This window comes from Micromonospora sp. WMMA1996 (assembly GCF_002573675.1).
In the GTDB taxonomy this organism is placed as follows: Bacteria; Actinomycetota; Actinomycetes; order Mycobacteriales; family Micromonosporaceae; genus Micromonospora; species Micromonospora sediminicola.
In genome coordinates this window covers 170,648-225,564 of the sequence record NZ_PDHU01000004.1, presented here as the reverse complement: position 1 = coordinate 225,564, position 54,917 = coordinate 170,648, and the positions used below count along the sequence as shown (strand labels likewise).

The 54,917-nt window shown below is 73.6% G+C and carries 58 protein-coding genes (2 of these 58 running past the window's edge); 17 read left to right on the top strand and 41 right to left on the bottom strand.

Annotated elements, in window-relative coordinates; all coding sequences use genetic code 11:
• Positions 1–198, top strand: the 3' end of a protein-coding gene (locus COO58_RS25325; protein WP_098747544.1) for an A24 family peptidase. The gene continues 426 nt to the left of window position 1, outside the view; 198 of the gene's 624 nt are visible here — the last part of the coding sequence; its start codon lies beyond the left edge, outside the window; it ends in the stop codon at positions 196–198.
• A 33-nt stretch (positions 199–231) separates the two neighbouring features.
• Here the strand turns inward: COO58_RS25325 and COO58_RS25320 are convergent, their stop codons facing one another.
• The 5 genes from COO58_RS25320 to COO58_RS25300 form a co-directional block, all read right to left on the bottom strand.
• Positions 232–3,417: a UvrD-helicase domain-containing protein gene (locus COO58_RS25320; RefSeq protein ID WP_098747543.1), complete on the bottom strand. Its 3,186-nt coding sequence runs from the start codon at positions 3,415–3,417 to the stop codon at positions 232–234.
• A 94-nt stretch (positions 3,418–3,511) separates the two neighbouring features.
• Positions 3,512–4,804, bottom strand: coding sequence for a metallophosphoesterase (locus COO58_RS25315; protein ID WP_369700220.1), 1,293 nt, complete (start codon positions 4,802–4,804; stop codon positions 3,512–3,514).
• A gap of 19 nt (positions 4,805–4,823) precedes the next feature.
• Positions 4,824–5,069, bottom strand: coding sequence for a MoaD/ThiS family protein (locus COO58_RS25310; RefSeq protein ID WP_091567854.1), 246 nt, complete (start codon positions 5,067–5,069; stop codon positions 4,824–4,826).
• 2 nt (positions 5,070–5,071) lie between these two features.
• Positions 5,072–6,088, bottom strand: coding sequence for a GTP 3',8-cyclase MoaA (gene moaA / locus COO58_RS25305; RefSeq protein ID WP_091567857.1), 1,017 nt, complete (start codon positions 6,086–6,088; stop codon positions 5,072–5,074).
• On the bottom strand, positions 6,085–6,999 hold the full coding sequence (locus tag COO58_RS25300) for a fructosamine kinase family protein (RefSeq protein ID WP_098747541.1): 915 nt from the start codon (positions 6,997–6,999) through the stop codon (positions 6,085–6,087). Before COO58_RS25300 ends, moaA begins: the two co-directional genes overlap by 4 nt.
• A 162-nt stretch (positions 7,000–7,161) precedes the next feature.
• On the opposite strand from COO58_RS25300, the gene COO58_RS25295 reads away from it, so the two are divergent.
• Positions 7,162–8,310, top strand: coding sequence for a DUF4192 domain-containing protein (locus COO58_RS25295; RefSeq protein ID WP_098747540.1), 1,149 nt, complete (start codon positions 7,162–7,164; stop codon positions 8,308–8,310).
• A gap of 11 nt (positions 8,311–8,321) precedes the next feature.
• Here the strand turns inward: COO58_RS25295 and fdhD are convergent, their stop codons facing one another.
• Positions 8,322–9,176, bottom strand: a complete 855-nt coding sequence (gene fdhD, locus COO58_RS25290) for a formate dehydrogenase accessory sulfurtransferase FdhD (protein ID WP_098747538.1) — start codon at positions 9,174–9,176, stop codon at positions 8,322–8,324.
• A gap of 156 nt (positions 9,177–9,332) precedes the next feature.
• Here fdhD and COO58_RS25285 point away from each other — a divergent pair, with 156 nt between their 5' ends.
• From COO58_RS25285 to COO58_RS25275, 3 genes are all read left to right on the top strand, one after another.
• Positions 9,333–9,932 carry a molybdenum cofactor guanylyltransferase gene (locus COO58_RS25285; RefSeq protein ID WP_098747537.1) on the top strand — a complete coding sequence of 200 codons (600 nt, stop codon included), beginning with the start codon at positions 9,333–9,335 and terminating at the stop codon, positions 9,930–9,932.
• The gene (locus COO58_RS25280; protein ID WP_091576787.1) at positions 9,929–10,186 is read left to right on the top strand and encodes a DUF6457 domain-containing protein; all 258 of its coding nucleotides are present in this window, start codon (positions 9,929–9,931) and stop codon (positions 10,184–10,186) included. Before COO58_RS25285 ends, COO58_RS25280 begins: the two co-directional genes overlap by 4 nt.
• Before the next feature lie 67 nt (positions 10,187–10,253).
• The gene (locus COO58_RS25275; protein ID WP_091567876.1) at positions 10,254–11,354 is read left to right on the top strand and encodes a hypothetical protein; all 1,101 of its coding nucleotides are present in this window, start codon (positions 10,254–10,256) and stop codon (positions 11,352–11,354) included.
• Positions 11,355–11,360: 6 nt separating this feature from the next.
• Here the strand turns inward: COO58_RS25275 and COO58_RS25270 are convergent, their stop codons facing one another.
• The gene (locus COO58_RS25270) at positions 11,361–12,317 is read right to left on the bottom strand and encodes a zinc-binding dehydrogenase (RefSeq protein ID WP_098747535.1); all 957 of its coding nucleotides are present in this window, start codon (positions 12,315–12,317) and stop codon (positions 11,361–11,363) included.
• 55 nt (positions 12,318–12,372) lie between these two features.
• Entirely contained in the window at positions 12,373–12,831 is a 459-nt protein-coding gene (locus tag COO58_RS25265) for an Lrp/AsnC family transcriptional regulator (protein WP_091567885.1), read from the bottom strand.
• A gap of 59 nt (positions 12,832–12,890) precedes the next feature.
• Here COO58_RS25265 and ddaH point away from each other — a divergent pair, with 59 nt between their 5' ends.
• A complete protein-coding gene (ddaH, locus tag COO58_RS25260) occupies positions 12,891–13,724 on the top strand; it encodes a dimethylargininase (RefSeq protein WP_172967886.1) in 834 nt (277 codons plus the stop codon).
• A 55-nt stretch (positions 13,725–13,779) separates the two neighbouring features.
• Here the strand turns inward: ddaH and COO58_RS25255 are convergent, their stop codons facing one another.
• Positions 13,780–15,000 carry an ABC transporter substrate-binding protein gene (locus COO58_RS25255; RefSeq protein ID WP_098747534.1) on the bottom strand — a complete coding sequence of 407 codons (1,221 nt, stop codon included), beginning with the start codon at positions 14,998–15,000 and terminating at the stop codon, positions 13,780–13,782.
• A gap of 49 nt (positions 15,001–15,049) precedes the next feature.
• Positions 15,050–15,877: a S9 family peptidase gene (locus COO58_RS25250; RefSeq protein WP_098747532.1), complete on the bottom strand. Its 828-nt coding sequence runs from the start codon at positions 15,875–15,877 to the stop codon at positions 15,050–15,052.
• Positions 15,878–15,935: 58 nt separating this feature from the next.
• Here COO58_RS25250 and COO58_RS25245 point away from each other — a divergent pair, with 58 nt between their 5' ends.
• Positions 15,936–16,526 carry a bacterial proteasome activator family protein gene (locus COO58_RS25245; protein WP_091567901.1) on the top strand — a complete coding sequence of 197 codons (591 nt, stop codon included), beginning with the start codon at positions 15,936–15,938 and terminating at the stop codon, positions 16,524–16,526.
• A gap of 35 nt (positions 16,527–16,561) precedes the next feature.
• On the opposite strand, the gene COO58_RS25240 is transcribed toward COO58_RS25245, so the two are convergent.
• The 3 genes from COO58_RS25240 to COO58_RS25230 all read right to left on the bottom strand — a co-directional run bounded on the left by COO58_RS25240 (position 16,562) and on the right by COO58_RS25230 (position 19,108).
• A complete protein-coding gene (locus COO58_RS25240) occupies positions 16,562–17,374 on the bottom strand; it encodes an HAD family hydrolase (protein ID WP_098747531.1) in 813 nt (270 codons plus the stop codon).
• Positions 17,374–18,195 (bottom strand): HAD family hydrolase, encoded by an 822-nt coding sequence (locus COO58_RS25235; protein ID WP_091567909.1) that lies wholly within the window; start codon positions 18,193–18,195, stop codon positions 17,374–17,376. Before COO58_RS25235 ends, COO58_RS25240 begins: the two co-directional genes overlap by 1 nt.
• 175 nt (positions 18,196–18,370) lie before the next feature.
• Positions 18,371–19,108: a hypothetical protein gene (locus tag COO58_RS25230; protein WP_091567914.1), complete on the bottom strand. Its 738-nt coding sequence runs from the start codon at positions 19,106–19,108 to the stop codon at positions 18,371–18,373.
• Between the two features lie 119 nt (positions 19,109–19,227).
• Between COO58_RS25230 and COO58_RS25225 the strand changes: the two genes are divergently transcribed.
• From COO58_RS25225 to COO58_RS25215, 3 genes are all read left to right on the top strand, one after another.
• The gene (locus COO58_RS25225) at positions 19,228–19,656 is read left to right on the top strand and encodes an OsmC family protein (RefSeq protein WP_091567918.1); all 429 of its coding nucleotides are present in this window, start codon (positions 19,228–19,230) and stop codon (positions 19,654–19,656) included.
• A gap of 88 nt (positions 19,657–19,744) precedes the next feature.
• On the top strand, positions 19,745–20,089 hold the full coding sequence (locus tag COO58_RS25220; protein WP_172968049.1) for a metallopeptidase family protein: 345 nt from the start codon (positions 19,745–19,747) through the stop codon (positions 20,087–20,089).
• A gap of 95 nt (positions 20,090–20,184) precedes the next feature.
• Positions 20,185–20,907, top strand: a complete 723-nt coding sequence (locus COO58_RS25215) for an AIM24 family protein (RefSeq protein ID WP_091567924.1) — start codon at positions 20,185–20,187, stop codon at positions 20,905–20,907.
• 43 nt (positions 20,908–20,950) lie between these two features.
• On the opposite strand, the gene pheA is transcribed toward COO58_RS25215, so the two are convergent.
• The 4 genes from pheA to COO58_RS25195 all read right to left on the bottom strand — a co-directional run bounded on the left by pheA (position 20,951) and on the right by COO58_RS25195 (position 23,936).
• The gene (pheA, locus tag COO58_RS25210; RefSeq protein ID WP_091576790.1) at positions 20,951–21,907 is read right to left on the bottom strand and encodes a prephenate dehydratase; all 957 of its coding nucleotides are present in this window, start codon (positions 21,905–21,907) and stop codon (positions 20,951–20,953) included.
• A 10-nt stretch (positions 21,908–21,917) separates the two neighbouring features.
• On the bottom strand, positions 21,918–22,433 hold the full coding sequence (locus COO58_RS25205; RefSeq protein ID WP_098747529.1) for a hypothetical protein: 516 nt from the start codon (positions 22,431–22,433) through the stop codon (positions 21,918–21,920).
• Between the two features lie 89 nt (positions 22,434–22,522).
• On the bottom strand, positions 22,523–22,969 hold the full coding sequence (locus COO58_RS25200; RefSeq protein ID WP_091567937.1) for a hypothetical protein: 447 nt from the start codon (positions 22,967–22,969) through the stop codon (positions 22,523–22,525).
• A gap of 229 nt (positions 22,970–23,198) precedes the next feature.
• Positions 23,199–23,936 (bottom strand): hypothetical protein, encoded by a 738-nt coding sequence (locus COO58_RS25195; RefSeq protein ID WP_098747527.1) that lies wholly within the window; start codon positions 23,934–23,936, stop codon positions 23,199–23,201.
• 162 nt (positions 23,937–24,098) lie between these two features.
• Here COO58_RS25195 and COO58_RS25190 point away from each other — a divergent pair, with 162 nt between their 5' ends.
• Entirely contained in the window at positions 24,099–25,310 is a 1,212-nt protein-coding gene (locus COO58_RS25190) for an arginine deiminase (RefSeq protein WP_091567945.1), read from the top strand.
• Between the two features lie 21 nt (positions 25,311–25,331).
• Here COO58_RS25190 and COO58_RS25185 read toward each other — a convergent pair whose 3' ends face one another.
• From COO58_RS25185 to COO58_RS25130, 12 genes are all read right to left on the bottom strand, one after another.
• Entirely contained in the window at positions 25,332–26,216 is an 885-nt protein-coding gene (locus tag COO58_RS25185; protein WP_098747526.1) for a DUF5926 family protein, read from the bottom strand.
• A 61-nt stretch (positions 26,217–26,277) separates the two neighbouring features.
• Complete coding sequence (locus tag COO58_RS25180) at positions 26,278–26,694, bottom strand: ATP-binding protein (RefSeq protein ID WP_245666105.1); 417 nt, start codon at positions 26,692–26,694, stop codon at positions 26,278–26,280.
• Between the two features lie 64 nt (positions 26,695–26,758).
• Positions 26,759–28,213, bottom strand: a complete 1,455-nt coding sequence (locus tag COO58_RS25175; RefSeq protein ID WP_098747524.1) for an ATP-binding protein — start codon at positions 28,211–28,213, stop codon at positions 26,759–26,761.
• A gap of 76 nt (positions 28,214–28,289) precedes the next feature.
• Complete coding sequence (locus COO58_RS25170; protein WP_091567959.1) at positions 28,290–29,081, bottom strand: glycerophosphodiester phosphodiesterase family protein; 792 nt, start codon at positions 29,079–29,081, stop codon at positions 28,290–28,292.
• 14 nt (positions 29,082–29,095) lie between these two features.
• On the bottom strand, positions 29,096–29,431 hold the full coding sequence (locus tag COO58_RS25165) for a rhodanese-like domain-containing protein (protein ID WP_091567965.1): 336 nt from the start codon (positions 29,429–29,431) through the stop codon (positions 29,096–29,098).
• Between the two features lie 28 nt (positions 29,432–29,459).
• Positions 29,460–30,377 carry an LCP family protein gene (locus COO58_RS25160; protein ID WP_255292773.1) on the bottom strand — a complete coding sequence of 306 codons (918 nt, stop codon included), beginning with the start codon at positions 30,375–30,377 and terminating at the stop codon, positions 29,460–29,462.
• Positions 30,378–30,561: 184 nt separating this feature from the next.
• Complete coding sequence (locus COO58_RS25155; RefSeq protein ID WP_098747522.1) at positions 30,562–31,776, bottom strand: LCP family protein; 1,215 nt, start codon at positions 31,774–31,776, stop codon at positions 30,562–30,564.
• Positions 31,777–31,950: 174 nt separating this feature from the next.
• Positions 31,951–33,183, bottom strand: a complete 1,233-nt coding sequence (locus COO58_RS25150; RefSeq protein ID WP_091567977.1) for an LCP family protein — start codon at positions 33,181–33,183, stop codon at positions 31,951–31,953.
• Between the two features lie 74 nt (positions 33,184–33,257).
• Complete coding sequence (locus COO58_RS25145; RefSeq protein ID WP_091567981.1) at positions 33,258–34,238, bottom strand: NAD-dependent epimerase/dehydratase family protein; 981 nt, start codon at positions 34,236–34,238, stop codon at positions 33,258–33,260.
• Positions 34,239–34,308: 70 nt separating this feature from the next.
• A complete protein-coding gene (locus COO58_RS25140) occupies positions 34,309–35,982 on the bottom strand; it encodes a cation acetate symporter (RefSeq protein ID WP_098747521.1) in 1,674 nt (557 codons plus the stop codon).
• The gene (locus tag COO58_RS25135) at positions 35,960–36,328 is read right to left on the bottom strand and encodes a DUF485 domain-containing protein (protein ID WP_091567991.1); all 369 of its coding nucleotides are present in this window, start codon (positions 36,326–36,328) and stop codon (positions 35,960–35,962) included. Before COO58_RS25135 ends, COO58_RS25140 begins: the two co-directional genes overlap by 23 nt.
• Positions 36,329–36,559: 231 nt before the next feature.
• Positions 36,560–37,300 (bottom strand): flavin reductase family protein, encoded by a 741-nt coding sequence (locus tag COO58_RS25130; protein WP_098747519.1) that lies wholly within the window; start codon positions 37,298–37,300, stop codon positions 36,560–36,562.
• A 253-nt stretch (positions 37,301–37,553) separates the two neighbouring features.
• Here COO58_RS25130 and COO58_RS25125 point away from each other — a divergent pair, with 253 nt between their 5' ends.
• From COO58_RS25125 to COO58_RS25110, 4 genes are read left to right on the top strand one after another with little or no spacing between them, the layout of a single operon-like run.
• Positions 37,554–38,339, top strand: a complete 786-nt coding sequence (locus COO58_RS25125; RefSeq protein WP_098747518.1) for a helix-turn-helix transcriptional regulator — start codon at positions 37,554–37,556, stop codon at positions 38,337–38,339.
• The gene (locus tag COO58_RS25120; RefSeq protein WP_098747516.1) at positions 38,336–38,533 is read left to right on the top strand and encodes a DUF397 domain-containing protein; all 198 of its coding nucleotides are present in this window, start codon (positions 38,336–38,338) and stop codon (positions 38,531–38,533) included. Before COO58_RS25125 ends, COO58_RS25120 begins: the two co-directional genes overlap by 4 nt.
• 18 nt (positions 38,534–38,551) lie before the next feature.
• Positions 38,552–38,809 (top strand): hypothetical protein, encoded by a 258-nt coding sequence (locus tag COO58_RS25115; RefSeq protein ID WP_091568006.1) that lies wholly within the window; start codon positions 38,552–38,554, stop codon positions 38,807–38,809.
• Between the two features lie 14 nt (positions 38,810–38,823).
• A complete protein-coding gene (locus COO58_RS25110) occupies positions 38,824–39,357 on the top strand; it encodes a hypothetical protein (RefSeq protein WP_098747515.1) in 534 nt (177 codons plus the stop codon).
• Here the strand turns inward: COO58_RS25110 and COO58_RS25105 are convergent.
• From COO58_RS25105 to COO58_RS25085, 5 genes are all read right to left on the bottom strand, one after another.
• Positions 39,338–39,859 carry a type II toxin-antitoxin system RatA family toxin gene (locus tag COO58_RS25105; RefSeq protein ID WP_098747513.1) on the bottom strand — a complete coding sequence of 174 codons (522 nt, stop codon included), beginning with the start codon at positions 39,857–39,859 and terminating at the stop codon, positions 39,338–39,340. The two genes, COO58_RS25110 and COO58_RS25105, sit on opposite strands and share 20 nt — an antisense overlap.
• Positions 39,859–41,553 carry an ABC transporter permease gene (locus COO58_RS25100; protein WP_091568020.1) on the bottom strand — a complete coding sequence of 565 codons (1,695 nt, stop codon included), beginning with the start codon at positions 41,551–41,553 and terminating at the stop codon, positions 39,859–39,861. Before COO58_RS25100 ends, COO58_RS25105 begins: the two co-directional genes overlap by 1 nt.
• Complete coding sequence (locus COO58_RS25095; protein WP_091576792.1) at positions 41,538–42,302, bottom strand: ABC transporter ATP-binding protein; 765 nt, start codon at positions 42,300–42,302, stop codon at positions 41,538–41,540. Before COO58_RS25095 ends, COO58_RS25100 begins: the two co-directional genes overlap by 16 nt.
• A gap of 79 nt (positions 42,303–42,381) precedes the next feature.
• The gene (locus tag COO58_RS25090; protein WP_091568023.1) at positions 42,382–44,022 is read right to left on the bottom strand and encodes a cation acetate symporter; all 1,641 of its coding nucleotides are present in this window, start codon (positions 44,020–44,022) and stop codon (positions 42,382–42,384) included.
• Positions 44,022–44,423, bottom strand: coding sequence for a hypothetical protein (locus COO58_RS25085; protein WP_091576793.1), 402 nt, complete (start codon positions 44,421–44,423; stop codon positions 44,022–44,024). Before COO58_RS25085 ends, COO58_RS25090 begins: the two co-directional genes overlap by 1 nt.
• A 224-nt stretch (positions 44,424–44,647) precedes the next feature.
• Here COO58_RS25085 and COO58_RS25080 point away from each other — a divergent pair, with 224 nt between their 5' ends.
• A complete protein-coding gene (locus COO58_RS25080) occupies positions 44,648–45,013 on the top strand; it encodes a Uma2 family endonuclease (RefSeq protein ID WP_176558967.1) in 366 nt (121 codons plus the stop codon).
• A gap of 134 nt (positions 45,014–45,147) precedes the next feature.
• Here COO58_RS25080 and COO58_RS25075 read toward each other — a convergent pair whose 3' ends face one another.
• The 6 genes from COO58_RS25075 to COO58_RS25050 form a co-directional block, all read right to left on the bottom strand.
• Positions 45,148–47,232: a carboxypeptidase-like regulatory domain-containing protein gene (locus COO58_RS25075; RefSeq protein WP_098747510.1), complete on the bottom strand. Its 2,085-nt coding sequence runs from the start codon at positions 47,230–47,232 to the stop codon at positions 45,148–45,150.
• Between the two features lie 148 nt (positions 47,233–47,380).
• Positions 47,381–48,043 (bottom strand): DUF5701 family protein, encoded by a 663-nt coding sequence (locus tag COO58_RS25070; RefSeq protein WP_098747508.1) that lies wholly within the window; start codon positions 48,041–48,043, stop codon positions 47,381–47,383.
• Positions 48,044–48,092: 49 nt separating this feature from the next.
• A complete protein-coding gene (locus COO58_RS25065; protein ID WP_091576795.1) occupies positions 48,093–48,854 on the bottom strand; it encodes a LytTR family DNA-binding domain-containing protein in 762 nt (253 codons plus the stop codon).
• Positions 48,855–48,885: 31 nt separating this feature from the next.
• A complete protein-coding gene (locus tag COO58_RS25060; protein WP_091568039.1) occupies positions 48,886–50,109 on the bottom strand; it encodes a sensor histidine kinase in 1,224 nt (407 codons plus the stop codon).
• Positions 50,110–50,119: 10 nt separating this feature from the next.
• Positions 50,120–51,625, bottom strand: a complete 1,506-nt coding sequence (locus COO58_RS25055; RefSeq protein ID WP_091568043.1) for a sugar transferase — start codon at positions 51,623–51,625, stop codon at positions 50,120–50,122.
• Between the two features lie 281 nt (positions 51,626–51,906).
• Positions 51,907–52,767, bottom strand: a complete 861-nt coding sequence (locus COO58_RS25050; protein ID WP_091568049.1) for an Fpg/Nei family DNA glycosylase — start codon at positions 52,765–52,767, stop codon at positions 51,907–51,909.
• Positions 52,768–52,903: 136 nt separating this feature from the next.
• Here COO58_RS25050 and COO58_RS25045 point away from each other — a divergent pair, with 136 nt between their 5' ends.
• Positions 52,904–54,172: a glycosyltransferase family 4 protein gene (locus COO58_RS25045; protein ID WP_091568051.1), complete on the top strand. Its 1,269-nt coding sequence runs from the start codon at positions 52,904–52,906 to the stop codon at positions 54,170–54,172.
• Between the two features lie 62 nt (positions 54,173–54,234).
• Here COO58_RS25045 and COO58_RS25040 read toward each other — a convergent pair whose 3' ends face one another.
• On the bottom strand, positions 54,235–54,917 hold the 3' portion of the coding sequence (locus tag COO58_RS25040; RefSeq protein ID WP_091568054.1) for a CDP-alcohol phosphatidyltransferase family protein. The gene runs 40 nt beyond the window's last position; only the last 683 of its 723 coding nucleotides appear in the window; its start codon lies beyond the right edge, outside the window; the stop codon is at positions 54,235–54,237.

Below are 54,917 nucleotides of genomic sequence, written 5' to 3'. Positions count from 1 at the left end.
AAGCTCGCCGCCGCGCTCGGGCTCCCGCTGGGCTGGCTCGGCTGGCCGACGCTCCGGCTCGGGCTGCTCCTCCCGCACGTGCTCGCCGGGGTGACGGTGCTGGTCCTGCTGGCCGCCGGCCGGGTACGCCGGGACACGCCGCTGCCGTTCGGCCCGGCGCTCCTCGCCGGCGCCTGGCTCGCCGTCCTGCTCACCTGAGGCCGCCGCGCGTGTCGGCGGGCGGCCCGCCGGTCAGATCAGCCGGAGCTGGTGATCCCGGGGCCGGCGTGGCTCCGCCGTGCCGAGCCGGTCGAACAACGCCGGGTCGATCACGTCGAGGAACGGCGACGGCCGGGTCTCGCGTTCCGCGCCGTGCCGGGCCCGCCGGGCGGCGTGGCTGACGTAGAGCCGGTCCTGCGCCCGGGTCAGGCCGACGAAGAAGAGTCGGCGCTCCTCGGCCACCGCGTCCTCGTCCGGCTCGCTGCCGGGCCAGCGCAGCGGCAGCAGGCCGTCCTCGGCGCCGACCAGGAACACCACCGGGAACTCCAGCCCCTTCGCCGCGTGCAGCGTGAGCAGCGTGACCGCCTCGGCGCGCGGATCCAGGGCGTCCACCTCCGCGCCGGTCGCGAGCTGGTTGAGGAACAGCCCGAGGTCGTCACCGCAGCGCCGGGCCAGTGGCGTGAGCAGGTCCACGGCGGTGCGGACGTCCTCGGGGCGTACCGCGCCGGCGCCGTCGAGCGTGGGCACGGCGAAGCGCTCCGCCAGGAGCTGACCGGCCTGGCGTACCCGGGCGGCCAGCGACCCGTCGAGGCCGGCCTGGCGCAGCTCGCGGGCGACGGCGGTGACGCCGGGCCGGTCGCGCAGCCGGTCGTGCGAGCGCTTCTGCACCGGGATGTTGGCCCGGGCCAGCGCGTCCACGACCGGCGCGGCCTGGGAGTCGGTGCGGTAGAGCACCGCGATGTCGGAGAAGGAGAGCGACGTCGTCCGCCCGTCGATGCGGCCCGAGTCCAGCGAGCGGTGGGACAGGCCGCCGACCAGCTCGTCGACGGTGCGGACCACGAAGTCGGCCTCGTCGGCCACCGAGGTCGCGGCGTACCGGCCGACCAGCGGCGCCTCCGGGTCGAGCCGGGCCGGGTCGAGGCGGCGACCGCGCACCAGCGACGACGGCGCGATGGCCTGCACCGCGGCGGCCAGGATCGGCGCGGACGAGCGGTAGTTGCGGTTCAGCCGCACCAGCCGGGCGTCGGTGAAGTCCTGCGAGAAACGCAGGAAGTAGCCGACGTCGGCGCCCCGGAACGAGTAGATCGCCTGGTCCGGGTCGCCGATTGCGCACAGGTTGCCGTCGGCGGGGCTGAGTAGCCGCAGCAGGTCGTACTGCACCGCGTCGACGTCCTGGTACTCGTCAACGAAGATCCACTTCCACCGTTCGCGGTACTCCCGGACCAGCTTCCGGTCCCCCTTGAGCAGCGCCACCGGCAGGGTGAGCAGCTCGTCCAGGTCGACCAGGTCCTTCTTGCGCAGCAGCGCGACGTACCGCTCGTCGTCCTCGCCGGCCTCGGCGCGGGCCGCCGCCCGGTCCGTCTCGTCGGCGATCCGGAAGTCCGCCGGCAGCCCGGCGGCCGCCGCGTTCTCCCGCAGCACGGTCAGGCCGAGCGAGTGGAACGTGCCCACGGTGACGTCCTCGGCGACCGGGCCGAGCAGCCCGTCCAGCCGGTGCCGCAGCTCCTCGGCCGCCCGGCGGGTGAACGTGATCGCCAGGCACTGGTCGGGGAAGACGTTCAACTCCGCGCAGAGATACGCGATCCGGTGGGTCAACGTCCGGGTCTTGCCGGTGCCGGGCCCGGCCACGATGAGCAGCGGACCGCCCGGCGCGGACGCGGCCACCCGCTGCATCGCGTCCAGGCGGTCCAGCAGGCCGGTGCCGACCTCCTCCATGCCGGCGAGCATCGGCTCGAACGGCTCGTGCGGGGAGGGCGGCGGCGCGATCGGGCGAGCCGGCGGCGGCGTGCGCTTCGGCTCGGGCCGGGCCGCCGCCGGGCGCTTGGCCCTCGGTTTCGGCGCCGGCTCCGCGGGCCGTCGCTGCGCGGGCACGGGTACGTCGAAGAGCGCGTCCTGCCCCGACCCGCCGGCCGTGGCGCCCAGTTCCGCCGGATCGAACAGTGTGATCACCCCGTACTCGCCGTCGTAGCCCGGCACCCGGCGGACCTCGCCGCGGCGCAGCCGGCCGATGCCCTCGGCGAGCAGCTCGCCACCGACCCGGCCGATCTCCTCGACCGGGGTACGGGTCAGGATCTCCAACTCCGGGCCGAGCGCGGCGACCAGCTCGTGGAGCTTGCCCTCCACCTTCTTCGACCGCGCGCCCACCCGGTTGATCTCGCCGAGGATCTCGGCCAGCGGCACCAGGTGCGCCACCGCGCGGGCGTGCGCCGGACGGTGCCCCACCGGACGGTCGGCCAGCTCCTCGACCCGGCTCAGTACGCCGACGGTGAGCGGCTTGCCGCACTCCGGGCAGCGCCCACCCGCCTCGCGGGTGCGCTCGGGCGACCAGTTCACCCCGCAGAGCCGGTGCCCGTCGGCGTGGTACTTGCCCTCCTCCGGGAAGAACTCGACAGTGCCGGCGAGCCCGTCCCCGGTGCGCAGCGCCTCCCGGATCGCGAAGTAGTCGCGGGCCGCCGTGAGGACCGTGGCCTCCCGGGCCAGCGCCGGCGGCGAGTGGGCGTCCGAGTTCGACACCAGCTGGTAGCGGTCCAGGCTGCCGACCCGCCAGTTCATCTCCGGGTCGGAGGAGAGGCCGGTCTCCACCGCGAAGATGTGCTCGGCCAGGTCGGCGTAACAGTCGGCGATCGCGTCGAAGCCGGACTTCGAGCCGAGCGCGGAGAACCAGGGCGTCCAGATGTGCGCCGGCACCAGGTAGCCGTCTCCGCTGGCCTCCAGCGTGATCTCCAGCAGGTCGCGGGAGTCCAGCCCGAGGATCGGCCGGCCGTCGGAGCCGAGGTTGCCGATCCGGCCCAGCGCGGCGTTGAACCGGCCCACCGCGTCCAGGTCCGGCAGGTAGATCAGGTGGTGCACCTTCCGGGTCCGGTCGTCCCGCTTGTAGATGGTGGAGATCTCCACGCTCAGCATGAACCGGACCGGGTCCGCCTCCGCCGCGCTCGCCAGCCGGGGCGGCAGCCGCCGGGCGATGTCCCGCTCCGCCTCCGGCGACAGCCGGTAGAGGCCGGGCTCGGCCGGGTGCAGCGTCTCGCGCAGGTGGTCGTACCAGGCGGGGTGGGTGAAGTCTCCGGTGCCGAGCACCCCGATGCCCTTGCGTCGGGCCCACCAGCCGAGGTTCTGCAGGGTCAGGTCGCGGCTGCACGCGCGGGAGTATTTCGAGTGGATGTGCAGATCCGCGACGTAGGGCGGGAGGCCACCGGGGGGTGCGGCGCTGAACGGAGGCACGCCGCATCCTGTCACGTCCGGTTGCCCGCCCGCCCGCCGCCACGCGTACGCGTGACCTGAGCAATGCGGTGCTGGACGCGGCGCCCCCGGCGCGCTATGGGGCGCGCAGCTCGACCAGCGTCACCTGCGGCGGGGCGCCGACACGCACCGGCGGACCCCAGAAGCCGGCGCCGTTGGTGACGTACACCTTGGTGCCGTCCACCTCGCCCAGACCGGAGACCACCGGCTGCTGGAGCTTCACCGCCAGGTTGAACGGCACCATCTGGCCGCCGTGGGTGTGCCCGGAGAGTTGCAGGTCGACGCCGAACTTCGCCGCCTCGTGCGCGGCCACCGGCTGGTGGGCCAGCAGCACCACCGGGCGGCTCGGGTCACGGTCGCCGAGGGCGGCGGCGTAGTCGGCCGGCGCGGCCAGACCGGTGCCGGCGGCGGTCACGTCGTTGACCCCGGCCAGGTCCAGCACCCCGCCGCGGGCCTGGATCTCCTGCCGCTCGTTCTGCAGCACCCGCAGGCCGAGCCGGTCCACCTCGCGGACCCACTCCTCCACGCCGGAGTAGTACTCGTGGTTGCCGGTGACGAAGAAGCTGCCGTAGCGGGAGCGCAGGTCGCGCAGCGGCTCCGCGGCCGAGCCCAGCTCGGCCACCGTCCCGTCGACCAGGTCGCCGACCACCGCCACCAGATCGGCGTCCAGTTGGTTGATCATGGCGACGATCCGCTCGGTGTGCGCCCGTCCGCGCAGCGGCCCGAGGTGGATGTCGGAGACGGTGGCGATCCGCAGGCCGTCCATGCTCCGGGGCAGCTTGGCCAGCGGGATCCGGACCCGGTCCAGTCGAGGCGGCCCCATCGCGGTGCGGACGCCGTACCCGGTGACGCCGGCGGCGGTGAGCCCGGCGAAGATCGCCGCGCCGCGCGCGAGCAGCAACCGGCGGGACGGATCGTGGTCGGCGGGCACGGTGTCCGCCGGCGGGACGTCGCCACCGTCGGCGGTCCCGCCGGCCGGAATGCCGACGGCGTCGCCGGTCGGCCCGGGCGGGACGGCCCCGGCCCCGGCGCCGATCAGCGCCGGCTCGGGCTCGGGGCCCGTGGCGGCGGCGCGGGCGCGGCGGCGCAGGACGAGCCGGACCACCGCGGTCGGCACCTCCAGCACCAGCAGCAGCACCAGCAGGTAGAACATCAGCGCCAGCCAGAGGTAGCCCGGCCAGGCCAGCCAGAACCAGCCGTTCCTCGTGCCGGCCATGGTCGCCGGCACGAGCAGGGCGAGCAGGGCGACCACGGCCGCGCCGAGCCGGCGCCACCGACCCGGTCGGGTGGTGTCCCGGACCAGCCGCTTCCACAGGTAGAAGTGGATCAGGCCGATGACGAGCACGACGAAGATCAGGAATGTCGCCATCGCCAGCACGTCGGCCTCCTCAGCCGCCCGCGAAGGGCGGCAGCACGTCCACCGTCACCCCGGCCGGCAACAGTGCCTGACGATCATGACAGGCCACGCCGTCGACCAGGAAACTCGCCGCCTTCAGCACCACTGACAGTCGTTCGCCGTGCCGGGCGGCCAGGTCGTCCAGGAGTTCGTCCAGCGACCGGCCGGCGGATGCGGTCTCCTCGGCGCGGCCGGCCGCGGCCCGCGCCCCGGCGAAGTAGCGGACGGTCAGTTCCACGCTCACCCTCCGATCGCGGACATCGGCCGGGCCGGCTGGAGAAAGGTCGGATCGTCGATGCCGTGGCCCGCCCGCTTGCCCCACATCGCGGCGCGCCAGCGCCGGGCCAACTCGTCGTCGTCGGCACCGCCGCGCAGCGCCGCCCGCAGGTCGGACTCCTCGGTGGCGAAGAGGCAGTTGCGCACCTGGCCGTCGGCGGTGAGCCGGGTGCGGTCGCAGTCGCCGCAGAACGGCCGGGTCACGCTGGCGATCACCCCGACCCGGGCCGGCCCGTCGTCCACCAGCCAGGTTTCGGCCGGTGCGGCACCCCGCTCGGCGGGATCGGGGCGCAACGCGAACTCGCTGCGCAGGGCGGCGAGGATCTCGTCGGCGGTGACCATGGTCGAGCGGTCCCAGCCGTGCTGGGCGTCCAGCGGCATCTGCTCGATGAAGCGCAGCTCGTAGCCGTGCGCCAGGGCGAACCGGAGGAGGGTCGGGGCCTCGTCGTCGTTGACACCGCGCATCAGCACCGCGTTGATCTTCACCGGGGTCAGCCCCGCCTCCGCCGCGCCGGCCAACCCGGCGAGCACGTCGGCGTGCCGGTCCCGCCGGGTCAACGTGGCGAACCGGGCCGGGTCGAGCGTGTCCAGCGAGACGTTGACCCGGTCGAGACCGGCGGCGCGCAGCGCCGGCGCGAGACGGGCCAGCCCGATCCCGTTGGTGGTCACCGAGATGCGCGGCCGGGGCGTCAGCGCGGCGACCGCCGACACGATCCCGGGCAGGCCGGGCCGGATGAGCGGCTCACCGCCGGTGAAGCGCACCTCGGTGACGCCGAGGCGGCCCACCGCGACGCCGACCAGCCGGACGATCTCGTCGTCGGTCAGCAGTTGCGGGCCGGCCAGCCAGGGCAGGCCCTCGGCCGGCATGCAGTAGGTGCACCGCAGGTTGCACTTGTCGGTCAGCGAGACCCGCAGGTCCCGGGCGACGCGACCGTACCGGTCGGCGAGGACCCCGTCGGCCGGCGTCCGGGGGGCGGTCATCCGTCGACCGTAGCGCGTCGGACGCCCCGCAGGGCGCCTCGGGCGGCGGAGACCACCGCGTCCGCGTACGCCGTGCCGAAGAGCGCGGTGTGCACCAGCAACAGGTGCAGTTGGTGCAGCGGCACCCGCTCCCGCCACCCGTCGGCCGGCGGCCGGGCCTCACGGTAGGCGGCCAGGATCCGCTCCAGGTGCGGCGGGCCACCGAAGAGGGCCAACTGGGCCAGGTCGGTCTCGCGGTGGCCGCCGTGCGCGGCCGGGTCGACCAGCCAGACCCGGCCGTCGGCGCCCCAGAGCAGGTTGCCGGGCCAGAGGTCACCGTGCACCCGGGCCGGCGGCTCGTCGCCGCCGAACTCGCCGATCCGGTCGACGACCTGCTCGACCAGGGCGGCCCCGGCGCCGTCGAGCGCCCCTCGGTCGACCGACATCCGCAGGTAGGGCAGCAGTCGACGGCGGGCGAACCAGTCCGGCCACGGGCCGGGATCGGGCGTGTTGTCCTGGGGCAGCGCGCCGATGAACCCGGTCCACTCCGCGCCGAACGCGGTCGCGCCGGACGCGTGCAGCCGGGCCAGGCTGCGCCCGAACGCCTCCGCGGCCTCCGGGGTCGGCTCGCCCGGCTCCACCCAGTCGAGCGCGAGCAGGTCGGGCAGCGCGACCAGCACCTCCGGCACCGGCACGGCGTCGGCCTCGCGCAGCCACCCCAGGCCGGCCGCCTCGGTGGTGAAGAAGCCCTCCGGAACCGGCCGCGCCGACCGCTCCGGCCAGCTCTTGGTGAAGACGGAGTGCCCGTCGTCCAGGGTGAGCCGGGACGCGGTGCAGATGTCGCCACCGGAGACCGGCGTCTCCCGGATCCGCTGGTGGGTCAGGAAGGTCGGCAGGTGCTCCGGGTGTGCCCGCAGGTATGCCAGGTCCATGAGCGCAAGGTAGCCGGTACCTGGGACAGCCGGGGACCGTGGCGAAACCGCGGCGGCCGTCGATCGCCGGCCACCTGCGCCGATACGCTCCGTATCTGGGGACGGACCGCGTGTCGTCCACAGGGTCGGACGTAGGCCCCGACGACCACGGACGCTCCCGGCATGAACTCCACCGAGCGCCCACGCCTGTCCGTCCGCTCGCCCGGCGACCTCGTCGCGGCCGTGCCCTATCTGCTCGGCTTCCACCCGGCCGACAGCATCGTGGTGGTCGCGGTACGCGGCCGGCGAGTGGTCTTCGCCGCGCGGGGCGACCTGCCCGGGGCCGGCGTCGACCCCGCCCCGGCGGCCCGGCACCTGGCCGAGGTGGTGGCCCGCCAGGAGGTCGACGCCGCCACGGTCGTCGGTTACGGGCCGGCCGCCCGGGTGACCGGCACCGTGGACGCGGTCGGCGACGCGCTGGACGCGGCGGGGCTGACCGTCCTGGACGCCCTGCGGGTCACCGACGGCCGGTGGTGGTCCTACCTCTGCGCGGAGCCGGCCTGCTGTCCCGCCGACGGCACCCCGTACGACCCGGTCGCCAGCCAGGTCGGCGCGGCGGCGGTGTTCGCCGGTCAGGTCGCCCTGCCCGACCGGGCCGCGCTGGCCGCCCAGGTGTCCGCGCTCGACGGCCCGGTCCGGCTCGCCATGCGCCGGGCCACCGCACGGGCCCGCCGCCGGCTGGCCGTGCTCGCCGGCGCATCCGTCGACGGCGCCCCGCCCGAGGACGTCACGGTCGGTGTCCCCGCCGATGTCCCGCCCACCGGGGAGACCTCGGCGGAGGGGCCACCGGCCGAGGGCGACCCCATGGTGGTCGTCGGCTCCGGCGGTGCGGCGCGGGCCGTGCGCGCGGCCGGCGTGGCGGCGGTGCGGGCGGCGTTCCGGCGGCAACGGCGCGGTGAGCGGCTGGACGACGACGAGGTGGCCTGGCTGACCGTGCTGCTCACCCACATCCCGGTTCGCGACCACGCCTGGTCCCGCACCGACGGCCGGGACACCGACATCAGCCTCTGGACCGACGTCCTGCGCCGGGCCGAGCCGGACCTGATCGGGGCGCCGGGCAGCCTGCTCGCGTTCGCCGCCTGGCGGGCCGGGCACGGCGCGCTGGCGGCGGTCGCCCTGGAACGGGTGCTCACGGCCCACCCCGACCACTCGCTCGCGGTGATCCTCGACGACGCGCTCCGCCGTGGGCTGGCCCCGTCCGAGCTGGACGGCTGGCCCGTCGTCACCGGTTCGTCGGTGCTGCGCCGCCGTCGTCGCGGTCCGCGCCGGTGAGCCGGCGCCGTTCACCCGGTTACGCGCTGCGCCCCGGCGTAGACGTTCATGGTCGGCCCGCGCAGGAAACCGACGAGCGTCATCCCGGCCTCCTCGGCCAGTTCGACGGCGAGCGTGCTGGGCGCGGAGACCGCCGCGAGCAGCGGCACCCCGGCCATCCACGCCTTCTGGGTCAGCTCGAAGCTGGCCCGGCCGGAGACCAGCAGCACGTGCCCGGCCAGCGGCAACAGGTCCTCCCGCACGGCCCAGCCGATCACCTTGTCCACGGCGTTGTGCCGGCCCACGTCCTCCCGCAGCACCACCAGCTCGCCGTCGGCGGTGAAGAGACCGGCCGCGTGCAGGCCGCCGGTGCGGTCGAACGCGCGCTGGGCGGCGCGTAGCCGGTCCGGCAGCGCGGCCAGCAGCTCGGCGCCGACCGCGAGCGGGTCCTCCCGCACCGCGAACCGGGACCGGGTACGGACCGACTCGATGCTCGCCTTGCCGCACACGCCGCAGGAGCTGGTCGTGTAGAAGTTGCGCGCCGGGTCGGTGGTCGGCTCCGGCACGCCCGGAGACAGCACCACGTCGACCACGTTGTAGGTGTTCGGGGTCTCCGCCCCGGCGCAGAGCTGCGCCGTGTGCACGTCCTCCGCCGACCGGATCAGCCCCTCCGTGAGCAGGAAGCCGATCGCCAGGTCGAGGTCGTCGCCGGGCGTACGCATGGTGACCGCGAGCGGCCGGCGTCGCCCCGGGCCGCCCGGCCCGACCCGGATCTCCAGCGGCTCCTCCACGGACAGGGTGTCCTGCCGGCGGATCCGGGCCCGGCCGTCGGCCACCGCCCCGAGGTCGATCCGCAGCACGCTCCGCCGGTCCGTCGCCCGTCCCATGCCGCCATCCTCCCCCGCGCGCCGACCGGCCCGCACCTTCGCGGCGTCCGCACCCCCGACGGCTCTGGTCCGGTCCCGCTCCCGCCGGCCCGCCCCCGCACCCGTCCCGCCGGCGCGGGACCGGGTCGGGGCAGCGCCCGTGGGTAGGGTGAGGCGGTGACGGGGTACGCGGCGGTGCTGCTCGCCGGCGGCGCGGCCCGACGGATGCGCGGCGTGGACAAGCCCGCCCGTCCCGTCGGTGGGCGACCGATGCTGCACCGGGTGCTGGAGGCGGTGGCCGGCGCGGACGAGCGGATCGTGGTCGGCCCGGCCGGTCCGGTGCCCGAAGGGGTGCGGGTGACCCGTGAGGAGCCCCCCGGCGGTGGACCCGTGGCCGCCACCGCGGCCGGGCTGGCCCTGCTGGGGCCCGGTACGACCACCGTCGCCCTGCTCGCCGCGGACCTGCCGTTGCTCACCGCCGCGGCGGTGGACGGGCTGCGGCGCGCGCTCGACGGGTCGCGGGCCGGTCTGGCCTGTTACGTCGACGGTGACGGGCGTCGGCAGCAGCTCTGCGGCGTGTGGCGGGCCACGGCGTTGCGGGCGGCCCTCGACCGCCTGGCGGCGGAGCGGGGCGGCACTGTCGACGGCGCGCCGGTACGCGGGTTGCTGGCCGGTGTCGCGGTCCGTGAGGTGGCGTGGACCGGCTCGGGACCGCCGCCCTGGTTCGACTGCGACACTGACGAGGACGTACGCCGGGCCGAGGAGTGGACGAGATGACGGTGTTGGACGACTGGGTCACCGCGGCCTGCGCCGAGCTGGATCTGGATCCGGCCGAGGTGCCGGTGTCGAGCGTGCTCGACGTCGCCCGGGACGTGGCGCACCAGGTGCTCCGGCCGGGGGCGCCGGTCACCGCGTACCTGCTGGGGGTGGCCGTGGGACGCGGCGCGGACCCGGCCGCGGCGGCCGCGCGGCTCAGCGCGCTGGCCGGTTCCTGGCCGGTGGAACTGGACGGGACCGTACCGGCGGAGTAGCCGTGCTCGGGCGCGGTTCGACGCCCACCGCCCATGGGTAGGGTGGCGGGAACGGACGGAGGCGATCATGACGGCAGACCACCCCTCGGCGCCGGTCGACCAGCCTTCCGGCGGTACGCCGGAGCAGCACGAGTCGATCCTGCTCGACGAGCCGACCACGGCCGATCTGCGGGCCAAGGTGACCGAGGCCTGGCGGGAGTTCGCCCGGGCGCTGGCCGACCGGCTGCGCGGGCTGCCCGCCGGCGGGCACCTGGAGGTCACGCTCGACCCGACCGCCTCCGGCACCGGCGACGCCGTCTACTCGGTCAGCGCGGACGTCGGCGAGGAGGGTCGCCTGTCCGCCCGGGCGGTCGGCAACGCCACCCTGCCGCAGGGCTACCGGCTGGACCGGGCCGCGGTGGCCGACATGGTCGCGCTGGGTTGGTCGCCGCCCGGGGTGGTGCCCGGTTCCGGCGAGCAGTTCGGCCTGGACTGCGGCGTCGACGAGGCGACCCGGCTGTCCGCCGTGCTCTCCCGCACGCTGCGCGACGTCTACGGCGCCCCGCACCCCGCCTTCCTGGTCTACCTGGTGCACGACGCCGAGGGCGAGCCGCTGCCGGTGGAGCCGCTGGGCACGGCCCGCAGCGAGTTCGGCCCGGACCGGGACGTCGAGGCGGACCTGGACGAGGCGCTGGCGGCCGCGGCGGCGGCCCAGGCCGGCGAGAACGACGTGCTGGCGCTGGAGGAGCGGGTCCGGACCGTCGTGTCGACGATGCTGAAGTCGAACTCCGACCAGGTCCAGGTCGACTCCGACGGGGACATCAACATCCGGGCCGGCTCGGCGATGGTCTTCGTGCGGGTACGCGACAACCCGCCGCTGGTCGACGTCTTCTCCCCGGTGCTGACCGAGGTGGAGCCGACCGAGCGGCTCTACGTGAAGCTCTCCGAGCTGACCAACCGGATGCCGATCGGCCGGCTCTACTGCGCCGACGACACGGTCTGGGCGTCGATCCCGGTCTTCGGCCGCAACTTCCAGGCCACCCACCTGATGCTGGCGGTGCAGGTGATGACCGGTCTGGCGGACGAGTTGGACGACCGGCTGCACGGCGAGTTCGGCGGCAAGCGTTTCTTCGGCGAGGGCGACAAGCCGGCGCGGGCGGAGGAGCACCGCACCGGCATGTACCTCTGAGCGCGGTCAGCGCACGTCGAGCAGCGTCTTGCCCACTGTTTCCCGGGCCTCGATCGCGGCGTGCGCGGCGGCGGCCCGGGCCAGCGGGAAGCGCTGCCCGATCAGCGGCCGCAGCCGCCCGGCCGCGCCCTCGGCGAGCGCCGCCTCGGTGAGGGCGCGCAGCTCGTCCGGGCCGGGCCGGGGGCTCAGCAGCGTCACCCCGCGTGCGGCGGCGGACTCGGCCGGGATGTCCGCCCAGGCGCCGCCGGCCAGTCCGAAGCTGAGCATCCGCCCGCCGCGGTCCAGCAGGTCGAACGCCTGCCGGGCGAGCGGCCCGCCCACGCCGTCGAACACCACGTCGACGGCGCCCACGGCGTCCCGGACCCGGTCGGTCCAGCCGGCCTGCCGGTAGTCGACGACCACGTCGAGGCCGGCGGCGCGGAGCACGTCCACCTTGCGGGCGCCGCCGGCGGCGGCCACCACCGTGGCGCCGGCGGTCGCCGCCAGCTGAGTGAGCAGCGATCCGACGCCCCCGGCCGCCGCCTCGACCAGGACCCGGTCGCCCCGCCGCAGCCCGGCCGCCCCGGCCAGCATCAGGGCGGTCCGGCCGTCGGCCATCAGCGCCACCGCCACGTCGAGCGCCAACCCCGGGGGTACGGGGACCGGCGCGCTCCGGTCGACCACGACGCGTTCGGCGTACCCGCCGGTGCCGCCGGTGGCGGTGACCACGACGCGGCCGGCGAGCGCCGGGTCGACGCCCGCTCCCAGCGCGGTGATCGTGCCGCCGACCCCGTTGCCGGGGATCACCGGCAGTTCGGCGCCGAACGGCCCGAAGCCGCTGGCCCGGAACATCGTCTCGACGAACGTGATGTTGGCGTGTGCCACGTCGACGAGCACCTGCCCCGGTCCGGGTGCCGGGTCGGGTGCCGTCCCGGGCACGAGCACCTCGGGTCCGCCGAACTCCCGCAGCCACACCGCACGCATACCGCCCCCTCGCTTCGAGCCGGTCACCAGTGCACGACATGAAGCGAGGTTGAGGTCAAGGCGTGGAGGGTCCGACGCCGGGGGACTCGACCAGCCGGGACAGCACGATGGTGCTGCGGGACGAGGTGACGAACGACTCGGCCCGCAGTCGTTCCAGGGCCTCCTCCAGGTGGGAGATGTCGGCGGCGCGCAGGTGCACCAGCGCGTCCGCCTCGCCGGAGACGGTGTAGGCGCCGACCACCTCGGGGTGCCGGCGGGCGGCGGCGCCGATCTGCGCCGGGGTGGTCCGGCCGGCGCAGAACAGCTCGACGAACGCCTCGGTGGTCCACCCGACGGCGGCCGGGTCGACGACGGCGGTGAATCCGCGGATGACCCCGGTCGCGCGGAGCCGGTCGACGCGTCGCTTGACGGCGGGGGCGGAGAGTGACACCCGGGTGCCGATGTCCGCGTACGAGGCGCGGGCGTCCGCCACGAGCAACGCAATGATTCGCTGGTCAACCGCGTCTATCTGCAACGTTCCGCCTCTGGGAAGCAATGGTTGTGGCTGTTACCAAAGTTCTACCGTACCTACTCTTGGTGACCGTGAACCAGCAGCGAGTCTCGCGAAAGCGGACATATCTCATGTGCTCGCCCGAGCACTTCGCGGTCGAGTACGCGATCAACCCGTGGATGGACGTGACCACGGCGGTCGACGCCGACCTGGCGGTCAAGCAGTGGGACCGGCTGCGCGAGACGCTGGTCGGGCTCGGTCACGAGGTGCACCTGCTGACGCCGGAGGCCGGCCTGCCGGACATGGTCTTCGCGGCCAACGGGGCGTTCGTGGTCGACGGCACGGTCTACGGCGCCCAGTTCAAGCACGAGCAGCGGGCCGCCGAGGCCGCCGCGCACCGGGCGTTCTACGAGGAGCGGGGCTGGCGGTTCATCGCGCCGAGCGAGACCAACGAGGGCGAGGGCGACTTCGCGTACCTGCCGGAGGCGCACGGCGGGCTGGTCCTGGCCGGCCACGGCTTCCGGACCGAGCCGGCCGCGCACGCCGAGGCGCAGGAGGCGCTCGGCCGCCCGGTGGTCTCGCTGCGCCTGGTCGACCCGCGCTTCTACCACCTGGACGTGGCGCTCGCCTCGATCGACGACGAGAACATCGTCTACTACCCGGGCGCCTTCTCCGCGGCCAGCCAGCGGGTGCTGACCCAGCTGTTCCCCGACGCGGTCGTGGCGGACGACGAGGACGCCCTGGCCTTCGGCCTGAACCTGGTCAGCGACGGGCTCAACGTGGTGCTGAACAACGAGGCGACCCGGCTGGCCGGCAAGCTGAAGGCGGCCGGCTACCACCCGGTGCCGGTGGAGCTGGCCGAGCTGAAGAAGGGTGGCGGCAGCGTGAAGTGCTGCATCGCCGAGCTGCGGCACTGACCCCCGCACGCACGAAGGGCGGCCTCCCCCCGGGGAGGCCGCCCTTTCTCGCGTGTCAGCCGAGCGTCGCCAGCTCGTTGATCACCACGTTGGAGAGCATCCGGCCGTCGAGCTGGACCTTGCGCAGGTACCACTTCTGCTGCGGGGTACGCGGCTGGTTGAACTGCCAGGAGCCGCGCGGGCTGTCGACCTGGCCGATCTTGCCGAGCGCCAGGTTGACCTGCTGCGGGGACGGGTCCCGGCCGACCAGCCGGATCGCCTTGTCGAGGACCAGCGCGGCGTCGTACGAGGCCATCGCGTAGGTGGTCGGGGAGGCGTTGAACGTCTTGCGGTACGCGGAGGCGAACACCCGGTTCGCGGTGTTGTTCAGGTCGGCCGAGTAGTTCAGCGCGGTCTCGATGCCGAACTTCTCGATCAGCTGCCGGTCGCGGCCCTTCTCGCCGTCGTCGAGCTGGTCCAGGACGGTGCCCTCGGTCAGGAACCCGGGCGCGTAGACCGGCCCCCGGTAGCCCTCGTCGTAGAGCTGCTTGACGAACTGCACCGCCTGCGGGCCGGAGTAGTGGCAGAAGACCGCGTCCGGCTTGCGCCCCAGCGCCTTGCGGATCGGGCCGGCGTAGGCCCGCTTGCTCGGGGTGGCGTAGTCGGGCGTGTAGATCGGGTCCTCGGTGAGGCGGCGGCCCTGCTCGTAGCCGCGCCGGAAGCCGGCGACGACGTCCTGGCTGCCGGGGCCCTGGGTGCCGAAGATGGCGATCCGGCTGGACGCGTCCAGGTTCTGCCGCAGGTACTGCCCGAGCGCCACGCCCGGCTCGTCGAGCACGTAGGAGGTGCGCCAGATGTAGACGACGCCCTGCAACGTGGCGGGGGAGGCGTTGGAGCCGATGAGCGGCACCCGGGCCTGCTCGACGGTGTCCCTGATGCCGGTCATGACGACCGGGTCGACCACGCCGGTGAGCGCGAGCACGCCCTCCTTGAGCAGCCGGTCGACGGCGGCCTTGCCGGTCGCGGCGCTGTTGCCCTCCTCGGCCGGCACCAGCGTGACCGGGTGGCCGCCGAGCTGCTGGGAGTGCAGGCTGAGGAAGAGCTGGAAGCCGTTGGTGATCTCTTCGCCGATGACCTTGTTCGGGCCGCCGCCGGGCACGATCAGACCGATCTTGATCGGGCTGCCGGCCGGGGCCTGCTCCGTGGTGTCGTCACCGGAACCGCAGCCCGCCGCGAGCCCGGTGGTGCCCAGTGCGGCCAGCAGTTGCAGCGCCCGCCTGCGGTTCATCTGTGCCACCGAAATTCCTTCCCGACGGGGTGGCCATGATGCACACCCCTCCGGCGTTCTACCTGGTCGGCAACGCTGCGTCAATGCCCGGATGATCATTGTGAAGGGACCGCAACGCCGTGACCACCTGCGGCCACGCCGCGGAGTCCGGCGCGATCAACCCGAAATGTTCGCATTCCGGCAGCTCAACCAGCGCGGCGTCGCCTCCGGCGGCCCGGTCCGAGGCCACCCAGGCGCGGCTGATCGCGACCGAGACCTGACGGTCGAGAAGACCATGCATGACTACGGTGCGTGTCCGGACCGGCACCAACGCCGATGGATCCGCCTCGGCGTACCGATCCGGCACGTCCGCCGGGCCGCCGCCCAGCAGCGCGGCCACCGCGCCATCGTCCAGGTCCAGCCGGTACGCCTCGGCGAGGTCCGCGACCGGCGCCAGCGCGAGCACGCCGCCGACCGTCTCCGGGGCGCGTCCGGCCACGTACAGCGCCAGGTGCCCACCGGCCGAGTGACCGACCAGGATCGGCGGGCCGGGCGCCACCCGGCCGGGCAGCGCGGCGGCGGCCAGCGCCGGCAGGGCGGCGACCCCGGTGCGCACGTCGGTGAGCGTGTGCGGCCATCCGCCGTCCGGCTGGCCGGTCCGGCGGTATTCGATCTGGGCGACCGGATGGCCGAGCGCGGCCAGCGCCGCCGCCATCGGGCCGGTGTGGGCGCGGTCGTACCCGGCCCGCCAGAAGCCGCCGTGCACCACGACCACCAGCGGACGGGCGGGCCCGTCGCCGGCCGGTCGGCGCAGGTCGGCGCACTGGTCCGGGTGGTCGCCGTAGGCGACGGTCGCGTCCGGCGGGGGAGCCGGCCGGGTCAGCACGTCGCGCGGGTCGCTGGACATGCGGCGACGGTAGCCTGCCCCCGGTCCGGGCGCGTGCGCGTGGTCGGGGTGGGTAAAGATGGGTGCCATGACCGAAGCGCACTCCGCCGGACACGACGACGAACAGGGCAACGATGGCATCCCCGGCACCGTGGTGGTGGTCGGGCCGGACGGCCGCCCGGTCGGCACGGTGCAGACCGACGAGGGCAAGGGCGAGGACCCGACCCGTCTGGTCGAGCAGCCGGCCAAGGTGATGCGGATCGGCAGCATGATCAAGCAGCTGTTGGAGGAGGTGAAGGCCGCCCCGCTGGACGACGCCAGCCGGCACCGCATGCGGGAGATCCACGAGCGCTCGATCGTCGAGCTGAAGGAGGGCCTGGCCCCCGAGCTGCGCGAGGAGCTGGAGCGGATCTCGCTGCCGTTCACCGAGCAGCAGGCGCCCAGCGAGAGCGAGCTGCGCATCGCCCACGCCCAGCTGGTGGGCTGGCTCGAGGGGCTGTTCCACGGCATCCAGGCCGCGCTGGTGGCCCAGCAGATGGCCGCCCGGGTGCAGCTCGAGCAGATGCGGTCCGGCCGGCAGGCGCTGCCCAGCGGCCCCGGCGGGATGATCCCCGGCATGCCGGGGATGCCCGGCACCAACGAGGGCCACGCGCCCGGCCAGTACCTGTGACCCGTCGGCCGGGGCGCGTCACGCGCCCCGGCCGGTCAGTCCACCCCGAAGACCTCCTCCAGGTACGCGGCGACCCCGTCGTCGGTGTTCGCCCCGGTCACCTCGTGCGCGATCTCCAGCACGGCCGGGTGGGCGTTGGCCACGGCCACCGCCCGGCCGGCCCAGGTCAGCATGGGCACGTCGTTGGGCATGTCGCCGAAGGCGAGCACGTCCCGCTCGTCGATGCCCAGGCGGGCCGCGTACCAGGCCAGACCGGCCGCCTTGGTCACGCCGGCGGCGGAGATCTCGATCAGCCCGCTGTAGGACGAGTGGGTCGCCTCGGCCAGCCCCTCCAGCGCCCCGGCCACCACCCGGACGAACAGGTCCGGGTCCTGCTCACCGGCGCGGACCAGCAGCTTCACCGCCGGCGCGGCGAGCAGTTCCTCGGGCGACTCGACCGCCCGGATCGCCTCCGCGTCGGCGTCCCAGCGCAGCGGGTAGTGCGCCTCGTGCCGCATCTGCCGGCTGTCCACGATCTCCACCGCGAAGCTCACCCCGGGCACCTCGGCCCGTAGCCGCCGGGCCACCTCGGCCAGCAGCTCCGGGGCGAGCGGGTCGGCCCGCAGCACCTCGTCGGCGACCGGGTCGTAGACCACCGCGCCGTTGGCGCAGATCGCCGGCAGCGGCGCGGCGAGCTGGTCGTACACGAGTTGGAGCCAGCGGATCGGGCGGCCGGTGACCAGCACGACCGGCGTGCCCGCGGCGACAAGCCGGGCCAGCACCGCCGACGTGCGCGGGCTGAGCGTCCGGTCGTCGCGCAGCAGCGTGCCGTCGATGTCGGTCGCGACGAGTCGGGGTGGATCTCCCATCACCGGGACAGTAGTCGGTCCAGGTAGACCGCGACGCCGTCGTCGTCGTTGCGCAGGGTGATCTCGTCGGCCGCGGCGCGCACGTCGGGGTGTGCGTTCGCCACCGCCACCCGGGCCCAGCCTGCCCAGCCGAACATCGGCAGGTCGTTGGGCTGGTCGCCGAAGACCAGCACGTCGGCGGGGTCCACCCCGAGCTGGTCGGCGATCACGCTCAGCCCGGTGGCCTTGTCCACGCCCGGTGGGCAGATCTCGACGAAACCCAGCCCGGCCTGGGTGAGCGTGGCCACCTCCGGCGGGACGATCCGGCGGGCCGCCGCCAGCAGGTCGTCGACGTGGTGGTCGGCGGTCCGGGCGAACGCCTTGATCACGTCGCAGGAGAGGCACTCGGCGCGGCTGCGCGCCTCGAACCGGTCCGGGTAGGGCCAGCTCGGGTGGTAGTCGCCCCAGAGCGGCGCGTCGTGCTCGTCGGACGCCTCGACCATCACGGTCAGCGGCCCCACGGCGGCCTCCAGGTCGGTCAGGAGTTGGGCCAGCACCTCACCGCGCAGGCGCTCGTCCCGCAGCACCAGCGGCCCGGCCGGGTCGCTCTGGTCGACCACCCGGCCACCGCCGGCCATCACCAGGAAGTCGGCGGCGCGGATGTCGTTGCGGGTGAGCTCGGTCAGACGCGGTCCGCGTCCGGTCGCGCCGACCACCGGGATCCCGGCGGCGCGCACCCGGTCCAGCACCCCGTGGGTGTACGCGGAGACGGTGTCGTCGCTGCGGACGAGCGTGCCGTCGAGGTCGGTGGCGATCAGCTTGGGCAGGCCCGGGCGGGTCATGGTTCCTCCTTCGCCCGCCGCCGTCACGTCGGCCGCCAGGTCCTCGGTGCCGCGACCCTCGAACGGCGGGCAGCAACCGTAACTCGCGAAAGGGGCGGCAACCACGGCTTTCCGGCGAATCGGCCGCGAATCCCCGGCGACCGGTAGGTGGCTGCCCGACGGGAGCCCGGAGCGGTCAGCGGGAGCGTTCGGGGCCGGCGAACGGCACCGTCGGTTCCACCGTCAGGTCGGCCGGCGCCGGGGGCGCCTCGTCGTCGGCGGACCGGCGCCGCCGGCGGGCCGGTGTTCCCGGCGGCTCGTCGGACGGCTCCGCTCCGACCTCCACCGGATCGGTCCCCCGGTCGCCGGTCCGGCCGGTCAGGTGCAGCGCGACCGCCAGCAGTGCGACGGCGAGGAACGCGGTGACCAGGCCACGCCCGTGCTGCACCTGGAGGCTCTGCTCGGTCGAAAAGAAGACGATGCGCCGGGCGAGCTGCTGGAGGGAGGCGGCGGCCGCGACCAGCACGCCGAGCAGGGGCGCCGCCAGACCCAGCCCGGCGATCCGGGCGTGCCGCCGCACCGCCGGGGCGCCGCGCAGCGCCAGCGCCACCGCGACCGACAGCCCGAGCAGACCCACCAGGTACGCCACCCCGAAGCCGCCGATCTCGGCGACCCCGCTGGGCAGGCGGAGGGTGTCGTCCCCGTCCTGGTCGTCGTTCGGCAGCGTGATGACCAGCCACTCGCCGATCAGCGAGGCGAGCGCGGCGACCGCGCCGAGCCCGACGAGCACCGGCGGCAGGCGGTGGTCGCGGCCCAGGCCGGCCAACGACCGGCCGACCCGGCCGGGCGGTGCCTCGTCGGCGTCACCCCACTCCACGACGGTGGTGCCGTCGTGCCGGTCGTCCTGCCTGGGGATGGGGAGATCCTGCGACATCGGCCACCCTTCCCGTACGCGGGCCTGCGTCGAATCATGGCACAGCTGACACCCGGGCACCCGGACCGCGAGCCGCCGGACCGGTGCGGGGCGGCCCGCTTTCGGTTAGCGTCGGTGCCATGCCTATCCGTACCGCTTCCGCTCGTTGGCAGGGCAACCTGACCGAGGGGTCGGGCACCGTCCGCACCGGCAAGGGCGGCCTGTCCGGCAACTACTCCTTCAAGTCCCGCTTCGAGGAGGGCGAGGGCACCAACCCCGAGGAGCTGATCGGCGCCGCGCACGCCGGCTGCTTCTCGATGGCCCTCTCCAAGCAGCTCGCCGACGCGGGCGCCACCGACACGTCGGTGGAGACGACCGCCAAGGTGCACTTCGACAAGACCGACGCGGGCATGACCGTGACCCGCATCGACCTGGAGACCGTCGGCCAGGTCCCCGGCCTCGACGAGGCGGAGTTCACCAAGCTGGCCGAGGCGGCCAAGGAGAACTGCCCGATCTCCCGGCTGCTCTCCCCGGGCGCGCAGATCACGCTGAACGCCCGTCTGGCCTGACACCACGTACGGGACGGCGGGGGTGTCCTCCGGGGCGCCCCCGTCGCACCGCGTGCCGACCGCGAGGGAGTGACCGGGCCGCGTGGCCGTGGAGATGAGCCGGGACCGGTTCGAGGAACTGGTCGGCGAGGCGCTCGACGAGGTGCCCGAGGAGCTGCTCGGGCTGATGAGCAACGTGGTCATCCTGGTCGAGGACGATCCACCCCCGGGCGAGGACCTGCTCGGTCTCTACGAGGGGCACGCGCTCACCGAGCGCGGCTGGGACTACTCCGGCGTGCTGCCCGACCGCATCCTGATCTACCGCAACCCGATCCTGGCGATCTGCGACACCGACGAGGACGTGGTCGACGAGGTCGCGGTGACGGTGGTGCACGAGATCGCCCACCACTTCGGCATCGACGACGAGCGCCTGCACGCCCTCGGCTGGGGCTGACCGGTCCCCGGCGCGTCCCCGCTCGGCTGATCCCGTCGGTTGCGCCGGTCCCCTAACCTCCGGATCAGGCACATCCCGATGCAGGAGGAAACCCCATGCGCAGCGCGCTGTTCTCCGCGGAGAACCTCGAGAAGGAGTCCCAGCAGCCGGGCATGCGGCTGCAGAACTCCAAGATGCTGAAGATCGAGCTGAACGGCGAGGCGATGGCCCGCGTCGGGTCGATGGTCGCGTACCAGGGCCAGGTGCAGTTCCAGGCGCTCGGCTCGGGCGGCATCGGCAAGTTCATCAAGCAGCGGCTGACCGGTGAGGGCGTCCCGCTGATGAAGCTCACCGGGCGCGGCGACGTGTTCCTGGCCGAGCTGGCCAAGGACGTGCACATCATCGACCTGGAGCCCGGCGACGCGCTGTCCATCAACGGCTCCAGCGTGCTCGCCTTCGACTCCAGCCTCCAGTACGACATCAAGATGGTCGGCGGCGCCGGGATGGCGTCCTCGTCGGGCCTGTTCAACTGCGTCTTCACCGGGCACGGCCGGATCGCGATCACCACCAAGGGCACCCCGGTGGTGCTCAACGTGGACGCTCCGACGTACGTCGACCCGCAGGCGGCGGTCTGCTGGTCGGCCAACCTCCAGACCGGCTACCACCGGGCCGAGCAGCTCGGCCTCGGCACGCTGCTCGGGCGCAGCACCGGCGAGGCGTTCACGATGAGCTTCGCCGGGCAGGGCTTCGTGGTGGTGCAGCCGTCGGAGGAGCCGCCGGTGGCCGGCAGCGGCGCCCAGCAGCAGCAGGGTGGCCTGCTCGGCGGCCTGCTCCAGTGACCGGCCGCGCCGGGTGCGCCCTGGGGGAGCACCCGGCGCGGTCTCAGTTCAGCTCGCCGGCGCGCAGCCGGGCCAGCCAGGCCGCCGCGTCGGCGTAGTCGGCGTCGGAGAGGCCGGCCGGCGCGGGCGTCGGCCGGTCGGCCGCCGCCGTGCCCCAGCGGTGCCGGGGGTACGACCCGAGGAAGCGCACGTCGGCGCAGACCCGGCGGAGCCCGCGGAGCGCCTCGCCGAGGCGTACGTCGGCGACGTGCCCGGCGCAGTCGAGGAAGAACACGTAGCGGCCGAGCGCCTCGCCCGTCGGGCGGGACTCGATCCGGGTCAGGTTGACCCCGCGCACGGCCAGCTCCATGAGCACCCCGAGCAGCGCGCCCACCCGGTCGTGCGCGATGTAGACCGCCAGCGAGGTGAGGTCATCGCCGGTGGGCGGCGGGGGCGGCCCGGGGCGGGAGACCAGCGCGAACCGGGTCACCGCGTCCGGATGGTCGGCGATCTTGTCGGCGAGGACGGTGAGCCGGTGCCGGGCGGCGCCGATGGGGGCGCAGATCGCGGCGTCGTACTCGCCGCTCGCCGCGCCGGCCGCGGCGGCGCCGTTGGAGAGCACGTCGACCACGGTGGCGTCGGGCAGGTGGTCGCGGAGCCAGCCCCGGCACTGGGTGGACGCCTGCGGGTGGGCCGCCACGCTGCGCACGTCGGCCGGCGTGACGCCGGGTCGGCCGGCGAGGACGAACTCCACCGGCAGGACCACCTCGCGGGTGATCACCAGCGGGTCCCCCTCGGCCAGCTCGTCGAGCGTGACGCCGACCGCGCCGCCGATCGAGTTCTCCAGCGGCACGAGGGCGGCGTCCGCCTCCCCGGCCCGTACGGCGTCCAGCGCCTCGCCGACGCTGCGGGCCGGCGTCCGGTCCCCCCGCTCGGCGGCGGGCACGGTGCGCAACGCCTGCTCGGCGAAGGTGCCCTCGGGGCCCAGGTAGACGAAGCGGGTCGGCGGTGTTCCCGGCATGGCGACCAGCCTACGCACCCGGGGCGCCGTCGCAGGCCAGGGTGCGGATGCCGGGGGGACCGGCGGCGCGCACCTCGACGCCGCACACGTCGGTCCCGGCGGTGACCAGGGTGGGTGCGCCGGCCGGGCCGCGCGTGACCACCTGGAGTTCCTCGTGCCCGGTGACCGCCAGGACGGTGTAGTGCCAGCCCTCGGCGCAGAGCGGTCCGGTGCGGACGGTGACCTTCACGTCCCGGGGCAGCACCCCGGCGGAACCGCGCAGCAGCGCCACGATCCGGTCGCCGGACGGCTTGCCCCGGCAGGGTGTGGCAGCCGGATCGGGGGTCCGGGTGGTGGGCGGCGGCGCGGCCGGGGTGACCGGTGGGGTCGGCGGCGCGCTCGGGGTGGGCGTGGCGGACGCCGAGGCGCGGGGGCCGGTGGTGGCGGCGGGCTCACGCAGCTCGGGCGGGGTGCCGCACGCGGTGAGCGCGAGCAGGGCGAGCAGTGTCACCGGGGCGGACCGGCGGCGGGGTGCGGTGCGGTGCACTGTGCAGTCCTCGACATCGAGGGGCGTCGACGCGGCCCGAGGGCCGAGCCCATCGTAGGAGGATCATCCGCCGGGGTGAAGCCCGGTGGTCAGACCACCGAGAAGAACGTGAGTGAGCCGGCCACCGAGGCGCCGGTCAGCACCGGTGTGGAGATCGCGTCGACCGTGGTGCCGGCGTCGGAGCCGGGCCTGCGGACCCGGAGCAGCCCGCGGGCGAGGCGGCCGGAGTGCAGCGCGAGCAGCGGCGGGATCTTGTCGGTCTCCTGCTCGGTGAGCTCGCTCGGGCTGGCGGTGAAGTCGACCAGGCGCAGGCCGCCCTCCAGCAGCGGCAGGCCGATCACGTCCTCCGGGGCGCCCAGGCAGAGCAGGTCGCAGCCGGACGAGGAGATCGCCACCACGCAGGTGTCGGCGTCGATCAGCAGGCACGGCTCGGCGGCCCGGGAGACGGTGCCGGACCACTGCCCGACGTTGTCGGACTCCTGCTCGGCCGGTGCCTCCCCGAACACTTCCGAGAGTGAGAGCTCGACGTGGGCCACCGCGCCTCCTATGTACACCGACGGTCTGTCCACGCTAGCCGGTCGGCACGGCGGCCTTCCGGCCGCGCTGCGCTTCCGGTCGCCGGTGCCACCCGTGGGTCGGACGGCTCGGGGACCGGGGGACAGGCGTCGGTGCGACGGGAACCCCGGGGCCGGGCGGCCGGCGACGACGCGGACCGACGGAACCGGTCGGGGCGGAGCCGTGGACCGCGTGGCGTCGTCGGAGACGTTACCGGCGGGCGGCCCGCTTGTCAGCGGCCGTTCGGCCCTCGTCATACCACCGGTAGTCGGCCGATGGACGGTACGTGCCGTTGAGCCACGTCGACGGCGCCTGGGCGACCCGGGACAGCTTCTCGGCGGTGGCCGGGCTGATCCGGTTGCCGGCGGCCACGAGCAGCCGGTCCAGCTCCCGGTGGGTGGCCATGAGGCAGTCCTTCGGCAGGCCGTAGACGCTGATCACCCCGGAGCCGACGAACGTCAGCACCGGGGTGACCGGGATCGGCAGGCCGACCGCGTCGGAGAGCGCCTTGCTGGCCCGCTTGGCGTCGCGGCGCGCCTCCGCCACATAGGGCGGACGCTTGCCGTTGATCTGCACCACGTCGCCGGCGACGAGGACGCGGGCCCGGCCGTGGTCGGCGATGGTGACCGCGAAGAGCCCGCTCGGCCCGATCGCGAGGAACCCGGCCCGGTCGTCGTGGCCGTGGTCGAAGAGGGCGTCGGCGGGATCCGTCCGGGGCCACTCGATCACGTGCCACGCGGGGCCGAGGTGGTCGAGCTGCCCCAGGGCGCGGGCCCCGGCCGCTTCCAACCGGCGGGCACCTCGCTCGGCCAGACGGCGGCGCGCCCACTCCAGGGGTGTGGGTCGGGCCGGCTCGAGCACCGACGTGGCCTCGACCCGGGGATGCGGCACCGAGCGGGGCGGCAGTGCCCGGCTCGGTACGGCTCGACGAGCGGGAAAGACAGTCATCGCGACCTCCGGCAAAAGGTCTCTCGAAGTTATGTCTCCACTACCCTACGTTGCACCCCGGGGGGCTCGGCAAGTTGGAGCGCCGGAGTGAGTGCGGATGAATGCCATATTCATTCACACTTCTTTTCCGGATGGTGCGGAAGCCTGCCCTACGCTGCGAGGGTGACCCACTACGTGGACAGCGAAGTGGCCCGACTCGGCACGGTGCTGCTGCACCGCCCGGGACCGGAACTCGCCCGCCTCACCCCACGCAACAACGACAGTCTTCTGTTCGACGCTATCCCATGGGTGGGACGGGCGCAGGAGGAGCACGACGCCTTCGCGGCCGCCCTGCGCTCGCGCGGGGTGGAGGTGCTCTACCTGGCCGACCTGCTCGCTGAGACGCTCGCCGTGCCGGACGCCCGGGCCGAGCTGACCGAGCAGGTGCTGCGGTCCCGCCGGCTCGGCGACACCCTCCGCCGCCGGGTCGCCGACCACCTGGCCTACCTCGATCCGGCCGCCCTGGCCGACGTCTTCGTCGCCGGGCTCGCCCACGAGGAGCTGCGCGTCGGCGCCGACCGGCCCGGCGGTCTGGTCTGGACGCTGATGGACCGGCACGACTTCGTCATCGACCCGCTGCCGAACCTGTTGTTCACCCGCGACTCCTCGGTGTGGATCGGCGACCGGGTCGGGGTCACCAGCCTGGCCATGCCGGCGCGCCGGCGGGAGACCACGCTGACCGACGCGATCTACCGCCACCACCCGCGCTTCGTCGGCACCGAGTTCGTCTACCACCCGCGCCTGGAGCACCTGGAAGGCGGCGACGTGCTGCTGCTCGCTCCGGGCGTGCTCGCCGTCGGCGTCGGCGAGCGCACCACCCCGGCCGGCGCGGAGCGGCTGGCCCGGCAGGTGTTCGCCGCCGGGCTGGCGCACACCATCCTGGTGGTGCCGATCGCCCAGGAACGCGCCACCATGCACCTGGACACGGTCTGCACGATGGTCGACGTCGACGCGGTGCTGATGTATCCGAACATCGCCAGCGAGCTGTCCGCGTACACGGTCATCGCCGGCGCGGACGGCGACGAGCCGCGGGTCGACGGGCCGGCGCCGTTCCTGCGGGCCGCCGCCGACGCGATGGACCTGGACCAGCTCCGGGTGATCGACACCGGCCTGGACCCGGTCACCGCCGAGCGCGAGCAGTGGGACGACGGCAACAACACGCTCGCGCTCGCGCCGCGGCTCTGCGTCGGCTACGAACGCAACGTGGAGACGAACGCGCAGCTGGAACGGGCCGGCATCGAGGTGATCGCGATCGCCGGCTCGGAGCTGGGCTCCGGCCGGGGCGGCCCCCGCTGCATGTCCTGCCCACTGGTACGCGAGCCGCTGCGCGGGTGAGGCCGGCCCGGCCGGAGCCGCTCAGCGCAGCGTCAGCTGGCGACCGAGCAGGCCCTGCCGGGCGCGGCGGCCGGCCGCGTCCAGCGGCTCCCGCTCCGCCACCGCCTCGGCGTAGCGCTTGGCGAACTCGGCGACCGGCGCCTCCCACTCGGCGGCCGGCGTGTCCTCCGGCAGGTCCCAGACCGGCACCAGGCGGCCGTGCGCCCGGAACATGCCGGCGAACCGGGTGTCGTCGCCCAGCGGCAGCGAACCGGCCGCGGCCAGCCGGGACAGCGCGTCCAGCGCCGCGTCCTCGTCCTCCGGCAGCACCCAGCGCACGTGTGCCTTCTCGGTGACCTGGCACCAGTACGCGGCCCGGGCCGCCGCCAGCTTGACCGTCGGGTAGATCGCCGCGTTGGCCCGCTCCAGGGACGCCTGCACGTTCGGGTCGTCGGCGGCGCCCGGGTCCAGCCAGAACTCGAACCCGTCGTGCATGCTGATCTCCAGCGGGCCGTCCACCAGGACGTCCTGGAGGCGGGGGCCCGGCCCGGGCAGCGGCGGCACGCTCACCTGGCCGCCCGGCTCGGTGCGCAGCGCGCTGAGCAGCGCGTCGGCCAGGTCCCGGGAGACGTCGCCGGACTGCTGGTGCCGCTGCAGGCCGATGAAGACCCGCCCGTCCGGCTTGGTCATCGCCGGCGCGGCCATCGGCAGGACGGTGGCCAGGGTGACCGGGCGGTCGCCGTACTCCTCGACCAGCTCGGGGGTCAGCCGCAGCGGCGCGGACGCGGCCGGCACCAGCTCGCGGAGGGCGATCCACTCCGGCTCGTCGGCCAGACCCTCGAACGGTCGGGGCACGAAGACGTCGCGCACCTTCTCCCGCTTCGGGGTGGCATCTGCGGCCCGTTGGCTCTTTCGACGCTTGCTCACGGCCCCACAGCCTAGATGCCGACCCGGACCCGCCGGGGGCGGACCCGCGGGCCCGGCCGGCTCAGCCGGCGGCGACCAGGTCCGGTCGGTGCGATCCGGCCGGGTCGAACTCCGCCCAGACGCTCTGACCGAGGCCGTCCCGGTCGACGCCCCACCGGCTGGAGAGCCCGGAGACGATGTGCAGACCCCGCCCGTCGACCGCGTCCGGGGACGCGACCCGGATCCGGGGACCGGCGCCGGAGTCGCCGTCGGTCACCCGGAGCTGGACGCTCGGCCCCCGCTCGGTCGTCCGCAGCCGCCAGGCCACCCGCACCACCCCGCCGGGCAGCGGGTCGGCGTGCCGGACCGCGTTGCCGACCAGCTCGGCGAGGACCGCCACCAGGTCGGCCAGCAGGGCCGCAGGGACGAGGCCGGTCAGCTCGTCGGCGAGCCGGTGCCGGGCCAGGCGCGCACCGGTCGCGTGGTGGGGCACCACCACGCACCACGATCGTTCGGCCGAACCCGTCGACACGTCGTTCCTTCCACCCCCGTGGGCGCCCGGGTCAACCCCGGGGCAGCCGCACCTCCGCGACCGTACCTCCACCGGCCCTTGGTCGGAGGGATACCCATCCATTCTGCTGTTCAACGATCTGGCGGACGAGATAGAGCCCCAACCCGGCCCCCGGATAGCGCCGACGGTCGCCGGACTCCCCCTGCCAGAACCGGTCGAAGGCGCGTTCCACGTGCTCCGGCCGGATGCCGATGCCCCGGTCGGCGACCCGGAACGACACGGTCCGCTCGTTCGCCTCGGCCCGGATCTCGATCGGGGTGTCCGGCAGCGAGTACTTGCCCGCGTTGGTGCCCAGCTCGGTCAGCACGGTGCTCAGGCTGTGCCGGTCGCCGAGGGCCTTCGGCAGGTCGGCCGGCAGGTCGAGCACGACCCGGTGCCGGATGTCCGCCGGCAGGTCGGCGACCGCCGCCCGCAGCGCGTCGACCAGGTCGAACGGGGCGGTCGGCTCACCGCCGGAGCGGTGCTCGGTGGCGGCGGTCAGCAGTCGGTCGACCAGCCGGGCCAGCTCGTTGGCGCGCTGCCCGATGATCCGGGCGGCCTGCCGCCGGTCGTCGTCGCTGAGCGACTCCCAGTGGTCGGTGAGCGTGTCCGCGTACCCCTTGATCACGGTGACCGGGGTACGCAGCTCGTGGCTGGTCACCGCGACGAACAGGTCGCGGTCGTGGTCGCGCCGCTGCTGGTCGGTGATGTCCCGGAAGGTGACCACCCGCAGCGCGGTCGGGCCGGGCAGCTCGCCCGAGGTGATCCGCAGCCAGCGCCCGTCCGCCATCCGGTGGTCCAGCACCTGCCCGGGCGGGGGCAGCGGGAACGGCAGCGGCCGGCTCAGCGCCTCGTCCGCCGGCCGGCCGGTCACCTGTGCCGCCGCCGGGTTCCAGAGCCGGACGCGGTGGTCGCGGTCGACCACCGCCAGGCCGTCCGCGAGCGCCGCCACGACCGGACCGTCGCCGTGCACCGGCAGGCCGGTCTGGTCGCCGTACATGTGCGCGATGCAGGCGGCGACGTAGCCGACGACGGCGCGCTGCGAGGCGTCCAGCGGCGCGCCCGCCGGGTAGAGGGCGTGCAGGCTGCCGACGGTCAGCCCGCCGATCTCCGCGCGCGCCACGATCATCCGGCTCAGACCCCGGCCGGCCACCTCGTCGGCGAGCGCGCCGGGGATCGCGTCCACCCGGACCTCCCGCACCGGTGGGCCGGCCAGGAGGCAGACGGTGGCCGGGTCGGTGGCCGGCAGCGGGCGGCCGATCACGAACTCGGCGCTGCCGGTCGCGGCGATCACCCGACCGCCGGCCGGGGTGAACTCCACGAAGACCAGGCCCGCCGCGCCGACCGCGGGTTCGACCTCACGGAGCAGGCTGGTGAGCACGGCGAGGCCGGACTCGCCCGAGTTGATCATCTTGATCACGGACGTGTGACCGGCGATGAGGGCGGGGTAGTCGGTTCGCTCCGGCATGTCCCGAGTGTGCCGCGCCGTCCGCGCCGTGGACACCCCCGCCCGGGCGAGCGTCCGCCGGACGGATCGACGAGGTTCACCGGCCCAACCGGGCCAGGGTACGGGCGGGCCGGTCGGTGATCACCCCGTCCACGCCGGCGGCGAGCACGAGTTCCAGGTCCTCCGGCTCGTTCACGGTCCAGACGTAGACCGAGTTCCCGGCCGCCCGCAGCGCCGGGACCAGCTGCGGGCGGGCCCGCACCAGTTCCACCCCCGGCCCGGCGATCCGGCTGCCGAAGGGCAGCCGGCCCAGCCGCAGCCAGCGTGGCAGCACCTCCAGCAGCAGCACCGTGGGCAGCGCCGGGGCGAGTTCCCGGATCCGCCGCACGGCCAGCGGGGAGAACGACATCACGGTCACCTGGACCGGGTCGTCCGGGCCGGGCTCGGTGAGGCCGTGCCGGCGCAGCAGGGCGACCAGGCGACGCTCGACGTCGCCCCGGTGACGCGACGGGTGCTTGGTCTCGATCAGCATCCGGACCGGTCGCCCGGCGGACCGCACCGCGTCGAGCAGCCGTTCCAGCGTGAGCAGCCGGGTGTGCGACTCGTCGAGCGGCGCGGCGCCCTTGGCCACCGCCGCAGCGGGGTGCCAGGAGCCGAAGTCCAGCGCCTCCAGCTCGGCGAGCGTACGCGCGCTGACCAGCCCACGGCCGTTGCTGGTCCGGTCCAGCCGGCGGTCGTGCACGCAGACCAGGTGACCGTCGCGGGTCAGCCGGACGTCGCACTCCAGCCCGTCCGCACCCTCGTCGAGCGCCCGCAGGTAGGCGGCGAGGGTGTGTTCCGGCAGGTCGTACGAGGAGCCGCGATGGGCGAAGACCAGGGGGGCGGTCATGGCCGGGAGGTGCCTCAGGCGACCCGGCCCGGCTGTCCGTCGTCGGTGACCACCGGGCGGCCGGCGGCGGCCCAGTCACCCATCCCGCCCTCGACGTTGCGCACCTGGTCCCAACCGTTGCGGAGCAGGTAGCCGACGACCTGGCCGGAGCGCCCGCCGGAGCGGCAGATCACCGCCACCTCACGGTCGTCGGGGATCTCGGCGAGCCGGGCCGGCAGCTCGGTCATCGGCAGGTGATGGGCGGCCGGCGCGTGGCCGGCGGCCCACTCGTCGTCCTCACGGACGTCGAGCAGGTAGACGTCGTCGGGCACGGCCGACGCGGGGACGCTGGGAAGCTGGGCTCCGAACACGATTGCCAAGCCTAGCCGCCCGGACCGGTCAGAGTCGGGTGACCCAGCGGGAGTTGGCGCCGGCCCACTCCGGCACCCGCCGGTCGCGCAGCGCGGTGAAGAGCCCGCCGCCGCCGTTGTCCAGCACCACGTACGACACCTGGTCGATGGTCTGCGGGTAGGAGGGGACCCGGACGCCGCGCAGGGCGTCCGCGGGCAGGCCGCGGAGCGCGAACAGCAGCTCGTCCAGGGGTACGCCGTTGGTGTCCACGGTCAGCGCCCCGCCGACGGCGCGCAGCACCCGGTCCAGTTTCACCGGGTCGGTGCGCAGGTGCGTCTCGCCGGCCCGGTCGAGCACGGCCCGCAGCATCTGCTGCTGGTGCCGTTGCCGGTCGAAGTCGCCCCCGGGCAGGTCGTAGCGCTGCCGGACGTAGTCCAGCGTCCGGGCCCCGTCCATCTGCTGGCAGCCGACGTCGAACCGGGTCTTCGTGTGGATCGAGCGGACCGGCGTGTCCACGCACATGGTGATGCCGCCGAGCTGGTCGATCACCTGCTTGAAGCCGGAGAAGTCGATCAGCGCGGCGCCGTCGAAGCGGATCCCGGTGAGCCGGGTGAGGGTGGCGCTGAGCAGCCGGGCCCCGCCCTCGCCCCCGCCGCCGTGCTCGTACGCCGCGTTGACCTTGTCCTGGCCGCCCGGGAAGCCGGGCGCGGCCGGAACCGCGACCAGCAGGTCGCGCGGGACGGAGATCAGGTACGCCTGCCGCATCCCGGCCGGCACGTGCACGATCAGGATGCTGTCCGAGCGCTGGTCCTCCGGGTTCGCGCCGGGGCGGTGGTCGGAGCCGATCAGCAGGTAGTTGAGCGCCCCGTCCAGGTTCGTCCGCTTCTTGCGGGCGGTCGGGTCGAGCAGTTGCTCCTTGGCCACCGTGCGGTCGTACCGGTGGGTGAGCCAGTTCAGCCCGGCCACGCCGAGCGCGGCGAGCAGGACCAGGGCGAGCCCGGCGCCGAGCAGGAACCGGGGCCAGCGGGCCGGTCGGGCCGGCCCGCGTCGGTTCCGTGCTGGCCTGGACGTGACGATCCCCCCGTGGTCGCGACATGAGACCCGCTCACGTCAGGCTACGGGGGGATCGGCCGGCGGATGCCGGCTTCCGTCATTTACGGGTGGAGAGGACTGTCGGGTTGGCCACGATGAAGTCGGCCAGTTTGTCGTTCTTGACCGCCTGGAACATCTCCATGGTCGTCTCGTTGAACGTCTCCCGGCCGTTGCCGTTGCCGGCGAACGTCCCGCCGTTGGTGCGCAGGGTGACCAGGTCGTTGCCGCTCAGGTTCTTGAGCGTGAAGATGAAGTCGGCGATCGGCACGCCGCCGGTGTCCAGGACGAACGCCTTGCCGGCGGCCTTCATCAGCGAGTTCAGCTTGATCGGGTTGGTCAGCATGCCGCCCTCGGTGGCCTTCTTGGCCATCGCCTTGATCAGCTGCTGCTGGTTCTGCTGCCGGTCGTAGTCGCTGTTCGGCAGGCCGTAACGCTGGCGGGAGTAGTCGAGCGCCTCCCAGCCCTCCATCTCCCGGCAGCCCTTCTTGTGCACCACGGGCTTGTAGGGCTTGCCGGTCTTCTTCGCGTCCGCGTTCCACATCGGCTTGCCCTCGACCATCGACATGTGGTGGGAGGGAACCTCGTGGCTGACGCAGATCCGCACGGTGCCGAGCGCGTCGATGACGTTCTTGAACCCGCCGAAGTTGATGATCGCGGCGCCGTCGAAGCTGATCCCGGTCATGCCCTTGATGGTCTTGGCCATCAGCTGGGCGCCGCCCTCCCAGCCGCCGCCGTTCTGCGCGCCGTGGAAGAAGGCGGCGTTGATCTTGTCGGTGCCGCCCTTGTAGCCGCTGTCCTTGAACGCCGGAATGCGCGCCTCGGTGTCCCGCGGGATCGAGATCAGGTACGCCTGGTCGTGGCTGGCCGGGATGTGCAGGATGATGATCGTGTCCGACCGCACGTCGTCGGCCGCCCAGCGCGCCCGGGCGTCGACGCCGAGCAGCAGCATGTCGATCGGGCCCTCCAGGCTGGCGCCGCCCTCGGCCTCGCTCTTGCCCGCCTCGCCGAGCAGGTTGCGCTGGGCGATGTTGTTGGTCGCCTGGCCGATCACGGCCTTGCTGCCGACGATCGCGACCCCGCTGGTCACCATCAGAACGGCGCCGAGCACCAGGGTGAGCTTGGCCCAGAGCGGGTCCTTGCGCTTGGTGCGCTTCTTCTTCCCGCCACCGGGTCCGCGGCCACCCGGGCCGGGCTGGGTGGGGATGATCGGGGGGACCCGCCCGGATGATCCGGGCTCCAGTGAGTGCGGGCGGCGGCTGGTCTGGACCGACATGCGTGCTCCAGCTCGATGATCGGGGGCGGGACCACTGTACGTATCTGTTCCCGTTCTCGCGACCTCCTGAGGCGGCTATTCCCGTCAATACCGGCCGATCTCCCCGAGTTGTGGCCGAACGGGCGAGGGAGAGCGACCGGACGACGGTTGGCCGCTGTGGCGCCCACGGTGGGGTCAGTCGCCCGCGCTCTTCTGGTTGGCCCGCATCCACTCGGCCATCTTGTCCCCGACGATCGCCTGGTACATCGCCAGCGCCTTCTCCCGGTCGGAGACCACCACCGACTGGCCGTCAATGGTCTGGCCGCCCAGGTTGGGGCTGGTGACGAACGTCAGGTTCTCGCCGCGCAGGCTGCGGAACTGCACCGCCATGTCGGTCAACGAGAACCCCTGGTCGACCGTGACGGCGGCGGTGACCGCCTGGAGGAAGTCGTTCAGCTTCTTCGGGTTGCTCAGCGTCCCGGTGCTCGCCGCCTTGTCCATCAGCGCCTTGAGGAACTCCTGCTGGTGGCGCATCCGGGCGAAGTCGCCGTCGGGGAACTGCTTGCGCTGCCGGACCCAGTCCAGCGCCTCGGCGCCGTTCATGTGGTTCACGCCCTTGGTGAACGTCCGGTACGGCTTGTGGATCGAGGTGATCGTCCGCTCCACCTTGAGGTCGACCCCGCCCAGGGCGTCCGTGACGTCCTTGAAGCCGGCGAAGTCGATCGCCATGACGTGGTCGATCCGTACGTCGGTGAAGCACTCCACGGTCTTGACCGCGAGTGGGAGGCCGCCGAACGCGAACGCCGCGTTGATCTTGTTGCGCGATCCGGAGTCGCAGGTCGCGCCCGCGTTCTCCGGGATCGGCACGTACAGGTCGCGCGGAATGGAGACCAGGTAGGCGCTCTTGTGGTCGGCCGGGATGTGCATGACGATCACGGTGTCCGCGCGCCACTTGCCGGCGCCGTCGACCGGGGCGTCCGGGTCCCGGGAGTCGCTGCCCACGAGCAGGATGTTCAGCGCGCCGTCGACCTGCTTCGCCGGCCGCCCGCCGGTGATCTCGGAGAACGGGTCGGTGCGGGCCAGGTCGCCGTCGAGGTTGCGGGCGTAGAGCCAGGCGCCGACGCCGCCGAGCAGCGCCAGCACGAGCACCGCGATGCCGGCGACCAGGCCGATCCGGCCCCAACGCGGGCGGGGGCCGCGCCGACCCGGTCCGCCCGGTCCGCCACCGGATCCGCCAGGCCCGGTCGGTCCCACCGGGCCGCCGGGGCCGCCCGAGCGGGGCGCCTCGTCGGCTGAGGGGTACCAGCGGGCATCCGTGGCGCGGGCACGCGCGGTGGTGCCGCGGCCGGGGCCGGGAACCTGGGCGCGGCCCGCACCCCGGTTCAGGGGACGCGGGAGCGGGGCGCCGGCAGACGAGGTCGCTGACATGTAACCGAGGGTAGGTCGGCCCGGCCACCGTCGCCCTCAGGCGCGCACCGGTGTCAGCCGGCGGCCAGTCGGGTTCAGTACCCTAGCCGCCCGCGGAAGTACTCGATCGTGCGTCGGAGGCCGTCTTCGGGCGTCACGGTCGGCTCGTATCCCAGCAGCTCGCGGGCGAGAGTCAGATCGGGGCGGCGCATCTCCGGGTCGTCCGAGGCGCGAGTGATGTAGCTCACTTCCGACGTGCTTCCGGTGAGTGACACGATCGTCTCGGCGAGTTGCCGCATCGACATCTCGTGCTCGGTGCCGCAGTTGATCGGGCCGGTCTGCGTCGAGTCGAGCAGCAGCAGGATGCCGCGCACCAGATCATCGACGTAACAGATCGAGCGCGTCTGGTCACCGGTGCCGTGCACGGTGATCGGCTCGCCGCGCAGCGCCTGGGAGATGAAGGTCGGGATGGCGCGGCCGTCGTCCGGGCGCATCCGCGGGCCGTACGTGTTGAAGATCCGCACGATCGCGGTGTCGGTGCCCCGGCTGCGGTGGTAGGCCATGGTGGCCGCCTCGGAGAAGCGCTTCGCCTCGTCGTAGACGCTCCGGATGCCGATCGGGTTGACGTTGCCCCAGTACGTCTCGCGCTGCGGGTGCTCCTTCGGGTCCCCGTACGCCTCGGAGGTGGAGGCCATCAGGAACCGGGCGCCGTCGGCGGTGGCCCGCTCCAGCAGTGCCAGGGTGGCCACCGAGCCGACCCGGAGGATCTCCACCGGCAGCTTCTCGAAGTCGGTGGGGCTGGCCGGCGACGCCATGTGCAGGATCGCGTCGAACCGCTCGGCCACCGCCGGGTGGTCGGTCGGCAGGCCGTCCGAGATGTCCGCCTCGACCAGCGTGAAGGTCGGCTCCTCCAGCAGGTGGACCAGGTTGTCCTTGGAGCCGGTGACGAAGTTGTCCAGCACCACCACCGTGCAGCCGCGCTCGACGAGCCGGTCGACCAGGTGGGACGGGACGAAACCGGCGCCGCCGGTGACGAGGATGCGGTGTCCGGCACCGAAGCGGGGAGCGACCTTCATGCCGGCCAGCCTATACAGGTGAGGAGGGGCCCCCGCCCATGACGGGGGCCCCTCCTGTCCACCGTGTCGATCAGTGCGCGCCGGCACCGGTCAGCGAGCGCACCTCCAGTTCGGCGTACTTGTCGTCGTCGCTCTCCTTGGACAGGATCGTGCCGAGCCAGCCGCACAGGAAGCCGATCGGGATCGAGATGATGCCCGGGTTCGACAGCGGGAACCAGTGCCAGTCGTGGTCCGGGAACATCGCCGTCGGCGCCCCGGAGACGACCGGGGAGAAGAACACCAGCAGCACCGCGGAGACGAGGCCGCCGTAGATCGCCCAGACCGCGCCCGAGGTGTTGAACCGCTTCCAGAACAGGCTGTAGAGGATCGCCGGCAGGTTGCCGGAGGCGGCGACCGCGAACGCGAGCGCGACCAGGAACGCCACGTTCAGGCTCTGCGCGAAGATCGACAGGACGATCGAGACCGCGCCGATCACCAGCGCGGAAACCCGGGCGACGGTCACCTCCTGCCGCTCCGACGCCTGCCCGTTCTTGATGACGTTGGCGTAGAAGTCGTGCGCCAGGCTGGACGACGACGCCAGGGTCAGTCCGGCGACCACGGCGAGGATCGTGGCGAACGCGACCGCTGCGATGATCGCCAGCAGTGTCGCGCCGCCCAGGCTCCCGCCGAGGAAGTCCACGCCCAGCGCCTCGGCGAGCTGCGGCGCGGCCGTGTTGCCGGCCTTGTCCTGCGCGGTGATCGCCTGGCCGCCGACGATGGCCGCCGCGCCGAAGCCGAGGGCCAGCGTGAGCAGGTAGAAGCTGCCGATGATGCCGATCGCCCAGAGCACGCTCTTGCGGGCCGCCCGCGCCGTCGGCACGGTGTAGAAGCGGATCAGGATGTGCGGCAGGCCGGCCGTGCCGAGCACCAGCGCGATGCCCAGCGAGAGCAGGTCCATCTTGCTGTAGAACGTCTTCAGCGCGTCGCCCGGTGTCTCCACGCCGTAGCGCAACCCGGGTTCGAGGAAGGCCGCTCCCTTCCCCGAGGCGTCGGCCGCGTCGCCGAGCAGCGAGGACAGGTTGAACTTGTACTTGGCGAGCACCAGCAGGGTCATCACCAGCGCGCCGCTCATCAGCAGGAACGCCTTGACGATCTGCACGTAGGTGGTGCCCTTCATGCCGCCCACCGTGACGTAGATGATCATCAGGGCGCCGACCAGGATGATGGTGGCGACCTTCGCGGTGTCCGCGTCCATGCCGAGGAACGTGGTGCCGGGCTTGATGCCGAGCAGCAGGGCCACCAGCGCGCCGGCGCCGACCATCTGGGCCAGCAGGTAGAAGATCGACACGGTGATGGTGGAGACCGCCGCCGCCGTCCGGACCGGCCGTTGCCGCATCCGGAACGCCAGGACGTCGGCCATCGTGTACCGGCCGGAGTTGCGCAGCAGCTCGGCCACGAGCAGCAGCGCCACCAGCCAGGCGACCAGGAAGCCGATCGAGTAGAGGAAGCCGTCGTACCCGTAGAGGGCGATGATGCCGGCGATGCCCAGGAAGGACGCCGCGGACATGTAGTCGCCGCCGATCGCCATGCCGTTCTGGAAACCGGAGAAGGACCGGCCGCCGGCGTAGAAGTCGGTGGCGGTCTTGGTCTGCCGGCTGGCCCAGACGGTGATCGCGAGCGTGATCGCCACGAACACCAGGAACAGCGTGATGGTGAGGTTCCGGGCGGTGGTGCTGCCCGCCTCAGCCGCGAGGACCGTGTTCATGGGTCACCTCCCCCATCTCGGCCCGGATCCGGTCGGCGACCGGGTCGATCCGCCGGTTGGCGAACCGCGAGTAGAGCCAGGCGATGACGAACGTCGAGACGAACTGGAGCAGGCCGAAGATGAGGGCGACGTTGATGTTGCCGATCACCTTCGTCCCCATGAATCCCCGCGCGTACGCGGAGAGGATGACGTAGAGCGCGTACCACAGGAAGAACGCGACGGTCATCGGGAAGATGAAGCCGCGCAGCGCGCGCCGCAACCCGGCGAACTCGTCCGACCGTTGGACGGCGAGGTACCGGTCCGCCGTCGACTCGGAGGGTGCGGACGCGGGTGTGTCCGTGGACATCTGTGGATCACCACCTTCGCAGGCGTGGGGAATTTCCGCGCACGCTAGAGAGCGCGCTCCCCACCCCGGAAGGCCCGGCCGACCCCCGGCAGACGCCTGCGCCGAACGGCACCCCCGCTGCGCCGAGTGACCCACATCACTCCGCTAACCGGTCCGCCCCTTCCGCGTCGATCATGAAGTTGACGGCAGCGGACGCCCGATTTGTCACCGCCAACTTCATGATCGACGGGGTCAGTCGGTCAGCTCGCGGTAGCGGCCCCGGTAGTGCAGCAGTGGAGGGGTGTCGCGGGGGAGGTCCACCGCTTCTATGGTGGCCTCGACCAGGAGGGCCCAGCCGTACTCCCGGGCGGTGTCGAGCCGGCAGCCGACCCAGCCGCCGGCGTCCGTCGGCACCGGCCCGTACGGCGTCTCGGTCCACGCGTCGAGTGCGAACAGCCCGCCGGGCGACGGGAACAGGCCGGCGAACCGGTCGGCGAGCTGCCGGTGGTGCGGGCCCAGCGGCGTGACCGCGAACCGTCCGGTCTCCTCGACCGTCGCCCACAGGTCCGACTCCGGGTCGACCAGGCCGAGCAGCCGGTCCGGCTCCCCCTCGGCCACCAGCGTGGACGAGACGGTCAGCCCGGCCGGGCCGGGCGCGGTCCAGAGCGTCACCGGGGCGGCCAGCCGGCCGCGCAGCCGGCGTACCGGCGAGCGCTGCCCGGCCGGCACCGCGAACGGATCGGTGTGGTGGATCTCGGCACCCGGCTCATGATTCACGTGAAACATTGTGCCGCCCCGGACCCGGGCCCAGCCCAGGAAGCGCCGGTGCAGGTCGGTGGCATCGGTGAGCTGCGCGTTCGCCTCGGCCAGCAACCCGCCCAGGTGGAACAGCAACGCCGTCCGGTCGCCCCGGAACTCGACCAGCAGCCCGAGCCGCGCCGGCTGGCAGGGCCAGGGCGCCCCGCACGCCCGGCACCGCCACGCCGGCCGCATCGGCAGGTGCCTCCGACTCCGCACGGGGCTGGAGCCGTACCTCGTTCGTCCGCGCTCGTTCCGCATCGGCGTCCTCCCGGAAGGGGTCGCCCCGGCCGGGAGTGGTCGGGGCGACCCGGCGCAGGACCGGCCGCCGGGTCGTCGCCTCCACCGGCCGGGCCGCGTGCCTCCACCCTGGACTCGGCCGTGTCGGCGAGGGAGGATTCCAGGGCTTACTACGCAGCGCGGTCACGTACTTACCGGAGAGGTAAGGATGAACATCGAGGTGTGGATCCGGGCGTTGAAGGCCGCCCGGGCCGGGGCCGACGTCTCCCAGGAGGCGCTGGCGGCCACCATTCGCTGGAGCCCGTCGACGGTCGCCGCGATCGAGACCGGCCGCCGCCGGCCGACCATGGAGTTCGCGGTCGCCGCCGACCAGGCCCTCACCACCGGCGGCCTCCTCGCGCAACTGCTCAAGGCCGCCGATCAGGAGCGCGGTCCGTCATGGTTCGTGCCGTGGCGGGGATACGAGCAGCAGGCGGTCAGGTTGCGCGCGTTCGAGGCGTGCCTGGTTCCGGGTCTGCTCCAGACCGAGGAGTACGCCCGCGCCGTCGTCTCCACCGGCGGTCTGCACCCACCGGCCGTGATCGAGGAGTTGGTGGCCCTGCGGATGGAACGGCAGCGACTGCTGCACCGGGAAGCACCGCCGCACTGTGTCTTTCTCCTGGACGAGACTGCGGTCCGGAGGCCGGTCGGTGGACCGGCGGTACTCGACCGACAGCTCGCCCGGTTGCTGGAACTCGCCGAGCTTCCGGCTGTGCGACTCCACGTCGTGCCGTTGGCGGTCGGGGAGCACGCCGGCCTCGGCGGTGGTTTCGTGCTGGCCGAGTTGGCGGACTCCGAGCGGGTGCTCTACCTGGAGAATGCCGCGCGGGGACACGTGGTCGACGACCCGGAGACAATCGGCTTGATCGAGCGGAAGTGGGATAGCCTCCTCGGCGAATCGCTGTCCACAGGAGCATCCCTGGATCTGGTCCGGAAGTTGAAGGTGACGCCATGACCTCCGACGAGCCCTGCTGGCGCACGTCGTCCCGATCGACCGACTCGGGCGGCAACTGTGTCGAGGTGGCGGACAACGTTCCCGGGGTGGTGCTGGTCCGGGACAGCAAGGACCGATCCGGCCCGACCCTCACCCTCACCGCCGACACCTGGCGGTCCCTGGTCGCGCACCTGCGGCGGGCGAAGCTGGACTGATCGGCCTACCCTGCCGGCATGGCTCTCGTCCCACCGCAGAAGCTCGCCCAGGACCGGGTGGTCACCGCCGAGGCTGTCCTCGGCGGGCAGGTCGACCTGCGCGCCTACCCGTACAAGCACCTGATGGTCATCGCCCGGCACAAGTGGGGCAGCAGCGGGTTCCCGCCGCTCATGGAGGCGGTCGAGCACCTGTCGAACTACGGCTGGGAGCTGGTCAACGTGCTCAGCGTCGGCGACGGCCACCACGTCTACGCGGCCGTGCGCCGCACCACCTGAGCCCGGGAGGCTCCGTGGCACTGCTGGAGATCGCCGTGACCACCATCGGTGGCGCGCTCTCGGCAACCGTCGGCGTGCTCGCCGGCGGGATGCTCACCCGCCGCGCCCAGGACCGGCACTGGCTACGGGACCGGCAGCTCGTGGCCTACCAGGACCTGCTGCGGGAGTACGCCACGTTCACGATGATCCTGCGTCGCGCCCACCTGGGGCGTACGGGTTGGGACTACGACTGGGGGGCGTGGAGCGCCGCGCTGATGTCGGCCAGCCTCGTCGCACCGCCAGCGGTGGCCGCCGAGATCGACAGGTTCGGTCGGGCGGTGCACGGGCTCCTGGACGCCACCGCCGGCGTCGACACGACCACGGCGCCGCTGTCCCAGGAGCAGTTCGAGCGGGCGATGGCGGCGCCGGCCCGGGCGCAACTGGACCTGGTCAACGCGATGCGTCGGTCGATGGGTCGGCAGCAGGGACCACTGTCGGTGTGGCTGGGCGGAGCGGGTGGCCGCGCCCCCCACTGGCAGGACGGAGTCGTCAGTCCTCGCCGGCCCTGACCGGCCCCGGGCCCGGTTCGGCGAGCGCGCGGCGGGCGGCGGCCAGCACCTCCGGGTCGGCGCAGCCGGCCGCGTAGCCGGCGATCCGGCGGCGGATGTCCCGGCCGAGCAGCCAGACGCCGATCCGGTCGGCCACCGGGCGGAGGAACGCCGGGCGGCAGCGGAAGTTGTACCGCCAGGTGGCGACCGTGGTGCCGGGGTCCGGCCCGGGCGCGAAGCGCCACCCGCCGCCGAACCGTTCGAAGAACCACGGCCCCCGCACCATCTTCATCCCGACGTTCGTCGGCGGAGCCCAGGAGACGTACTCGCTGACCATGACCAGGCCGTGCCGGGAGCGGGTGTACGTCCGCACGCCCCGGCCCGGCCGGGTCGCCCCGTCGACGAAGTGCTGCTCGCGGACGAACGGGTCCCAGCGGTAGCGGACCGGGGCCACGGTCTGCGAGACGGCGAACGCCAGGTCCGGCGGGACCGGAACCGTGGTGACCGCCTCGACGACCGGCATCAGCGCCTCGGCGTGACCGCGGCCAGCAGCTCCGGCTGCCGGCGGTCGAGCGCGTCCCCGGCCAGGTACGCGCCGAGCAGCGCGGCCCCCGCCCCGTACGCCAGGCCGAGCGGCAGCGCCAGCCAGAGCCAGACGTCGCCGAGCAGCGCGGCGGCCACCACGAACGGCACCGCCGCCACCGTCGAGGCGACCATGGAGAGCAGCGTGAACATGCTCTTCGCGATCCCCGCGCCGGTGTTCATGGCGAACGGGTTGCTCGTCTCCGGCAGCGAGTAGGCGCCCAGCACCGAGATGAACCCGTTGATCGCCAACCCGCACCCGTACGCGGCGAACAGCCCGCCGGCCATCACGCCGAGCCACTGCGGGCGACCCAGCACCAGGGCCAGCACGACCGCGACCACGACCAGGATCGGCACCACGTAGAGCGAGAACGCGACCATCCGGGCGCGCAGCTCCACCCGCCCCGGCACACCGGCCACCACGTTCGCCGCGTAGCCGCTGCCGTCGAAGCCGAACTGGTTGGCCAGCGTCACCGACGCGAGCACCCCGACGAAGACCATGGAGAGGCTGACCACCACGGGGCTCGCGTCGGCGGTGGCCTCGCCGAACGCCGCGCCGCCCTCGACCACGAAGCTGGCCCCGCCGAGGTTGACCATCACCGGCACGAACACGCCGACCACCGCGACCGTGATCAGGTTGGCCCGCCGCCGGGCGTCCCGCCACCAGTAGCGGCACTCCCGGGCGACCAGCGCGCCGAACCGGTCCCGCCGGGTCCAGCCGACCGCGCGGGGAAAGAGCTGCGCGACCGCGCCGCCGACCGCGCCCCGCGGCGCGCGGGCCGGCCCCGCGCTCGCCGCGCCCACCATCGCCGACTCCAGCGACCGCGACCACCAGAGCAGGAGTACGCCGAGCGTCGCGGCCGTGATCAGCAGCTTCGCCACCGCCGCGCCGGCCCGGCCCTCGGCCACGTCGACGCCGGCGGTCCAGGGCGCGCCGAACGGCGTCCAGCCGACCACCCGGGCCACCCCGGTCAACCGGTCCCAGTCGGCCTGCTGCACGGCGGCGACCACGAACAGCTGCAACGGCCCGAGCAACGCGGCCAGCACCGCGAGCAGCACCGCGGCCAGGTCCCGCACCCGGCGGGAGCGCAGCATGGTGGCGAACGCACTGGTCACCGCGCGCGCCCCGGCCACGCAGACCAGCAGCCCGCCGAGCGCCCCGAGCGTGCCGACCAGCGCGGCCGACCATCCGCCCAGCGCGCCGGCGGTGACCACCAGCCCGGCCACCGTGACCACGGTGGCCAGTGCCGGCACGCTCACCAGCGCGGCGGCGAGCAGGCCGGTGACCAGGGTGCGGCGGGAGAGCGGGAGCAGCGCGAACCGGGCCGGGTCCAGCGTCTCGTCCACGCCGAAGAAGACGAGGGGCAGGAGCAGCCAGCCGAGCGTCAGCACGCCGCCGCCGAACGCGGCGGCCATCAGCGCGTACCGGGACTCGCCGGCCAGGCCCGGCGCGGCCAGCAGGAAGAACCCGACCCCGGCGAACCAGAGCCCGAACAGGACGCCCAGCACGAACAGCGCGATCCGCCACGCCTGGCCGCGGAAGTTGTTGCCCAGCACCCGCAGCTTGAGCCGGACGAAGTGCCGGGGCGAGACGGCCCGGGCCGGCGGTTCGACGGCGGTCACCGGGACAGCCACGACAACTCCTCACCGGTCGCGGTCCGGCCGCCGACCACCTCGACGAAGACCTCCTCCAGCGACCGGTCGCCGCGCACCTCGCCCAGCGTGCCCACCCGCTTGATCCGGCCGTCGGCCAGGATGGCCACGTGGGAGCAGAGCCGCTCGACCACCTCCATCACGTGGCTGGAGAAGATCACCGTGCCGCCACCGGTCACGTAGCGGTGCAGGATGTCCCGGATCAGCGCCGCCGACACCGGGTCGACGGCCTCGAACGGCTCGTCGAGCACCAGCAGGCGCGGGCCGTGCAGCAGCGCGCAGGCCAGGCCGATCTTCTTCTTCATGCCGGCCGAGTAGTCGACCACCAGCGTGCGGCCGGCGTCGGAGAGCGCCAGCACGTCGAGCAGCTCCGCCGCCCGCTGGTCGACCACCTTCGGGTCCATGCCCCGCAGCAGACCGTGGTACGCCAGCAGCTCCGCCCCGCTGAGCCGGTCGAAGAGGCGGACCCCGTCCGGCATCACGCCGAGCAGGCTCTTGGCGCGTACCGGATCGGCCCAGACGTCGTACCCGAGCACCCGCGCCTCGCCGGCGTCGGGCCGCAGCAGGCCGACGGCCATGGAGAGGGTCGTGGTCTTGCCGGCCCCGTTCGGGCCGAGCAGGCCGTAGAACGAGCCGGTCGGCACGGCCAGGTCGACGCCCGCCACCGCGACCTTGGTGTCGAACCGCTTGGCCAGGCCACGCAGGGAGAGCGCCGGGTGCTGATCGGTCATGGTCCGACCGTAGCCCGCGCCGGCCACCGCGCAGTCCGGCCCGAGGACGATCTTCCCGTCATACCTGAGAGGGACCGCGCTACAGGCGCAGCGACTCCGGGGTGTGCAGGCGGAGCATGGTGGCGCCCACGTCCCGGGGCAGTCGTCGCCGGCTGGCCATGGAGACCACCACCATCACGGTGAACGCCAGCGGCACCGTCCACGCGGCCGGTTGGGTGGTCAGCGTCGCGGGCCAGCCGCTCAGCGGCGGGCCGAGCACGGTGAGCAGCACCGCGCCGATCGCCGCGCCGCCGCCGACCAGCACCCCGGCGGCGGCGCCCAGGTCGGTCAGGCCACGCCACCAGATGCCCAGCACCAGCAGCGGGCAGAAGCTCGACGCGGCCACCGCGAACGCCAACCCGACCACCTGGGAGACGTCCAGCCCGGATACGTTCAACGCGAGCACCGCCGGCACCCCGCCGGCGATCACCGTGGCGATCCGGAAGCCGCGTACCGAGCCCCGGCCCAGGACGTCCGTGGAGATCACCCCCGCCACGCTGGTGAGCAGGCCGGACGAGGTGGACAGGAAGGCCGCGAACGCGCCGGCGGCGACCAGCGCGGCGAGCAGCCGGCCGGTGGTGCCGTCGCCCAGCGCCGCGCCGGGCAGCAGCACCACCACCGCGTCGGTCTGCCCGGTGACCAGCAGCTGCGGGGTGTAGATCCGGCCCAGCACGCCGTAGATGGTGGGTAACAGGTAGAAGACGCCGACCAGGGCCAGCACCACCAACGTGGTGCGGCGCGCGGCGGCGCCGTCCGGGTTGGTGTAGAAGCGCACCAGCACGTGCGGCAACCCCATGGTGCCGAGAAACGTGGCCAGGATCAGCGAGTACGTGGCGAACAGGCTCCGGTCGTCGTCGCCGGCGGTGTCCGGCAGCAGCCAGTCGACGGCGGCGGTCGCCGCGCCGGACACCTCGGGCACCGGGTCACCGGCGGCGAAGTCGAGGCGGTCGCCGGGGCGTACCTCCCGGACGTCGCCGTCGGGCAGGGTGAGCGTGGCGCGGTGCTCGACCACCACGGTGGTCGCGGTCCGGAACGTCGGCCCGTCGGGCGGGGCCACCGCCGGACGGGCGTCGGCCTGCCACTGCAAGGCCAGGAAGATCGCGGGTACGGCGAGCGCGGTGAGCTTCAACCAGTACTGGAAGGCCTGCACGAAGGTGATCGCCCGCATCCCGCCCAGCGCCACGTTCGCGGTGACCACCACGGCGACCAGGAGCGCGCCGACGGCGTAGGGCGCGCCGGTCAGCGTGGCCAGGGTCAGTCCGGCGCCCTGCAACTGCGGCACCAGGTAGAGCCACCCGATGAAGATCACGAAGACGGTGGCCAGGGTGCGCAGCCGGCGCGAGCCGAGCCGCACCTCGCAGAAGTCGGGCAGGGTGAACGCGCCGGACCGGCGCAGCGGCGCGGCCACGAACAGCAGCAGCGCCAGATAGCCGGCGGCGAAACCGACCGGGTACCAGAGCACGTCCACGCCGTACTTGAGGATCAGCCCGGCGACGCCCAGGAAGCTGGCCGCGGACAGGTACTCGCCGCCGATCGCGGCGGCGTTCCAGGTGGGGCTGACCGCCCGGGAGGCGACCAGGAAGTCGGAGGTGGTGCGGGCCAGCCGCAGCCCGTAGAAGCCGATGCCGAGGGTCACCAGGGTGACCGCCACGATCGCCGGGACCACGTAGCCGTTGGACATCAGCGCTCCGGCCGGTGGACCAGGTCGACGAAGTCCTGCTCGTTGCGCTCGGCCAGCCGCACGTACGCCCACCCGACCACGATCAGGAACGGGAAGGCGGCCACGCCGAGCAGCAGCCACGGCAGGTTGACCCCGAGCACGGTGACCCGGCCGACCGACGGCGCGATGGCGAACAGCCAGGGCAGCCCGCCCAGCCCGATCAGCACCAGCAGGCTGAGCCGCAACGCGAGCGAGAGTTGGGCCCGCACGAGCCCCTGCACCAGCGTCTCGCCGACCCGGGTCTGCTGGGTCAGCTCGGAGCGGGTGCGGTCGGCCCGGCTGCCGGACCGGGACACCTCGGCCAGCACGATCCGGGTCCGCCGCGGCGGGTCGGCCGGTCGCGGCGGGCGCGGGCCGGGCACCGGGGTCGCCTCGACGGGCCGCCCCGGCCGACGCTCTTCCTCGGCTCCGGTCACCCCCGGCAGTCTCGCCTGCTCAGCCCGAATGTCAAGAGCACGTCGACCACCCCTGTGCACAACCTGTGGATAACGCTCCACACCTGTGGACAAGCCGGTGGATGAGCGGGGAGTCGTTGTGGACAACCGAGCGGGATGTCAGGGTGACCCGATAGGGAGGAGGTGTGACAGTGACCAGCCCGGCACGGCCCAGCAGCGGTGACTTCTGGACGGTGGACGACCTCCAGGACCTCCCCCAGGACGGCCAGGACTACGAGATCTTCGACGGGAGCCTGCTCGTGTCCCCACACGCGGACGTCCGCCACGGGGCGATCGCCAACCGCCTCCGCAGGCTCCTCGATCGGCAGGCCCCGGCCGGTCTGCTGGTGGGGCAGGACGTCGGGGTCAGCGCGAAGCGCTCGTCCTACTTCGTGCCGGACGTCTTCGTCGCCTACGAGGAGGCGCTGGAACGGGGTGGCGCGGCGCTCGCTCCGGCGGACGTGCACCGCACCGATCGGCCGTTCCCGCTCGTCCTGCCGATCGCCGACATCTTCTGAGCGTCGCCCGGAACCTTCCTCCCACCCCGTGAGTGGGCAGGTGGGGCGCACCGGGGACCGGTTCCTGCTGGCGTCCCCCTGAGCCGCCGCGAGGGCCGGTCCCACCGGACCGGCCCTCGCGGAGGTCGTCCGGATCAGCTGGTCGGGACCACCAGGTCCGCGGTGAGCGTGCCGGTGGCCGGCACGACGAACAGCCCCAGCTTGCGGGTGCCGTCCGCGCCGGTCACCAGGTAGCGGCCGGAGTAGTCCTGGTCGGCGAGCCTGACGTCGTAGGTGAAGTAGACGCGCTGCTTGCCGGTGACCCGCATGGTGAACCGCCCGTCGGACATCCAGCCGGCGCCGGCGATGTCGCCGGTGTCGGCGCTGCGGGCGATGACCCAGCCGCTGGTGAACGGTGCGCCGTCCGGGTCGGTGAACGTGCCGGTCACCGTGGTGCCCGCCTGCATGGTGGTGTCGTGGGTCGCCGTGCCGCCGGCGGTCACCGTCACCGGCGTGGCGGTGTAGCGGCTGACCGCGTCACCGGACCAGTGGGGGGCGTACGGGTGGGCGCCGAACACCACCGGCCAGTCGTACGGGCCGAGCCGGTCGAGCGTGTACCGGCCCTGCTCGTCGGTGGTGGCATCGTTGACACCCACACCGGGGTGACCGGTCAGCACCGAGACGTCGACCGAGTTCGCCGGCTTGCCCGTGGCCGCGTCCGTGACCGTGCCGGTGATCCGGCCGGCCGGATCGAGCCGGACCTGCGGCCCGGCCGTCACCGTGCCGACGGTCGCGGCGACGGTGGCGGCCTGCCGCTCGTCACCGGTGCCGCCCTCGGCGCCCACCCACTGCCGGCCGTAGGAGGTCTGGCCCGGGTCGGCGAAGAGCCGGTAGGTGCCGGCGGCCAGCGGACCCACCCGGATCCGACCGGCCTGGTCGCTGCAGTTGCCGTGCCCGTCCACCAGCCTGGCCTGCTTGGGCAGGAAGGCGTCGAGGCAGACGTCGGCCACCGGCCGCCCGGTGGCCCGGTCGACGATGGTGGTGCTGATGGCCGCGCCCGGCCGCAGCTTCGGAGCGACCTCGGTGGTCTGGCCGGCCACCACCTTCACGCCGGTGAGCTGGCGGGCGAAGTGCAGGCCGTCGGGTGAGTGGAGGTAGAGGTCGTGCCGGCCCTGCGGCAGGCCGGTGAGGGTGACGACGCCGGTGCCTCCGCTGCACGTCTCGTCCGAGTTGACGCAGAAGTCGGCCACCGGGGCGCCGCTGACCGAGTCGACGGCGCGGATCCGCACGGATCCGGTACCGACCAGCGCGTCGGTGATCCGGGTCCGCTGGCCGCCCCGCACCACCACCAGGTTCGCGTCGGTGTAGTCGAGCTTGCCGCGGTAGTACTGCGTCCGGTCGCCGGCCTCGAAGCGCACCTTGTAGGAGCCGGCCAGCAGCGCCGGGACGGTGAAGGTGCCGTCGGCCCCGGTCTGGGTGTCCACCCCGCCGTACATGTTGGCGGTGTTCACCGCGACCTGGGCGGAGGCGAGCGGCTCGCCGGCCGCGGTGGTGAAACGGCCGGTGAGGCTGCCGGTGGGCAGCACCGTCTCGTCGACGACGGTCTCCTCGTCGGCGGTCACCCGGTAACGGCCGGCGTCGACCTCGTCGAGCTTCCCGGGGACGTACTGGGTCTGGTAGGAGCCCTCGATCGGCCGGAAGGAGAGGGTGTAGCTGCCGGGGACGGCGGCGATCCGGAAGCGGCCGTCCTCGTCGGTCGACCCGTAGGCGTGCTCCGAGTTCTCGGACTCGTCGGCGAAGACGCTCAGCCAGGCGACGGGTGCGCCGGCGGCGTCGGTGATCCGCCCGGTGAGCAGCCCGGTGGCGCGGAGCTGGTCGTCGGCGGTGACGCTCTCGCCGCTGCCGACCGTCACCGGGTCGGCGTCCCAGATCATGGCCTTCTGCCGGTAGTACTGGTCGGGGCGGTCGACCGGGTGGAAGCCGACGATGTAGCGACCGGCGTCCAGACCACCGACCGACCAGCGGCCGTCGTCGTCGGTGGTGGTCCAGCCCGCCGTGGCGTAGCTGTCGGCGTCGAACACCTCGACCTGGGCATCGGCCGCACCGGCGCCGGCGCTTGTGGTCAGTCGTCCGCTGACCGTGCTGGTCTCCGCGGCCTGCGCCGGGGTGACCCCGGGCAGGACCAGGAGGCCGGTGACGACGGCCGCCGCGGCGGCACGACGTGCGAGGGCAAAACGCATCTGCGTCCCAACGTGAGAGTGGTCGGGGCGACCCCACGCAGGCTCCGCCCACGCCGCCCCCCGCGCCCCGTCCGGGATCGGCTCGGAAAGGATAGCGACAAGGTGTGACAGGCATCGATCAGCCGTACCGGCGGAATCGACTGTGGACTCACTCCAGGCCGACCCGGACCGGGTGGGCGGTGGCGGAGCCGAGCCAGGTGTGCGGGTTGCCGAACCAGCACCAGCCGAGCTTCGGCGCGCCCTGGCTGATCCAGAGCGCCGGCACCCGCTTGTCGCCGCAGCGCGAACCGACCAGCGAGAAGCACCGGTTGCTGGCCAGCGCCTGCGGGCGCAGGGTGACGAGGGCCAGTCCCTCGTCGATGGTGATCGGCAGCCGGCCCTTCGCGGTCATGTCCTCCAGCGCGGCCGACGGTGTCCGGTTCCGGTACTCCTCGCCGCGGTCCACGTCGAAGAGCAGGTACGCCGGCCCGGGCGGCACCTCCAGCTCCTTGATCGGGTGGAACGTGGGCAGGTCGTCGGCGGGAAAGTTCCGGTCCAGCACGCCGGGCTTGCGTCGGCCGGCGAGCGTGGTGAGCGCGATCCGCTCCGGGACCGGCGTCAGCTCCCGCGTGGTCACCAGCAGGAACGGCGCTCGCGCGTCGGTGGGGGCGGCCAACCCGACGGCGCCGGCGACCGCCGCGTCGCGCAGCGGGCTGAGCAGGGTGCGGAACGCCTCCTCGGTGCCCCCGGCGAGGGCCGGGTAACCGAGCCGGACCAGGTGGTCGAGCTGGCGGTCGAATTCGGCGCCCGGGTCGAAGCGGTCGTCGGTCATGCCCTCTCCGCTCTCTCGTACCGTCTGCCGTACATTGTACGTCAGGGCGTCAGCGGCTCCAGTCCTGCTTGGCGGCGCGGACCAACTTGTCCTTCAACTCGCGAGTGTGCCGGCGGCTCACCGGCAGCTCGCTCCCGTCGATCACCACCACGTAGCCGGAGTTGACCAACCGCAGCTCGGCGATGAGCCGCAGCTGCACCAGGTAGGAGCGGTGGATCCGGACGAACCCCGCATCCGCCCAGCGCTCGGCGAGCGTGGCCAGCGAGACCCGGACCAGATGCGACCCCTCCGCGGTGTGCAGCCGGGCGTAGTCGCCCTGCGCCTCCACCCAGCGCACCGCCGACCGGGGCAGCATCCGGGTGGTCCCGGCCAGCTCCACCGGGATGGTCGGATCCTCCTCCGCCCGGGCCAGCGCCGCCGGGTGCGACGGAACCACCCGCGAGCCGATCACCCGGCGCAGCGACTCGGCCAACCGCTCGGCGCGGACCGGCTTGCGCACGTAGTCGGTGGCGCCCAGGTCGAACGCGTCCACCGCGCCGTCGTCGTACGCGGTGACGAAGACGATCGCCGGCGGCCGGGCGAACCGGCGCAGCACCCGGGCCAACTCCATGCCGTCCAGCCCGGGCATCCGGATGTCGAGGAACACCACGTCCACGTCGTCGTCGCGGAGCACCCGCAGCGCCTCGGTGGCGTCCCCGGCGGTGTGCAGCCGGGCCACCCGGGGATCGGCGCGCAGGTGGTAGGCCAGCTCGTCGAGCGCCGGCGGCTCGTCGTCGACCGCCAGCACCCGCAGGAATCCGGAGGCGCTCACCACGCCGACCCGGTTCGCTCGCTCCGCTCGCTCACGACGACACCCGGACGCCCGGGTGGAACTTCGGCACCCGCATGCTGACCTTCGTACCCGAGCCCAGGCCGGTCTCGACGACCAGGCCGAACCGGTCCCCGAAGGCCGAGCGGAGTCGCTCGTCGACGTTGGAGAGGCCGACGTGCTGCCCCGGGTCGTCGGCCGGGTCGCTGCCCGCGCCGGACACCTCGGCGATGCCGGCGGTCAGCGTCGTCGGATCCATCCCCACTCCGTCGTCCTCCACCGTGATGTGACACTCGGCGCCCGCGTCCCGGGCCTCGATGCTCACCATGCCGGTGCCCGGCTTGCGGGACAACCCGTGCCGGACCGCGTTCTCCACCAACGGCTGGAGACAGAGGAACGGCAACGTCACCGGCAGCACCTCGGGGGCGATCTGCAGGCGCACCTGGAGCCGCTCGCCGAAGCGGGCCCGCTCGATGGTCAGGTAGCGGTCGATCGAGCGCAGCTCCTCGGCGAGCGTGGTGAACTCCCCGTGCGCCCGGAACGAGTAGCGGGTGAACTCGGCGAACTCCAGGATCAGCTCCCGGGCCCGCTCCGGGTCGGTGCGCACGAACGAGCCGATCGCGGTCAGCGCGTTGTAGATGAAGTGCGGGCTGATCTGCGCGCGCAACGCACGGACCTCGGCCCGGGCCAGCCGCTCCCGCGACGAGTCCAACTCGGCCAGGGCGAGCTGGTCCCCCGCCCAGTGCGCGGTCTCCAGCGTGGCCTGCACCAGGCCCGGCGCCGGTCGCTCGTCGGCCACCGCCACCAGCGCCCCGACCACCCGCCCGTCCGCGCTCAGCGGCGCCACCACCGCGCCGCGCACCGGACAGTCGACCAGGTCGCAGTGCAACTCCGACTCGTGCAGCACGGTCGAGCGCCCGCTGCCGACCGCCCGCCGGGCCGCCGCGACCAGCTGGTCGGTGTGGTGCGCGCCGCGCCCGTCGATGGCCAGCAGTGCGTCCCGGTCGGTCAGCGCCAGGCCCGCCGCGCCCACCAGGGCGCGCAGATGGCGTACGGCCTTCGCCGCGTCCGCGGTGCTCAGGCCCGCGCGCAGCGGCTCCGCGGCGAGGCCCGCCGTGTGCAGCACCTCGTACGTGGCCCGCTGGGTGGCCGTGGCGATGCCCCGCCGGGCACGCAGGCGCAGCACCGCCCAGAGCGCCGCGGCCAACGCGGTGACCAGCGAGACGACGGCGAAGACGGCCGAGAGGTTGCCACCCACGCAGCGAAGGCTAGTACGCGCCCTTGCGCGCCAGCACCACCCCGACGGTCCGCCACAGGATGCTCAGGTCGTAGGCCAGCGACCAGTTGTCGACGTAGTAGAGGTCGAGCCGGACCGCCTCGTCCCAGGAGAGGTCGGAGCGGCCGGAGACCTGCCACAGCCCGGTCATGCCCGGGCGCACCAGCAGCCGGCGCCGGACATCGCCCAGGAAGTCGCCGTCGTCGGCGGGGAGCGGACGCGGGCCGACCAGCGACATCTCGCCCCAGAGCACGTTGATCAGCTGGGGCAGCTCGTCCAGCGACGAGGCCCGCAGGAAACGGCCCACCGGGAAGACCCGGGGATCCTGCTTCATCTTGAACAGCATGCCGTCGGTCTCGTTCTGGTCGACCAGGCCGGCCAGCCGCTCCTCGGCGTCCACGTACATGGTGCGGAACTTCCAGACCCGGAAGGTACGCCCCTCGTGCCCGACCCGGGGCTGCCGGAAGAAGACCGGACCGGGGTCGGAGATCCGGATGGCCAGCGCGATCGCGGCGAACAGCGGGGTCAGCAGCAGCAGGCCCAGGCCGGCGGCGACCCGGTCCATCAGGTTCTTGACCAGCAGCGCCGGCCCGGAGAGCGTCGGCTCCTCGACGTGCAGCAGCGGCAGGCCCTCGATGGGGCGGATGTGCACCCGGGGACCGGCGATGTCGGTGAGCTGGGGCGCGACCACCAGGTCCACGCCGGAGCCCTCCAGCTGCCAGGCCAGCCGGCGCAGCTCGCCCGGCTCGGCGCTGGCCGAACCGCAGACCGCGATGGTGTCGCCGCCGACCTCCCGGACCAGGGCCAGCACGTCGCGGCCGGCGTACACCGGCACCGGCGTCTCCATGCCCCGCGCGGCGGCGTACCCGTCGGTGAGGTGGATGGCCACCGGCACGAGACCGACGTTGGGGTTGCGGGTGACCGTGGTGAAGACCTCCAGGCACTCCGGCAGCGTGCCGACCAGCACCATCCGGTGCCCGGCCTGACCGATGCGGCGGCGCAGCGCGTGCAGGCAGGCACGGGCGATCATCCGGCCGAACAGGATGAGCAGCATGGCGCCGAGCAGCGCGAACCCGACGGTCCACCGGGACAGCGTCGTCTTGGTGGCGAAGGCCAGGAACGAGACGGTGGCGGCGACCGCCACGCCGGAGCGGATCACCCGCTTGTACTCGTCCGGCCCGAGCCCCAGGTAGCGCCGGTCGTACGTCCGGTTGCCCCAGAGGATGAGCACCCAGCCGAGCGGCAGCAGCAGGAACGCCACGGTGTAGAACCAGGCGGCGGGCGCGTCCCGGAAGCCGGAGTCGGCCTGCTCGAAGATCTGCACCGCCAGGAAGCTGGCGAGAGCCGCCGCGCCGAAGTCGAGCAGCAGCAGAGCGGCGATGTAGGGGCGGTGCCAACGGGAGACCCGACGCCGGGCGCGGGCCCACGCCGACCGGGGTACGCCGTTGTGCGACGGCGGAGTCGGCGGCTGGATCTCAAAGCTGTCGACGTGCCGCACGCTCTTGCTCCGGCCTGTGTCGGTTACCGGGCGCTGGAGGCTTGTCGTCACCTCAACCCATGTCCTCCCGCATGACCCGCGTCCTCACTCGCCGTGAGGACCCGGGTCGCTCACCGTCCCAGTCTCCCACGTTGCCCGTGGGGATCTGGCCGGCTCCGAGTCAGTTGTGAAGCCGGGGACCGAGCCACTATACCGATGGATGGCGGCTCGGGTAGAGCCGGCGACCGGGACCTTCGGCGATCGCCGGACGATTCCGCTCAGTAGTCGGCGGGTGCGGTTACTCACCGTACGAGACGGGACAACCTTCGGTCAGCCAGCGGTTTGCCGCCGGTCTGACAGGTGGGGCAGTACTGGAGGCTCGAGTCGGCGAACGAGACCTCCCGCACCGTGTCGCCACAGACCGGACAGGGCAGGCCCTTCCGGGCGTGCACCTTGAGGCCCGAGCGCTTCTCACCCTTCAGCTCCGCGGCCCGCTGCCCCATCGACCGCCGCACCGCGTCGCCGAGCACCGTCCGGGTCGCCGCGTGCAGGGTGGCGAGCTGGTCGTCGGTCAGCCGGTCGGTGATCGCGAACGGGGAGAGCCGCGCCGCGTGCAGGATCTCGTCCGAGTACGCGTTGCCGACGCCGGCGAGCACCGCCTGGTCGGTCAACACGCCCTTGACCTGCCCCCGGCGGCTGCGCAGCCGCTCGGCGAACATGGGCAGGTCCGCCTCCAGCGCGTCCGGACCCAGCTTCGCCACGCCCGGCACCTGGGCCGGGTCGGTGACCAGGTAGGCGGCCAGCTTCTTCTGCGTGCCGGCCTCGGTCAGGTCGAAGCCGGACCCGTCGTCGAGGCGGACCCGCACCGCGATCGGTCCCTTGCCGGGCCGCAGCGGCGTCGTGGACGCGAACGCCTCCCGGTAGTGCAGCCAGCCCGCCCGGGCCAGATGGACCACCAGGTGCAGGCCCTCGTCGAAGCGGACGTCGAGGAACTTGCCGTACCGGCCGGCTCCGGTGACCGTCCGCCCGGCGACCGTGCTCGGCGGCGGGTCGTACGTCTTCAGCGCGTTGATCGAGGCGACCTCGAAGCGGTCGACCCGCCGCCCCACCGCCCGCTCGCGCAGGTAACCGGCGAGCGCTTCCACCTCCGGTAGTTCAGGCACGGGACAACGGTAGCCTTCTTTTCCGTGAGCGCGAGGAATGAGCTTGCGAGTCCCATGCGCGAGCGCGAGGAGTGAGCTTGCGAGCCTCGCAGTCGCGAGCAGAGATCGGCACAGTCGCGAACGAAGGGCAAGCTCCGTGAGAATCGTGGTGGCGCACAACCGGTACCGGGAAGCTCAGCCCTCCGGCGAGAACACCATCGTCGACGCGGAGATCGCCGAGCTCACCGCCGCCGGCGTGGAGGTGCTGCCGTTCCTGCGCAGCTCCGACGAGATCCCGTCGATGTCCAGGGCCGCCAAGGCGCTGCTGCCGATCTCGCCGATCTGGGCCCCGAAGGCCCAGCACGACCTCGACCGCCTGCTCACCGAGCACCGGCCGGACGTGCTGCACCTGCACAACCCGTACCCGTTGCTCTCGCCCTGGGTGGTGCGGACCGCGCACCGGCACGACGTGCCGGTGGTGCAGACGGTGCACAACTACCGGCAGGTGTGCTCCTCCGGCCTCTACTTCCGCGACGGCGTGATCTGCCAGGACTGCCGCGGCCGGGCGTTGGGCGTGCCGGCGGTCGTGCACCGCTGCTACCGCAACTCCCGGGCGCAGAGCGCGCTGATGGCGACCACGCTCGCCGTGCACCGGCCCACCTGGAAGTCGGTGGACCGCTTCATCGCGCTGACCACGGCGGTCGCCGACCATCTGCGGGACTACGGCATCCCGGACGAGCGGATCGTGGTGAAACCCAACGCCGTGCCCGACCCGGGCACCCCGGCGCCGGTCGGGAACGGCTTCCTCTTCATGGGCCGGCTCAGCCCGGAGAAGGGGCTGGACCTGCTGCTGGCGGCGTGGCGGCGGCACCCGGTGGGCACGCTCGGCCCGCTGCGCATCGCGGGTGACGGCGAGCTGCGCCCGCTGGCCGAGGAGGCCGCCGCCGAGCGGCCCGACATCCACTACCTGGGCCAGCTCGACCGGGCCGGGGTGCGCGCCGCGCTGGCCGACAGCTCCGTGGTGCTGGCCACCTCGACGTGGCACGACGTGCTGCCCACCGTGATCATCGAGGCGCTGGCCGCCGGCCGGCCGGTGCTCGGTACCGCGCTCGGCGGCATCCCGTACCTGGTGGGCGCGGACACCCCGCGCGAGCCCGCCGGCACCGGTCCGGCCGAGGTGGCCACGGCGGCCCCGGGCGACGGCCGGGTCGCGTTGCCGTCGGGGGTGCAGCGCGGCGAGGCCGGCTGGGTGGTGGCGCCGGAGGTCGAGGCGTTGGCCGCCGCCCTGCCGCTGGCCACGGCCGAGGCGCCGGTGCGGGCGGGCGCGGCGCGGAGCCGCTACGAGCGGACCTTCCACCCCGACGTGATCACCAAGCGCCTGATCGACATCTACGCCGGCCTGGCCGGCCGGCGGCTCTCGAGCTGACCGCTGTGAAAAAGGGGCCCTTCTTATGCACGAGGCGTTAAGAAGGGGCCCCTCCTTACACCTCAGCGCAGGGAGGCGCGGGCGGAGAACGCGATGCTGGCCAGCAGGAAGCCGCCGTTGACCACCGTGAACGCCACCACCACCCAGAACGCGAGCGCGGGCGCGAACACCAGCACCAGCCCGGCCAGGAAGATCACCGCGCCGTAGTCGCGGACTAGCTTCACCACGCGCACCGGGAACGAGGTCGAGGTGACCATGCTGGCCGCGTTCGGGCCGGCCTGCATCACCGAGGTGACCAGGTTGACCATCCAGGTGCCGGCGAAGACCGCGACCAGCCAGACCGGGGTGGACGGGCGCTGCGCCACGGCCGTGGCGGACAGCGCGGCCACCAGCGCGATCTGGGCGGCCACGTCGCAGAGCACGTCGACCCGGGCGCCGGCCGCGCTGCCCTGACCGGTGACCCGGGCGAGCTGCCCGTCGGCGCAGTCCAGCGCGTACGCGACCTGCCAGCCGACCAGGGCGACCAGCCCGACCAGCCAGGCCGGGACAGAGCCGGCGGCCACATCGTCGGCGAGCGCGACCACTGCCACCGAGGCCCCCAGCCCCAACACCAGGTTGGTCAGCGTCAGCGCCGTCGGGCGCAGCCCCAGGCGCTGGGCGACCAGCGCGAAGGCCGCCCCGATCCACTGGCTGATCGACTCGCTGAACAGGCCGCCGCCCCGGTTGACCCGGTGGAAGTCGGCGA

Excerpts from the sequence above, each read along its gene's own strand:
- COO58_RS25315 (WP_369700220.1), bottom strand. The coding sequence starts at position 4,804 with ATGGCGACATTCCTGATCTTCGTCGTGCTCGTCATCGGCCTGATCCAC.
- moaA (WP_091567857.1), bottom strand. The coding sequence starts at position 6,088 with ATGACCGCCCCCCGGACGCCGGCCGACGGGGTCCTCGCCGACCGGTAC.
- COO58_RS25300 (WP_098747541.1), bottom strand. The coding sequence starts at position 6,999 with ATGGACCTGGCATACCTGCGGGCACACCCGGAGCACCTGCCGACCTTC.
- COO58_RS25295 (WP_098747540.1), top strand. The coding sequence starts at position 7,162 with ATGAACTCCACCGAGCGCCCACGCCTGTCCGTCCGCTCGCCCGGCGAC.
- fdhD (WP_098747538.1), bottom strand. The coding sequence starts at position 9,176 with ATGGGACGGGCGACGGACCGGCGGAGCGTGCTGCGGATCGACCTCGGG.
- COO58_RS25280 (WP_091576787.1), top strand. The coding sequence starts at position 9,929 with ATGACGGTGTTGGACGACTGGGTCACCGCGGCCTGCGCCGAGCTGGAT.
- COO58_RS25275 (WP_091567876.1), top strand. The coding sequence starts at position 10,254 with ATGACGGCAGACCACCCCTCGGCGCCGGTCGACCAGCCTTCCGGCGGT.
- COO58_RS25270 (WP_098747535.1), bottom strand. The coding sequence starts at position 12,317 with ATGCGTGCGGTGTGGCTGCGGGAGTTCGGCGGACCCGAGGTGCTCGTG.
- COO58_RS25250 (WP_098747532.1), bottom strand. The coding sequence starts at position 15,877 with ATGTCCAGCGACCCGCGCGACGTGCTGACCCGGCCGGCTCCCCCGCCG.
- COO58_RS25245 (WP_091567901.1), top strand. The coding sequence starts at position 15,936 with ATGGGTGCCATGACCGAAGCGCACTCCGCCGGACACGACGACGAACAG.
- COO58_RS25240 (WP_098747531.1), bottom strand. The coding sequence starts at position 17,374 with ATGGGAGATCCACCCCGACTCGTCGCGACCGACATCGACGGCACGCTG.
- COO58_RS25235 (WP_091567909.1), bottom strand. The coding sequence starts at position 18,195 with ATGACCCGCCCGGGCCTGCCCAAGCTGATCGCCACCGACCTCGACGGC.
- COO58_RS25230 (WP_091567914.1), bottom strand. The coding sequence starts at position 19,108 with ATGTCGCAGGATCTCCCCATCCCCAGGCAGGACGACCGGCACGACGGC.
- COO58_RS25225 (WP_091567918.1), top strand. The coding sequence starts at position 19,228 with ATGCCTATCCGTACCGCTTCCGCTCGTTGGCAGGGCAACCTGACCGAG.
- COO58_RS25215 (WP_091567924.1), top strand. The coding sequence starts at position 20,185 with ATGCGCAGCGCGCTGTTCTCCGCGGAGAACCTCGAGAAGGAGTCCCAG.
- pheA (WP_091576790.1), bottom strand. The coding sequence starts at position 21,907 with ATGCCGGGAACACCGCCGACCCGCTTCGTCTACCTGGGCCCCGAGGGC.
- COO58_RS25195 (WP_098747527.1), bottom strand. The coding sequence starts at position 23,936 with ATGACTGTCTTTCCCGCTCGTCGAGCCGTACCGAGCCGGGCACTGCCG.
- COO58_RS25175 (WP_098747524.1), bottom strand. The coding sequence starts at position 28,213 with ATGCCGGAGCGAACCGACTACCCCGCCCTCATCGCCGGTCACACGTCC.
- COO58_RS25170 (WP_091567959.1), bottom strand. The coding sequence starts at position 29,081 with ATGACCGCCCCCCTGGTCTTCGCCCATCGCGGCTCCTCGTACGACCTG.
- COO58_RS25155 (WP_098747522.1), bottom strand. The coding sequence starts at position 31,776 with ATGTCGGTCCAGACCAGCCGCCGCCCGCACTCACTGGAGCCCGGATCA.
- COO58_RS25150 (WP_091567977.1), bottom strand. The coding sequence starts at position 33,183 with ATGTCAGCGACCTCGTCTGCCGGCGCCCCGCTCCCGCGTCCCCTGAAC.
- COO58_RS25145 (WP_091567981.1), bottom strand. The coding sequence starts at position 34,238 with ATGAAGGTCGCTCCCCGCTTCGGTGCCGGACACCGCATCCTCGTCACC.
- COO58_RS25140 (WP_098747521.1), bottom strand. The coding sequence starts at position 35,982 with ATGAACACGGTCCTCGCGGCTGAGGCGGGCAGCACCACCGCCCGGAAC.
- COO58_RS25135 (WP_091567991.1), bottom strand. The coding sequence starts at position 36,328 with ATGTCCACGGACACACCCGCGTCCGCACCCTCCGAGTCGACGGCGGAC.
- COO58_RS25130 (WP_098747519.1), bottom strand. The coding sequence starts at position 37,300 with ATGCGGCCGGCGTGGCGGTGCCGGGCGTGCGGGGCGCCCTGGCCCTGC.
- COO58_RS25125 (WP_098747518.1), top strand. The coding sequence starts at position 37,554 with ATGAACATCGAGGTGTGGATCCGGGCGTTGAAGGCCGCCCGGGCCGGG.
- COO58_RS25120 (WP_098747516.1), top strand. The coding sequence starts at position 38,336 with ATGACCTCCGACGAGCCCTGCTGGCGCACGTCGTCCCGATCGACCGAC.
- COO58_RS25115 (WP_091568006.1), top strand. The coding sequence starts at position 38,552 with ATGGCTCTCGTCCCACCGCAGAAGCTCGCCCAGGACCGGGTGGTCACC.
- COO58_RS25105 (WP_098747513.1), bottom strand. The coding sequence starts at position 39,859 with ATGCCGGTCGTCGAGGCGGTCACCACGGTTCCGGTCCCGCCGGACCTG.
- COO58_RS25095 (WP_091576792.1), bottom strand. The coding sequence starts at position 42,302 with ATGACCGATCAGCACCCGGCGCTCTCCCTGCGTGGCCTGGCCAAGCGG.
- COO58_RS25090 (WP_091568023.1), bottom strand. The coding sequence starts at position 44,022 with ATGTCCAACGGCTACGTGGTCCCGGCGATCGTGGCGGTCACCCTGGTG.
- COO58_RS25075 (WP_098747510.1), bottom strand. The coding sequence starts at position 47,232 with ATGCGTTTTGCCCTCGCACGTCGTGCCGCCGCGGCGGCCGTCGTCACC.
- COO58_RS25070 (WP_098747508.1), bottom strand. The coding sequence starts at position 48,043 with ATGACCGACGACCGCTTCGACCCGGGCGCCGAATTCGACCGCCAGCTC.